Source organism: Arthrobacter sp. MDT2-3, assembly GCF_059090465.1.
The window spans coordinates 1-56,171 of sequence record NZ_JBNHFS010000010.1 but is presented as its reverse complement, the minus strand read 5'-3'; the positions used below and the strand labels follow the sequence as shown (position 1 = coordinate 56,171).

At 65.3% G+C, this 56,171-nt stretch carries 52 protein-coding genes, 1 tRNA gene and 2 pseudogenes (1 of these 55 running past the window's edge); 24 read left to right on the top strand and 31 right to left on the bottom strand.

What is annotated here, in order from left to right:
* On the top strand, positions 1 to 779 hold the 3' portion of the coding sequence (locus AC5RUQ_RS20680) for an alpha-hydroxy acid oxidase (protein WP_493949138.1). It extends 571 nt beyond the left edge of the window; 779 of the gene's 1,350 nt are visible here — the last part of the coding sequence; its start codon lies beyond the left edge, outside the window; it ends in the stop codon at positions 777 to 779.
* Between the two features lie 67 nt (positions 780 to 846).
* Here AC5RUQ_RS20680 and AC5RUQ_RS20675 read toward each other — a convergent pair whose 3' ends face one another.
* Entirely contained in the window at positions 847 to 1,425 is a 579-nt protein-coding gene (locus AC5RUQ_RS20675; protein ID WP_493949136.1) for an ArsR/SmtB family transcription factor, read from the bottom strand.
* A 77-nt stretch (positions 1,426 to 1,502) separates the two neighbouring features.
* Entirely contained in the window at positions 1,503 to 2,714 is a 1,212-nt protein-coding gene (locus AC5RUQ_RS20670; RefSeq protein ID WP_493949135.1) for an acetoin utilization protein AcuC, read from the bottom strand.
* 104 nt (positions 2,715 to 2,818) lie between these two features.
* Here AC5RUQ_RS20670 and AC5RUQ_RS20665 point away from each other — a divergent pair, with 104 nt between their 5' ends.
* Together AC5RUQ_RS20665 and AC5RUQ_RS20660 are read left to right on the top strand one after the other, a co-directional pair.
* Positions 2,819 to 4,249, top strand: coding sequence for a TrkH family potassium uptake protein (locus tag AC5RUQ_RS20665; protein ID WP_493949133.1), 1,431 nt, complete (start codon positions 2,819 to 2,821; stop codon positions 4,247 to 4,249).
* 40 nt (positions 4,250 to 4,289) lie between these two features.
* Positions 4,290 to 4,928 (top strand): potassium channel family protein, encoded by a 639-nt coding sequence (locus AC5RUQ_RS20660; RefSeq protein ID WP_172801511.1) that lies wholly within the window; start codon positions 4,290 to 4,292, stop codon positions 4,926 to 4,928.
* A 14-nt stretch (positions 4,929 to 4,942) separates the two neighbouring features.
* On the opposite strand, the gene proC is transcribed toward AC5RUQ_RS20660, so the two are convergent.
* The 5 genes from proC to AC5RUQ_RS20635 all read right to left on the bottom strand — a co-directional run bounded on the left by proC (position 4,943) and on the right by AC5RUQ_RS20635 (position 12,124).
* A complete protein-coding gene (proC, locus tag AC5RUQ_RS20655; protein WP_493949132.1) occupies positions 4,943 to 5,776 on the bottom strand; it encodes a pyrroline-5-carboxylate reductase in 834 nt (277 codons plus the stop codon).
* A gap of 270 nt (positions 5,777 to 6,046) precedes the next feature.
* A complete protein-coding gene (locus AC5RUQ_RS20650) occupies positions 6,047 to 7,036 on the bottom strand; it encodes a Ppx/GppA phosphatase family protein (RefSeq protein ID WP_493949131.1) in 990 nt (329 codons plus the stop codon).
* 72 nt (positions 7,037 to 7,108) lie between these two features.
* A complete protein-coding gene (locus AC5RUQ_RS20645; protein ID WP_493949130.1) occupies positions 7,109 to 7,561 on the bottom strand; it encodes an SseB family protein in 453 nt (150 codons plus the stop codon).
* A 47-nt stretch (positions 7,562 to 7,608) separates the two neighbouring features.
* The gene (topA, locus tag AC5RUQ_RS20640; protein ID WP_493949129.1) at positions 7,609 to 10,338 is read right to left on the bottom strand and encodes a type I DNA topoisomerase; all 2,730 of its coding nucleotides are present in this window, start codon (positions 10,336 to 10,338) and stop codon (positions 7,609 to 7,611) included.
* Between the two features lie 124 nt (positions 10,339 to 10,462).
* Positions 10,463 to 12,124 (bottom strand): DUF7059 domain-containing protein, encoded by a 1,662-nt coding sequence (locus tag AC5RUQ_RS20635; protein ID WP_493949128.1) that lies wholly within the window; start codon positions 12,122 to 12,124, stop codon positions 10,463 to 10,465.
* 68 nt (positions 12,125 to 12,192) lie between these two features.
* On the opposite strand from AC5RUQ_RS20635, the gene AC5RUQ_RS20630 reads away from it, so the two are divergent.
* Complete coding sequence (locus tag AC5RUQ_RS20630) at positions 12,193 to 12,669, top strand: DUF6023 family protein (RefSeq protein WP_493949127.1); 477 nt, start codon at positions 12,193 to 12,195, stop codon at positions 12,667 to 12,669.
* A 38-nt stretch (positions 12,670 to 12,707) separates the two neighbouring features.
* Positions 12,708 to 13,280: a DUF6023 family protein gene (locus tag AC5RUQ_RS20625; protein WP_493949126.1), complete on the top strand. Its 573-nt coding sequence runs from the start codon at positions 12,708 to 12,710 to the stop codon at positions 13,278 to 13,280.
* Between the two features lie 47 nt (positions 13,281 to 13,327).
* On the opposite strand, the gene trhO is transcribed toward AC5RUQ_RS20625, so the two are convergent.
* A complete protein-coding gene (gene trhO / locus AC5RUQ_RS20620; protein ID WP_493949125.1) occupies positions 13,328 to 14,221 on the bottom strand; it encodes an oxygen-dependent tRNA uridine(34) hydroxylase TrhO in 894 nt (297 codons plus the stop codon).
* Between the two features lie 148 nt (positions 14,222 to 14,369).
* Here trhO and AC5RUQ_RS20615 point away from each other — a divergent pair, with 148 nt between their 5' ends.
* Positions 14,370 to 15,062, top strand: coding sequence for a GNAT family N-acetyltransferase (locus tag AC5RUQ_RS20615; protein WP_493949123.1), 693 nt, complete (start codon positions 14,370 to 14,372; stop codon positions 15,060 to 15,062).
* 84 nt (positions 15,063 to 15,146) lie between these two features.
* Positions 15,147 to 17,522, top strand: coding sequence for a DEAD/DEAH box helicase (locus AC5RUQ_RS20610; protein WP_493949122.1), 2,376 nt, complete (start codon positions 15,147 to 15,149; stop codon positions 17,520 to 17,522).
* A 71-nt stretch (positions 17,523 to 17,593) separates the two neighbouring features.
* Here AC5RUQ_RS20610 and AC5RUQ_RS20605 read toward each other — a convergent pair whose 3' ends face one another.
* The 7 genes from AC5RUQ_RS20605 to ssd form a co-directional block, all read right to left on the bottom strand.
* The gene (locus AC5RUQ_RS20605; protein ID WP_493949120.1) at positions 17,594 to 17,971 is read right to left on the bottom strand and encodes an Rv3654c family TadE-like protein; all 378 of its coding nucleotides are present in this window, start codon (positions 17,969 to 17,971) and stop codon (positions 17,594 to 17,596) included.
* On the bottom strand, positions 17,968 to 18,420 hold the full coding sequence (locus AC5RUQ_RS20600) for a TadE family type IV pilus minor pilin (protein WP_493949119.1): 453 nt from the start codon (positions 18,418 to 18,420) through the stop codon (positions 17,968 to 17,970). The genes AC5RUQ_RS20605 and AC5RUQ_RS20600 overlap by 4 nt, the downstream gene beginning before the upstream one ends.
* A 128-nt stretch (positions 18,421 to 18,548) precedes the next feature.
* Positions 18,549 to 18,899, bottom strand: coding sequence for a DUF4244 domain-containing protein (locus AC5RUQ_RS20595; protein WP_493949118.1), 351 nt, complete (start codon positions 18,897 to 18,899; stop codon positions 18,549 to 18,551).
* 169 nt (positions 18,900 to 19,068) lie between these two features.
* The gene (locus AC5RUQ_RS20590; RefSeq protein WP_493949116.1) at positions 19,069 to 19,689 is read right to left on the bottom strand and encodes a type II secretion system F family protein; all 621 of its coding nucleotides are present in this window, start codon (positions 19,687 to 19,689) and stop codon (positions 19,069 to 19,071) included.
* Positions 19,686 to 20,363, bottom strand: coding sequence for a type II secretion system F family protein (locus AC5RUQ_RS20585; RefSeq protein WP_493949114.1), 678 nt, complete (start codon positions 20,361 to 20,363; stop codon positions 19,686 to 19,688). Before AC5RUQ_RS20585 ends, AC5RUQ_RS20590 begins: the two co-directional genes overlap by 4 nt.
* Before the next feature lie 191 nt (positions 20,364 to 20,554).
* Complete coding sequence (locus tag AC5RUQ_RS20580; RefSeq protein WP_493949113.1) at positions 20,555 to 21,820, bottom strand: TadA family conjugal transfer-associated ATPase; 1,266 nt, start codon at positions 21,818 to 21,820, stop codon at positions 20,555 to 20,557.
* Complete coding sequence (gene ssd, locus AC5RUQ_RS20575) at positions 21,817 to 22,881, bottom strand: septum site-determining protein Ssd (RefSeq protein WP_493949156.1); 1,065 nt, start codon at positions 22,879 to 22,881, stop codon at positions 21,817 to 21,819. Before ssd ends, AC5RUQ_RS20580 begins: the two co-directional genes overlap by 4 nt.
* Before the next feature lie 278 nt (positions 22,882 to 23,159).
* Between ssd and AC5RUQ_RS20570 the strand changes: the two genes are divergently transcribed.
* Positions 23,160 to 24,878: a bifunctional 3'-5' exonuclease/DNA polymerase gene (locus AC5RUQ_RS20570; RefSeq protein ID WP_493949112.1), complete on the top strand. Its 1,719-nt coding sequence runs from the start codon at positions 23,160 to 23,162 to the stop codon at positions 24,876 to 24,878.
* Between the two features lie 176 nt (positions 24,879 to 25,054).
* Positions 25,055 to 25,246: a YegP family protein gene (locus tag AC5RUQ_RS20565; protein ID WP_493949111.1), complete on the top strand. Its 192-nt coding sequence runs from the start codon at positions 25,055 to 25,057 to the stop codon at positions 25,244 to 25,246.
* An 83-nt stretch (positions 25,247 to 25,329) separates the two neighbouring features.
* Here AC5RUQ_RS20565 and AC5RUQ_RS20560 read toward each other — a convergent pair whose 3' ends face one another.
* The 3 genes from AC5RUQ_RS20560 to AC5RUQ_RS20550 all read right to left on the bottom strand — a co-directional run bounded on the left by AC5RUQ_RS20560 (position 25,330) and on the right by AC5RUQ_RS20550 (position 28,247).
* Positions 25,330 to 26,007, bottom strand: a complete 678-nt coding sequence (locus AC5RUQ_RS20560; RefSeq protein WP_493949109.1) for an NUDIX hydrolase — start codon at positions 26,005 to 26,007, stop codon at positions 25,330 to 25,332.
* The gene (gene nth / locus AC5RUQ_RS20555; RefSeq protein ID WP_493949155.1) at positions 26,004 to 26,798 is read right to left on the bottom strand and encodes an endonuclease III; all 795 of its coding nucleotides are present in this window, start codon (positions 26,796 to 26,798) and stop codon (positions 26,004 to 26,006) included. Before nth ends, AC5RUQ_RS20560 begins: the two co-directional genes overlap by 4 nt.
* A 66-nt stretch (positions 26,799 to 26,864) precedes the next feature.
* Positions 26,865 to 28,247, bottom strand: coding sequence for a reticulon family protein (locus AC5RUQ_RS20550; RefSeq protein ID WP_493949108.1), 1,383 nt, complete (start codon positions 28,245 to 28,247; stop codon positions 26,865 to 26,867).
* A gap of 403 nt (positions 28,248 to 28,650) precedes the next feature.
* Here AC5RUQ_RS20550 and acs point away from each other — a divergent pair, with 403 nt between their 5' ends.
* Together acs and AC5RUQ_RS20540 are read left to right on the top strand one after the other, a co-directional pair.
* Positions 28,651 to 30,660 carry an acetate--CoA ligase gene (acs, locus tag AC5RUQ_RS20545; protein ID WP_493949154.1) on the top strand — a complete coding sequence of 670 codons (2,010 nt, stop codon included), beginning with the start codon at positions 28,651 to 28,653 and terminating at the stop codon, positions 30,658 to 30,660.
* Between the two features lie 205 nt (positions 30,661 to 30,865).
* Complete coding sequence (locus AC5RUQ_RS20540) at positions 30,866 to 31,657, top strand: DeoR/GlpR family DNA-binding transcription regulator (RefSeq protein ID WP_493949107.1); 792 nt, start codon at positions 30,866 to 30,868, stop codon at positions 31,655 to 31,657.
* A gap of 21 nt (positions 31,658 to 31,678) precedes the next feature.
* Here the strand turns inward: AC5RUQ_RS20540 and AC5RUQ_RS20535 are convergent.
* A pseudogene (locus AC5RUQ_RS20535) lies at positions 31,679 to 32,035 on the bottom strand (substrate-binding domain-containing protein); the annotation flags it as partial.
* Between AC5RUQ_RS20535 and AC5RUQ_RS20530 the strand changes: the two are divergent.
* Together AC5RUQ_RS20530 and aroQ are read left to right on the top strand one after the other, a co-directional pair.
* A pseudogene (locus AC5RUQ_RS20530) lies at positions 32,024 to 32,415 on the top strand (alpha-galactosidase); the annotation flags it as partial. The pseudogenes AC5RUQ_RS20535 and AC5RUQ_RS20530 sit on opposite strands and share 12 nt — an antisense overlap.
* A gap of 134 nt (positions 32,416 to 32,549) precedes the next feature.
* Complete coding sequence (gene aroQ / locus AC5RUQ_RS20525) at positions 32,550 to 33,008, top strand: type II 3-dehydroquinate dehydratase (RefSeq protein ID WP_493949105.1); 459 nt, start codon at positions 32,550 to 32,552, stop codon at positions 33,006 to 33,008.
* A 32-nt stretch (positions 33,009 to 33,040) separates the two neighbouring features.
* On the opposite strand, the gene AC5RUQ_RS20520 is transcribed toward aroQ, so the two are convergent.
* On the bottom strand, positions 33,041 to 34,225 hold the full coding sequence (locus AC5RUQ_RS20520; protein WP_493949104.1) for a MarP family serine protease: 1,185 nt from the start codon (positions 34,223 to 34,225) through the stop codon (positions 33,041 to 33,043).
* A 184-nt stretch (positions 34,226 to 34,409) separates the two neighbouring features.
* On the opposite strand from AC5RUQ_RS20520, the gene AC5RUQ_RS20515 reads away from it, so the two are divergent.
* The gene (locus AC5RUQ_RS20515; RefSeq protein ID WP_009359192.1) at positions 34,410 to 35,087 is read left to right on the top strand and encodes a Crp/Fnr family transcriptional regulator; all 678 of its coding nucleotides are present in this window, start codon (positions 34,410 to 34,412) and stop codon (positions 35,085 to 35,087) included.
* A 136-nt stretch (positions 35,088 to 35,223) separates the two neighbouring features.
* Positions 35,224 to 35,406 carry a hypothetical protein gene (locus AC5RUQ_RS20510; protein WP_493949103.1) on the top strand — a complete coding sequence of 61 codons (183 nt, stop codon included), beginning with the start codon at positions 35,224 to 35,226 and terminating at the stop codon, positions 35,404 to 35,406.
* Here AC5RUQ_RS20510 and AC5RUQ_RS20505 read toward each other — a convergent pair.
* Genes AC5RUQ_RS20505 through sp36 form a run of 3 tightly spaced genes read right to left on the bottom strand, consistent with a single transcriptional unit; the run spans position 35,403 to position 37,019 of the window.
* A complete protein-coding gene (locus AC5RUQ_RS20505; RefSeq protein WP_493949101.1) occupies positions 35,403 to 36,314 on the bottom strand; it encodes an NUDIX hydrolase in 912 nt (303 codons plus the stop codon). The two genes, AC5RUQ_RS20510 and AC5RUQ_RS20505, sit on opposite strands and share 4 nt — an antisense overlap.
* Before the next feature lie 14 nt (positions 36,315 to 36,328).
* Positions 36,329 to 36,862, bottom strand: coding sequence for a RidA family protein (locus AC5RUQ_RS20500; RefSeq protein WP_493949100.1), 534 nt, complete (start codon positions 36,860 to 36,862; stop codon positions 36,329 to 36,331).
* A 1-nt stretch (position 36,863) separates the two neighbouring features.
* A complete protein-coding gene (gene sp36 / locus AC5RUQ_RS20495) occupies positions 36,864 to 37,019 on the bottom strand; it encodes a Sp36 family protein (protein ID WP_003797879.1) in 156 nt (51 codons plus the stop codon).
* Positions 37,020 to 37,056: 37 nt separating this feature from the next.
* Here sp36 and AC5RUQ_RS20490 point away from each other — a divergent pair, with 37 nt between their 5' ends.
* The 5 genes from AC5RUQ_RS20490 to AC5RUQ_RS20470 all read left to right on the top strand — a co-directional run bounded on the left by AC5RUQ_RS20490 (position 37,057) and on the right by AC5RUQ_RS20470 (position 44,342).
* The gene (locus tag AC5RUQ_RS20490) at positions 37,057 to 39,384 is read left to right on the top strand and encodes a transglycosylase domain-containing protein (RefSeq protein ID WP_493949099.1); all 2,328 of its coding nucleotides are present in this window, start codon (positions 37,057 to 37,059) and stop codon (positions 39,382 to 39,384) included.
* A 4-nt stretch (positions 39,385 to 39,388) separates the two neighbouring features.
* Positions 39,389 to 40,336 (top strand): metallophosphoesterase, encoded by a 948-nt coding sequence (locus tag AC5RUQ_RS20485; protein WP_493949098.1) that lies wholly within the window; start codon positions 39,389 to 39,391, stop codon positions 40,334 to 40,336.
* A gap of 211 nt (positions 40,337 to 40,547) precedes the next feature.
* Complete coding sequence (locus AC5RUQ_RS20480) at positions 40,548 to 42,365, top strand: ABC transporter ATP-binding protein (protein WP_493949097.1); 1,818 nt, start codon at positions 40,548 to 40,550, stop codon at positions 42,363 to 42,365.
* Entirely contained in the window at positions 42,362 to 44,188 is a 1,827-nt protein-coding gene (locus AC5RUQ_RS20475) for an ABC transporter ATP-binding protein (protein WP_493949096.1), read from the top strand. The genes AC5RUQ_RS20480 and AC5RUQ_RS20475 overlap by 4 nt, the downstream gene beginning before the upstream one ends.
* Positions 44,189 to 44,265: 77 nt before the next feature.
* Positions 44,266 to 44,342 (top strand) — tRNA-Pro (locus tag AC5RUQ_RS20470).
* Positions 44,343 to 44,478: 136 nt separating this feature from the next.
* On the opposite strand, the gene AC5RUQ_RS20465 is transcribed toward AC5RUQ_RS20470, so the two are convergent.
* A complete protein-coding gene (locus AC5RUQ_RS20465) occupies positions 44,479 to 44,697 on the bottom strand; it encodes a hypothetical protein (RefSeq protein ID WP_493949095.1) in 219 nt (72 codons plus the stop codon).
* A 128-nt stretch (positions 44,698 to 44,825) separates the two neighbouring features.
* Here AC5RUQ_RS20465 and AC5RUQ_RS20460 point away from each other — a divergent pair, with 128 nt between their 5' ends.
* Complete coding sequence (locus AC5RUQ_RS20460; protein ID WP_493949094.1) at positions 44,826 to 46,091, top strand: helix-turn-helix domain-containing protein; 1,266 nt, start codon at positions 44,826 to 44,828, stop codon at positions 46,089 to 46,091.
* Positions 46,092 to 46,139: 48 nt separating this feature from the next.
* Here the strand turns inward: AC5RUQ_RS20460 and AC5RUQ_RS20455 are convergent, their stop codons facing one another.
* Positions 46,140 to 47,078, bottom strand: coding sequence for a phosphoribosylaminoimidazolesuccinocarboxamide synthase (locus AC5RUQ_RS20455; protein WP_493949093.1), 939 nt, complete (start codon positions 47,076 to 47,078; stop codon positions 46,140 to 46,142).
* Position 47,079: 1 nt separating this feature from the next.
* Positions 47,080 to 48,396: a phosphoribosylamine--glycine ligase gene (purD, locus tag AC5RUQ_RS20450; protein WP_493949153.1), complete on the bottom strand. Its 1,317-nt coding sequence runs from the start codon at positions 48,394 to 48,396 to the stop codon at positions 47,080 to 47,082.
* A 93-nt stretch (positions 48,397 to 48,489) separates the two neighbouring features.
* Between purD and AC5RUQ_RS20445 the strand changes: the two genes are divergently transcribed.
* Positions 48,490 to 50,064 (top strand): molybdopterin-dependent oxidoreductase, encoded by a 1,575-nt coding sequence (locus AC5RUQ_RS20445; RefSeq protein ID WP_493949092.1) that lies wholly within the window; start codon positions 48,490 to 48,492, stop codon positions 50,062 to 50,064.
* A gap of 36 nt (positions 50,065 to 50,100) precedes the next feature.
* The gene (locus AC5RUQ_RS20440; protein ID WP_493949091.1) at positions 50,101 to 51,117 is read left to right on the top strand and encodes an asparaginase; all 1,017 of its coding nucleotides are present in this window, start codon (positions 50,101 to 50,103) and stop codon (positions 51,115 to 51,117) included.
* 32 nt (positions 51,118 to 51,149) lie between these two features.
* Here the strand turns inward: AC5RUQ_RS20440 and AC5RUQ_RS20435 are convergent, their stop codons facing one another.
* The gene (locus tag AC5RUQ_RS20435) at positions 51,150 to 51,521 is read right to left on the bottom strand and encodes a VOC family protein (protein ID WP_493949090.1); all 372 of its coding nucleotides are present in this window, start codon (positions 51,519 to 51,521) and stop codon (positions 51,150 to 51,152) included.
* Positions 51,522 to 51,654: 133 nt separating this feature from the next.
* On the opposite strand from AC5RUQ_RS20435, the gene AC5RUQ_RS20430 reads away from it, so the two are divergent.
* Positions 51,655 to 52,032, top strand: a complete 378-nt coding sequence (locus AC5RUQ_RS20430; protein ID WP_493949089.1) for a sterol carrier family protein — start codon at positions 51,655 to 51,657, stop codon at positions 52,030 to 52,032.
* Between the two features lie 74 nt (positions 52,033 to 52,106).
* Here AC5RUQ_RS20430 and AC5RUQ_RS20425 read toward each other — a convergent pair whose 3' ends face one another.
* From AC5RUQ_RS20425 to AC5RUQ_RS20410, 4 genes are all read right to left on the bottom strand, one after another.
* A complete protein-coding gene (locus AC5RUQ_RS20425) occupies positions 52,107 to 52,520 on the bottom strand; it encodes a hypothetical protein (RefSeq protein WP_493949088.1) in 414 nt (137 codons plus the stop codon).
* A 99-nt stretch (positions 52,521 to 52,619) separates the two neighbouring features.
* Complete coding sequence (locus AC5RUQ_RS20420) at positions 52,620 to 53,381, bottom strand: SDR family oxidoreductase (protein WP_493949087.1); 762 nt, start codon at positions 53,379 to 53,381, stop codon at positions 52,620 to 52,622.
* 47 nt (positions 53,382 to 53,428) lie between these two features.
* Entirely contained in the window at positions 53,429 to 54,172 is a 744-nt protein-coding gene (locus AC5RUQ_RS20415) for an aspartate/glutamate racemase family protein (protein ID WP_493949086.1), read from the bottom strand.
* 27 nt (positions 54,173 to 54,199) lie between these two features.
* Positions 54,200 to 55,768: an NCS1 family nucleobase:cation symporter-1 gene (locus AC5RUQ_RS20410; protein WP_493949085.1), complete on the bottom strand. Its 1,569-nt coding sequence runs from the start codon at positions 55,766 to 55,768 to the stop codon at positions 54,200 to 54,202.
* Positions 55,769 to 56,171: the final 403 nt, after the last annotated feature.

Here is a 56,171-nt window from a genome sequence, read left to right as displayed (position 1 = left end):
CTCCGAACGGCCGCAACTGGTTCCAGCTGTACCTGTGGACGGACCGCGACCGCTCGCTGGAGCTCATCGAGCGTGCCGCCAAGGCGGGCAACGACACCTTGATGGTCACCGTGGACACCGCAGTGGCCGGCGCCCGCCTCCGCGACGTCCGCAACGGCATGACCATCCCGCCGGCGCTCACCATCAAGACCGTCCTGGACGCTTCCTACCGCCCTGCCTGGTGGTTCAACTTCCTCACCCACGAGCCGCTCACGTTCGCCTCGCTGTCCCGCTACACGGGTACGGTGGCGGATCTGATCAACTCCATGTTCGACCCCACCCTCACCTTCGAGGACCTGGACTGGCTGCGCGAAACCTGGAAGGGCAAGCTGGTGGTCAAGGGCATCCAGACCGTCGAGGACGCCCGCCGGGTGGTTGACCACGGCGCAGACGGTGTGGTCCTCTCCAACCACGGCGGCCGCCAGCTGGACCGCGCACCCATCCCGTTCCACCTGCTCCCCGAGGTCAAACAGGCGTTCACGGCGGACAACACTGACGCTGCCATCATGCTGGACACCGGCATTATGAGCGGCGCGGACATCGTGGCCGCCCTCGCGCTCGGCGCGGACTTCACCCTGATCGGCCGGGCCTACCTCTACGGCCTCATGGCGGGCGGCCGGGCAGGCGTTGACCGCACCATTCAGATCCTCGAAAAGGACATGGCCCGCACCATGGCCCTGCTGGGCGTCAGCAAGCTCTCCGAGCTGACCCCTGACCACGTGCGCCTGCTGAACAAGTAGGTCCCCGCCCACGTAAGCAGCCTCCGTGTCCCTGCTGGACATGGAGGCTGCTTGCGTGCTTAGGGGGCTACTTCTTTCGGCCGAACTTGGGCAGGTTGGGCAGGTTCGCCAGCAGGTCAGCTGCCTTGGTGGCCGCGCGGCCCACGGTCCGGCCAATCTGCTGGGGCACGCTGTCATCGCTGAGCGGGGCAGTGGTTCCGCCAGGGATGACGACGGCGGGACTCAGGTCGGCGCCATCGGGCGCCAGCACGCCGGCCGAGACAGCCTCTGCCGCCACAGCACCGGCTGTGACATCGCCGCGCCTGGCCGGAGCAGAAGGAGCCGCAGAACCGGCGTCCGGGATGGAGGCGGACGCTGCCGGAGACTCCTGGGCGGGAGCCGCAGCGCCGACGTCGAAGGTCTCAAGCCAACTGGCGATCCCTTCCAGCGGTTTGCGGTTCAGCGCATAGTAGCGCTTTTGGCCCTGCGCGCGCATGCTCACCAACTGGGCTTCCCGCAGGACTTTCAGGTGCTTGGAGATGGTGGGCTGGCTCGCTGCCAGTTCCTCCACGAGCTCCCCCACGGCCTTGTCTCCGGAACGAAGGGAGGTCAGGATGTCCCGCCGGGTCGATTCCGCAATGACGGCAAATACGTCGTCTGTCACCATGCCTCCAACCCTAGCGACATATGCCCCGAAAGGCATCAACTATTTCGCCGGCCAGGGGCAGAAGGAGGACACATCGATCAGTCGAACCAGGGATCCAGTCCATGCAGTGGAAACACCGCCTTGCGGGTGGCCATCACGGTGCGGTCCACGGCGTCGTTGGGGTCGAACCCCACTTCCCAGGACCGCCACCATAGCTCCACGTCGTCGCCCATCAGTCCGGGCGCTGCCGCCCCGAATTTGTCCTCGACGTACCCCCGCCAGTCCTCCGGGACGGCGGTCCGCAGCGGCACGGGCCTCCCCGCGGCGATGGCAATCAGGTGGCTCCAGGAACGCGGAACCACGTGCAGGACGTTGTACCCGCCGCCACCGGTGGCAATCCAGCGGTTATCGCAATAGCGGGCGGCGAGATTCCCGACGGCGGTGGCCGCCTCCCGCTGCCCGTCAACGCTGAGGTTGAGGTGCGTGAGCGGATCCGTGCGGTGCGAATCACAGCCGTGTTGGCTGACGATCACCTCGGGCTTGAAGGCTGCCACCAGTTGCGGAACTACCGCGTGGAACGCCCGCAACCAGCCTGCGTCACCCGTCCCCGAAGGCAGCGCGATGTTGACCGCACTTCCCTCAGCATTTGGCCCACCGATCTCGTTGGCGAACCCGGTGCCGGGGAACAGGGTGAGCCCGCTTTCGTGCAGGGATACGGTGAGCACACGGGGATCGTCCCAGAAGATGCTCTCCGTCCCGTCCCCGTGGTGGGCGTCGACGTCGATGTACGCCACCTTGCGGATGCCGCCGTCGAGCAGCTTCTGCACGGCCAGCGCGGCATCGTTGTAGATACAGAACCCGCTCGCTTTCTCACGTGCGGCATGGTGCATGCCTCCGCCGAAGTTCACCGCGTGCAGGGCCGATCCCTCCAGGATCCTCGAAGCGGCCAACAGCGACCCCCCGGCCAGCCGCGCGGCGGCTTCATGCATACCGGCGAACGCAGGATCGTCCTCGGTCCCCAGTCCGCGGGCTTCGTCAGCCGCATAGGGATCCTCACTGACCCTGCGGACCGCAGCCACGAACTCAGCCGAGTGGACTGATCCCAGCTCAGCGTCGGTGGCCACGCCGGGCTCTGCCACTGAAACGTGGGCGAGGTCGAGGAGTCCCAGGCTTCGGGCCAGGCGTGCCGTGAGGTCCATCCGTTCGGGCGCCATGGGGTGGCCCGGACCGAAATTGTATGCGGTCATGTCGGCACCCCACACCACCGTCGTCGGCGGCGCGGGCTGGCTGAGACCGGGCAGATATGTCATCAATCACAGGCTACCTGAGCCCGCGCCCCTTCCGGCCCGGCCATTACGCCGGCATAAGTGGTTTACTACTGAGGGAAGCAGATTCGACCGAGGACAAGCCACACATGACGCAAAGCCAGTCGAGGCCCCGGAACCCGGCCAGCTGGCATCCCGCGCAGGAGCGGGAGGGCCTCTGGGTTCTGACGCGGCTCCGCGACTTCATTGACGAGATCGCCAACACCTCGCCGGCCCGGCTTGCGCTGAGTGCGTTTGCCGCCGTGTGCCTCGTGTTCACGTTCCTGCTGTCCCTGCCCATCTCCTCCGCCACCGGTACTGTCACGCCACCCCACCAGGCCCTGTTCACAGCCGTGTCCGCGGTCTGTGTCACAGGCCTGACGGTGGTTTCTACGGCCGTGCACTGGTCCTTCTTCGGCCAGCTGGTCATCCTGGTTGGCGTCTTCATCGGCGGCCTTGGCACCCTGACGCTGGCGTCACTGCTGGCGCTGATGGTCAGCAAACGCCTCGGTGTCCGCGGAAAAATTATTGCAGCGGAATCGATGAACAACGCTGGCCGGCTTGGCGAGGTGGGTACCCTGCTCCGAATCGTCATCACCACGTCGGTGGTCATCGAAGGAATCCTTGCGCTGGCCCTTATCCCGCGGTTCCTGACCCTGGGCGAGCCCTTCTGGCAATCCGTCTGGCACGGCATCTTCTATTCCATCTCGTCCTTCAACAACGCCGGCTTCACCCCGCACTCGGACGGTATCGTGCCCTATGAGACGGACCTCTGGATCCTCGTCCCCCTGATGCTGGGCGTCTTCCTGGGCAGCCTCGGATTTCCCGTGGTGATGGTCCTGCAGCAAAACGGGCTGAACTGGAAAAAATGGAACCTGCACACCAAGCTCACCATCCAGGTCTCCTTGATCCTGCTGGTGGCCGGCACGTTCCTATGGGGGCTGATGGAGTGGGATAACACCCGGACGATCGGGGGGATGGATTTCGGCGACAAGATCACGCATGCCCTTTTCGCCTCCGTCATGACGCGGTCCGGCGGATTCAACCTGGTGGACCAGAACCAGATGGAGTCCACCACCATGCTCCTGACCGACGCGCTGATGTTCGCCGGCGGCGGGTCAGCCTCGACGGCGGGCGGCATCAAAGTGACAACCATCGCCGTGATGTTCCTGGCAATCATCGCCGAGGCGCGGGGCGACGCCGACGTCAAGGTCTACGGCAGGACCATTCCCCAAGGCAGCATGAGGGTGGCTATTTCGGTGATTGTCGCCGGCGCCACCCTGGTGTCCGTGTCCGCCTTCCTCCTGCTCCACATCAGCGGTGCTTCGCTTGACCGGGTGCTGTTCGAAACCATCTCGGCTTTTGCAACGGTCGGGCTGAGTACCAACCTCAGTGCCGAGCTGCCGCCGTCGGGCGTTTATGTCCTCAGCGCCCTGATGTTTGCCGGCCGCGTGGGCACCGTGACCCTCGCCGCCGCCCTGGCCCTGCGCCAGCGCAGCCAGCTGTACCACTACCCCGAAGAGAGGCCCATCATTGGCTAGTTCCCCAGACGCCCCCCGGCGCCCCGCACACAACGCCCCGGTGCTGGTCATCGGGCTGGGCCGCTTCGGTTCCTCCACCGCCGAGCAGTTGGTCAAGCAAGGCCGGGAAGTGCTCGCGATCGAACGGGACCGGACCCTGGTGCAGAAGTGGGCGCCGCTCCTGACGCACGTCGTCGAGGCGGACGCCACCAACATCGACGCACTCCGCCAGCTGGGCGCGCAGGAGTTCAGCTCCGCCGTCGTGGGCGTTGGCACGTCCATCGAGTCCTCGGTGCTGATCACCGTGAACCTGGTGGACCTTGGCATTGAGCATCTGTGGGTGAAGGCCATTACGCCCTCCCACGGCAAAATCCTTACCCGCATCGGCGCCAACCACGTGATCTACCCTGAGGCCGACGCCGGCGTCCGGGCTGCCCACCTGGTGTCCGGGCGCATGCTGGACTTCATCGAGTTCGACGACGATTTCGCCATCGTGAAGATGTACCCGCCGCGCGAAACAGTCGGGTTCACCCTCGACGAGTCCAAGGTCCGGTCCAAGTACGGCGTAACGATTGTGGGCGTCAAGTCACCCGGGGAGGACTTCACCTACGCGCGGCCGGAAACCAAAGTGTCCTCCCGCGACATGCTCATCGTGTCCGGGCACGTGGACCTGCTGGAACGCTTCGCTGCCCGGCCGTAGTCCCCGGCCGCACCCTAACCCAGCTGCTTGGTGATCTCCGCGGCCCTGTCCGCTGCTGCGCGCGCTCCGGCGGCGATGATGGACGGGATGCCTCGCTCGTCGAAGGTTGCGATGGCCCGTTCCGTGGTGCCGTTGGGGCTGGTCACCGCTTTGCGCAACGCCGAAGGATCAGCGCCGGGCTCGGCGAGCATAAACCCGGCGCCGGCCACGGTTTCGCGGGCCAGGAGCAGGGACAGCTCCGCGTCCAGGCCCAGCTCCTCCCCTGCGGCGGCCATGGCCTCGGCAAGGTAGAAGGCGTAAGCGGGACCTGAGCCGCTGATGGCCGAGAGGGCGTCCACCTGTCCTTCCGGCACCTCGACGACGGTTCCGGCGCCCTGCAGGATGTCCTTGACCTTTTGCAGCTGTTCCGGGGTGCAGTTGGTGCCCGGAGAAACTGACACAACGCCCCGTCCCAGCTTGGCAGGAGTGTTGGGCATGCTGCGGATCACCGGCTGGCCGGCGGGCAGGGCGGCTTCAAGCTGGGCAATGGAAACAGCGGCGGCCACACTCACCACCACGGTGTCACGAGCCAAAGAACCGCTGATCTCGCGTGCGAGGTCGGTGATGCCAACGGGCTTTACTCCCAGGATCACGACGCCGGAACCCTTGGTTGCCTGCTTGTTGTTATCCGGCTCCTCCTCACCGGCGATCGCGGTGATGCCGTGATAGCGCTCGGCGAGTTCCGCGGCACGCTCCGCGCGCCGTACGGTGGCCACGACGTCGGCCGGATCCGTGCCGGCTTCCAGCAGGCCGCCGAGGATGGCTTCGTTCATGGACCCACAGCCAAGGAATGCGATTCGGTTGCTCATGGCTCCATCATTGCAGTTTGGTCCTGCCGGCGCAGAAACCGCTTAGCAAATTTCCCCTGAACGGGAACTCCCTGTTACGCGTTCACAGGTGGCTCACATGTCCAGTGCAGGTCCCTCACAAGTTGCGCCCCTACTGTAGTTATTACCTCATTGAGGGTGCGAGTGATGCGGCAGGCATGGGGATGTCTGCCAGGGCACCGGTGGCTGGCAACAGGTTTTCCCCCATTTTCCTGTTGCCGGTCCCGGTGCTTCCGCGTTTAACCGCTTGTCCTAGACGGACGCCTCCACGGGTTGCGGGGCCGCAACATGCGCGGCGGGCTCCAGCGGACCGGAGAACACCAACTGGTCGAGGCGCCGGAGGATCAGTCCCTCACGGAGAGCCCACGGACAGATCGTGATTTTCTTGAACTTGAAGAGCTCCAAAGCCGTCTCAGCGACGAGCGCCCCGGCAAGCAGCTGGTGGGCCCGCGCCTCCGAAACGGCCGGCAAGTGGAGCCGGTCCTCGGCTTTCATCGCGGAGATCCGCTGGGCCCAGACCCCGAGATCCGAGCCGCGCAGCTCACGCTTGACGTAGGGGCCCGCCGCGCTGGGAGCGGCACCGGCAATCCGGGCGAGGGAGCGGAAGGTCTTGGAGGTTCCGGCGACGACATTGGCCCGGCCCAGCCCGTCGAACTCGCGCACCGCAGGCTTGAGCGTGGCACGGATATAGCGCCGCAGTTCCTTTACGCTCTTGGCCGAGGGTGGGTCCTCGGCCAGCCAGTCCCGAGTGAGCCTGCTGGCTCCCAGCGGCACCGAGGTGGCGACCTCCGGCAGTTCGTCCTGGCCGAACGCCATCTCGAAGGAGCCGCCGCCGATGTCCAGGTTCAGGATGGGTCCGGCGCCCCAGCCGTGCCAGCGACGGACCGCGAAAAAGGTCATGGACGCCTCTTCGCTGCCGGTGAGTTCCTGCAGCGTGACGGTGGTTTCGTGCTTAACGCGGGCCAGGACCTCGGGGCCGTTGGTTGCCTCGCGGATGGCGGAGGTACAAAAAGCAAGGAGGTCCTCGGCATTGTGCCGGGCGGCGAACTCCCAGGCTTCCAGCACAAATTCGGTGAGCTCGTGCTGGCCGGCGTCGCTGATGCTGCCGTCCGGCTCCAGGTACTGGACCAGGGACAGCGGCCGTTTGTGCGATGCAAAGGGCACTGGCCGCGCGCCGGGATGGGCATCCACCAGGAGGAGGTGGACAGTGTTGGACCCGATATCGAGGACGCCTAGCCGCATGCTGCCATTATTGCCCGGCCCGGTCCTTCTGATCCAACTGGCACGTCACATCAGACCGGGCACAGGAGAAAGTCAGTTCCCGGTCGGATCAGCCGGAGCACCGTCGGGAAGCTCGTCGGCACGCTTGAAGTCGCGCTTGATGTTGGCAACGCCTTCGGGGTTGATCTCGAAACCGTAGGCCGCGCCCGGATTAATGACCATGCCCAGCGCATCACCGATGTTGGCGATAATGGCTGCACCCTGGGTGCCCAGGACGTTGGGAGCTGCTTCCAGGTACTGCTGGTCAACGCGGCTCGGATGAGAGAAGACAGCCAGGACGGGGTCGCCGTCGGCATTGGCCAGAACGAGCGGCTCCACCTGGGAATCCTCGCCCTCGATGCCGTCCGAGCTGACGATGTAAACCTCGCTGTTCAGGAAGGACAGGATGACGTCCACGGGGCTGGCGTCAGGCTGTCCGCCCTTGGCGAGCTTCTCCTCGAGGTCGTTGAGCGGCTGGAGATCCGTGTGCGCGGGCTGTTCAGTCATATACCTACTCGACCACGTTGTGGTGGCCCGCGCAAACGGTCTTCCGATTACTTCTTCGCCGTGGCCTTCTTCTTGGCCGGAGCCTTGCGGGCGGTGGCGGTGCGCTTCACCGGGCCCTTGGCGCGCTTCTCGGCGAGGAGCTCAACAGCCTGTTCACGCGTGAGCTCCTCCAAGGAGGTGGCCCGCGGAACGGTGATGTTGGTGATGCCGTCGGTGATGTAGGGGCCGAAGCGGCCTTCCTTCACCACAATGTTCTTCTCCGACACCGGATCCGGCCCGAACTCCGCGAGCGGCGGCACGGCGGCGCGGGCACCGCGCTGCTTGGGCTGGGAGTAGATTTCCAGCGCCTGCTCCAGCGTGATGGTGAAGATCTCCTCCTCGGAGCCAATCGACCGGGAGTCGGTGCCCTTCTTCAAGTACGGACCGAACCGGCCGTTCTGCACGGTGATGAGGTTGCCTTCGGCGTCCTCACCGAGCACGCGGGGCAGGCTCATCAGCTGCAGCGCCTCATCGAGGGTCACCGACTCCACAGTCATCGACTTGAAGAGCGAACCAGTGCGCGGCTTGGCCTTCACAGGCTTCTTGGGCGGCTTGGGCTTGCCGTTCTTGTAGTACTCCACCGGCTGGTTGGCGATTTGTTCCTCGGTCATCTCGGGGATGATTTCGGTGACATAGGCGCCGTAGCGGCCGTTCTTGGCAACAATGGTGTGCCCGGTGTGCGGATCAGTGCCCAGGACGCGTTCTTCCGGTGCAGCGGTCTCCATCAGCTCAATGGCCTTGGCCGCCGTCAATTCGTCCGGTGCGAGGTCCTCCGGCACGTTGGCACGCGCCGACTCCACGATCTCCCCGGTCTTCGGGTCAACGGTGGCCGCGGAACTTTCCAGGTACGGGCCAAATTTGCCAACCCGGAGCGTGATCTCGTCCGTGATGGGAATTGAGTTGATCTCCCGCGCGTCGATCTCGCCCAAATTGTTGACGATGCTGAGCAGGCCCGGATCGGAGTCTTCGCCGAAGTAAAAGTGTTTGAGCCAGGAAGCGCCTACGGCCTGGCCGTTGGCGATCTTGTCCAGGTCGCCTTCCATGTCCGCCGTGAACTCGTAATCAACGTAGTCGCTGAAGTGCTGCTCCAACAGGCGGATCACGGAGAAGGCGATCCAGCTCGGGACCAGGGCAGAGCCTTGCTTCCGGACGTAACCACGGTCCTGGATGGTGGAGATGGTGGACGCGTACGTGGACGGGCGGCCGATGCCCTTTTTCTCCAGTTCCGCCGTCAATGACGCTTCCGTATAACGCGGCGGGGGCGAGGTCTCGTGGCCCACTGCGATGATCTCGGAAGCGGCGAGGGCGTCCCCCTTGGCCACATTGGGGAGGCGGCGGGCTTCGTCGGAGTCGTCGTCGCCGCGGGTCTCGTCCTTGCCTTCCTCGTAGGCTGCCAGGAAGCCGGGGAACGTGATGACGGTACCGGACGCGGAGAACTCAGCGTCCCGCCCGTCGGAGGCAACGGCACCCAGGCGGATGGTCGCCGTCGACCCCTTGGCGTCACCCATCTGCGAGGCGACGGTGCGCTTCCAGATCAGTTCGTAGAGCCGGAATTCGTCACCCGAGAGCTGCTTCGCCACCTGCGCGGGAGTGCGGAAGGAGTCACCGGCAGGACGGATGGCCTCGTGTGCCTCCTGCGCGTTGGCTGCCTTGCCGGTGTAAACGCGCGGGGACTGCGGGATGTACTCGGGACCGTACAGCTCCGAGGCCTGGCGCCGGGCAGCGGTCACGGCTTCGTCGCTCAACGCGGACGAGTCCGTACGCATATAGGTGATGTAGCCGTTTTCGTACAGCCGCTGGGCCACCTGCATGGTGCTCTTTGAGGAGAACCGCAGTTTGCGGCCCGCTTCCTGCTGCAGCGTTGAGGTGGTGAAGGGCGCAGCCGGACGCCTGGTGTAGGGCTTGGTGTCAACAGAGCGGACGTGGAAGTCCGCGTCCTGCAGCCCCGCCGCCAGGGAGGTCGCCAGCTCCTCGTTGAGGTGGGCAACGTTCTTTGACGTAAGAACGCCGTCGTCGTTGAAGTCCCGGCCGCTGGCTACCTTGGCACCGTCCACGGCGGCGAGCTTGGCTTTAAAGGAACCCGCGTCGGCGCCGAACTGGCCCGTGAGGTCCCAGTAGGAGGCGGCCTTGAAGGCCATGCGTTCGCGTTCGCGGTCAACCACCATGCGGGTAACCACGGACTGCACGCGGCCTGCGGACAGGCCACGGGCCACCTTGCGCCACAGCACCGGGGAAATTTCGTAGCCGTAGAGGCGGTCCAGGACACGGCGGGTTTCCTGGGCGTCCACCAGGGCCGAATCAACATCACGCAGGTTGCCCATGGCGCGCTGGATGGCTTCCTTGGTGATTTCGCCGAAGGTCATCCGATACACCGGCACCTTGGGTTTGAGCACTTCCAGCAGGTGCCACGCGATGGCCTCGCCTTCGCGGTCCCCATCGGTTGCGAGATAAAGTTCGTCGGCATCCTTGAGCGCAGCCTTGAGCTCGGTTACCTTTTTCTTCTTGTCCGCGGACACCACGTAGTAGGGCTTGAAGTCATGGTCAATGTCGACGGCGAACTTGCCTACCGAGGTTTTCTTCAGTTCGGCAGGAAGTTCCGACGGCTGCGGCAGGTCGCGGATGTGACCAATGGAGGCCTCTACGATGAAGCCCTCGCCCAGGTACTTGGCGATGGTCTTGCTCTTGGCCGGAGACTCCACAATCACGAGTTTCTTGCCGGTTTTGGCCTTGCTTGGCACGGTGCTCCTACAGAAAAAGGTTGCTCGGGCAGATGCGCCCATACTGGCCTAGTTCACCATATTTTGGAGAATTGTGCGCATCCATGTGGAAAAGACGGGGGTTCTGCGGAATGCTTTTCGCGCCTCAGTCAGCGGCCGGGATCAGGAAGCCGTCCCGGACCAGGTTGGCCACATCGGTGAGCAAACCGCTCCGGAACGAGCCGGCGTCGAACCCTTCCTCCCCGGTTCCTTGGACATCCGCACCGCCGCCCAGCAGGGCCTCCAGCGCACCGGCAATCTGGCCGGCGGACAGGTCGCCGTCGCAGGCGGAAATAAACCCTGCGAGTTCGGTGCTGAGAAGGTTGGTCCGGCGCAGGCCCGCACCTTGGCGGAGCAGGATCACCCCGGGGTGTTCGGCGCCGGGCCGCTGGTGGCGTTCGTCGGTGACGTCGTCGGCCACCAGCAGGTGCGCTTCGCTGATGTTGTTCGCTGCCAGCCAGTCCTGGCGTTCCAGGGCGGCGCCGAGGTGGGGGCCGATGGGCTGCTCGATGGGGTAGGTGATTTCCTCGAACCGGCTAAAGGCAGCCTGCCCGGGTGAAAGGGGCCGGCGCAGCAGCACCATTCCGAAACCGATACCCGCCACGTTCCGGGACTCGAAGTCTGCAAGGTAGGCCTCGTAGGCGTCACGGTAGTGCCGCCGGTCACGGCCCTCGGACGCGTCGCGTAGCCATGTTTCGGCGTACTCCTCCGGGCCCACCAGCTCCCGCTGGATGAACCAGGCGTCCACGCCCCCGGGCACCCAGCCCTGGGGGCGTTCGTGCCAGGCAGCACCGGCCGGCACCTCCCAGTTTCCGAGCATTTGTGCAGTACCGCCGGGAGCCAGCACGGCCGGCAGCCCGGCCACGAGGGCCGCCACGATTTCATCGCCCGGGAGGCCGCCGTCGCGGTACGTGAACTGCCCGGACGACTCCTCCCCCGTACTCCGCGGAGTGATAACGAAGGGCGGGTTGGAGACCACCAGGCCGAAATCCTCGCCGGCGACGGGCTCCAGGAGCGAGCCAAGGCGCAGACTTACCCTGTCCTCCAGCCGGGCCGGGTCCACCGAAAGCGCCTCTGCGTTAAGCAGGATGTTGAACCGCGTAAAGGCCAGGGCCCGTTCCGAAATGTCCGTGGCCGTCACGTGCTCGCAGTGGTGCAGCAGGTGGAATGCCTGGATGCCGCAGCCCGTTCCCAGGTCCAGCGCACGCTTGGTGTGCCGCCGGAACGTTGTTTGCACCAATGTGGTGGAGGCCTGGCCGATGCCCAGGACGTGGTCGTGCCGCAGCACCCCTTCCTGCTGATGTGCCGCGAGGTCGCTGGCCACCCACAGTTCGGCGCCGCCGCTGCCGTCCTCGTTTGCGTCCCAACCGTACGGCCGCAGATCGGCTTTAGCCGCCAGGAGGGAGCCGCCGAGAGCGGGCTCCACCAGCCCCAGCTTCTGCAGGCCCTCGGCACGGATGCCCGGCAGGGCGGCGTCGAGCGTTTCGCCGGGCTGCGGCTCGGCGAGCAGCCATAAGCGGACGACGGCGGCGAGCGCCTTCGCGCCTTCGTTCCGCCGCTCCGCGCGCTCGGCGGCCAGCAGGGCGGGGATAATCTGGTCACGGTTCAGCGCTGTGTAGGCCGATTCGCCCAGAAGCCCGGCGACGCCGTCGAGCGTGTAATCCACCTGGCGCAGGTCCGCGGCAAGCACCGTGAGGAGATCCTGGAGGTCGCTGCGGGGAGCGTCGGGGATGTTGCCGGCGGTGAACTCATATGGGGATTTAAGCACCGCCCAAGTTTAGTCCGGCGCCGGCTGCCTGAAACCGGGACGGGTGCCGGACGGGGTAGCGTTGAGGTATGCCGACAACGCCTCCCATCCTTTTGCGCGCCCGGAAACAGCCTGTCAACCCAGGGCACCGCCGCCTTTCTGCGTGGGCACTCGCAGGTACCGTGGCTGCGGCCCTGACGGGGTGTTCGCCCGTGATCTCGATCGAGAACGCGGACGTTCCCGGATGGCGCGCCACTGCACTGCCAACAGCCCCCGGCACCCTGATCGAAGATGCCGGCAAGATCCTCAACCGGGACCGCATTGTCCAGGAGGCGCGTGACATCCCTGCCGGCCGCTACACCCTGACGGCGACGTGCGAGGGCGGGGGCAAGGCCTTTTTTGCGGTGTCATTGGACCGGGAGCCTGTGGTGGACGCCGGAGCGGCGTGCAATGGCAGCAGGGAGATCACCAGGATCGCTCTGCCGCGGTCCGGGACCCTCGAAATCAGCACGTCCAGTGTGGACGCACCCCTTATCTACGCCTATCAATTGACGCCGGCCGAATAGGTATGGCCCGCAGCGGCGCGCGGGCTTAAAGTCGGACTATGCCCAGTGTGCGGACCACCTCCGCGCCTTCCCCGGGGCGGACAGCCCGGGCGCCGCGGACGCGGAACCCAGTGGCCGCCGTCGTCCTCGGGCTTGTGCTGGCGGCAGGACCGGCGCTCAACGGCTGTGAATACACGTACGACGACGGCCGGAGCTGGGGCGATACTGCCGAGCCTGCGGAGACTGTGGCCCCTGCGCCTATATTCACAAGGGATCCCTTGCAGCGCGAGCCCGTCAGTGAGGCCGAGCTTGAAGCGTGGGTGGCCCGGACCCTTCCCGATACCGGCCACCCCGTGGTCCATGCCGCGGCCGGACTGCTGGCCATGGGCGAGGTGCGGACCGAAACCACTGCCTTAATGCCAACGGGCACCTACGCACTGGCCCTCACGTGCCGAAGCCAGCGGCGGGTGACTTTCACGGTCCGGAGCGATTCACTCACCTTGGTGGAGCTGGGGCTGCGCTGCGGGGTCAACCGTGAAAACGTCATTTATCTCTCCGCCGAAACTTCCTTGAACATCACGGTGGAGGCCAGGACTTCTGCCAACTACGCCTATCGCGTGCGGCGGCTGTGACTCTTTCTGGCGGACTTAGGCCGGCTTAGGCTGCACAGCCGCCGTCGTCAGGCCGCGCAGCCTTCAGGGCAGCGGAGGGTTTCCGGGTTGGATGCGCACTCCGAGCAGTACAGGGTGAGGGTGCGGCAGCTGGGGTTGGAACAGTTTTCGAACTTGCTGGTGGGGGCGGCGCAGCGGGTGCATTGCCCGATGGTTTTGGCGTCCTCACTAAACTCGAGGTGCATGCGCTTGTCGAACACGTACAGCGAGCCTTCCCACAGCCCCTGGTCCTTAAACGTTTCGCCGTACCGGACGATGCCGCCGTCCAGCTGGTACACCTCTTTGAAACCGCGGTTAACCATCAGGCTGGAGAGCACTTCACACCGGATGCCGCCGGTGCAGTAGGTGACCACCGGCTTGTCCTTCAGGGAATCGTACTTGCCGGATTCGAGCTCCTTGATGAAATCGTGGGTGGTGGCAACATCGGGGACGACGGCGTCCTTAAACCGGCCGATTTGGGCTTCGAAGGCGTTCCGGCCGTCGAAGAAAACAACCTCCTCGCCGCCCTGCTTCTTGGCGTCAACCAGTTCGTGCAGCTCTTCGGGCTTGAGGTGGGTACCCCCACCCACCACGCCGTTGGCGTTCACCTTGAGTTCACCGGGCGCGCCGAAGGAGACGATCTCGTCGCGCACCTTGACGCTCAGCCGCGGGAAGTCCTCGGCGCCGCCGTCGGACCATTTGACGTCGATACCGTGGAACCCCTTGTATTCGCGGGTGGTCTTGACGTACTGCTTAACCGCGCCAATCTCGCCGCCCACTGTGGCGTTGATGCCGTCCTTGGAAATGAGGATGCGGCCGGTCAGTCCCAGCTTCTCGCACAGGGCACGCTGCCAAAGCCGCACCGCATCAGGATCTGCGATGGGGGTAAAGCCGTAAAAGAGCACAATTCGGTTCAAAGCCACGTATTTAAGGGTACCGGCTCGAATTCCGGCAGCCTGCCTGCCCGGCCCACAGCCCTCCCTCATCCCGGCGCATCACAATTGCATAAGCACCACGCTTCAGCCGCGCCTACCCCTGTTGCTTGTGAGCGGGCTGGAATAGTCTCATCCCATGAGCCCGGAAACCATGGTTAACGACATCACTGGCCTTCTCGAAGTATGGGTGGCCGGCTGGGCAGGCTGTCGCGGGTACCGGACATCCTCTGAAGGCCGCTTCCCCGCCGCGCTCCGCGCTGACACCAGCGGGGAATGGGAGTTTTTTGCGTCCGAGCCCACGGATGGGGAGTTTGCGGCTTTGGCTGCGAAGACGGCGGAAGTGCCGGCGCGGGTCCTGACGATCCTGACCAACGACCTCGCCCGGTACTCGGCCCTGGCCCGGCAGCATGGGCTGAACGTCACTTCCGACTCCCAAGCCATGATGATCGTGGATATGGAAACCCAGGACGCCGAGGATCCCTGGCTTTCCGACGATGACCTGGCGCTCACAACCTCCTCGCAGGACGGTGTGCACTACGCGGTTGTCCGGTCCGGGGAGGCTGTGGCTGCCAGCGGCCGCGTCTATGTTGTGGGCGATACCGCGGTGTTCGACAAGATCATCACCGAACCGGCCTTCCAACGGCGTGGACTGGGAAGTTTCATCATGCGGGCCTTGGCGGCGCAGGCTTTTGAACATGACGTGCAAAGCGGCCTGCTGCTGGCATCCCTGGACGGCCAGAAGCTTTATTCCCACCTGGGCTGGACCACCGTCTCCCGCGTGCTGATGCTTTCGGCATCCCACGACGGGTCCGATCTGTCCCTGAGCTAGTCCGCAGTTCCGGGCCGGCTTGCCGGGTTTACCCCGAGGGCGAACCGGGCCCGCTCATTTGTTGCGGAGTGAAAGAATATTGGGGTGAACCCCCATGACTCCCTGATTCCCTTGCTGGGCCGCGGCCCGGACCCGGAACAGCTGCGTCATGTCCGCACCATCCCCGCCCGTGAAGCCGTGCATGAGCCGTGGCCCGAATGGGTTCACCCCGATCTGGTGGCCGCCTATGGTTCGCTCGGTGTCCACCAGCCCTACCGCCATCAGGTTGAAGCGGCGAACATTGCCCAGGGCGGGGAGCATGTTGTGGTTGCTACCGGCACCGCCTCCGGGAAGTCGCTCGCCTATCAACTGCCGGCGCTGGACGCCATCCACCGCTCTGAACTGCGGGTTCTTGCCGACCCCGGAAAGATTCACGACGACGGCGCGGTCACCCTGTACCTGTCCCCCACAAAGGCCCTTGCGGCCGACCAGTTGAACGCCATCAGGGCCATCAAACTGCCCACCGTGCGGGCGGAAACCTACGACGGCGACACCGACCCGGCGTCCCGCCGCTGGATCCGCGACCACGCCAATTTCATCCTGGCGAACCCGGACATGCTGCACTTTGGCATCCTTCCCAACCACGCCTGGTGGGCGGGGTTTTTCCGCCGCCTCCGCTACGTGATCATTGACGAGGCCCACAGCTACCGCGGTGTTTTCGGCTCGCATGTAGCCAACCTGATGCGGCGACTCCGCCGGATCTGCGCGTACTACGGTGCCGGCTCTACTTTCCCTGAGCCTGTCTTCATCGCTGCCTCGGCAACCGCATCCGACCCCGATATCTCCTTCGCCCGGCTCATCGGTGCACCCGTCCGGGCGGTGTCGGAGGATGGCTCACCTCATGGTTCGACCACGGTGGCTTTCTGGGAGCCTGCGCTGACCGAGCTTAAGGGTGAGAACGGTGCCAGGGAGCGGCGTACCGCTGTCGCGGAAACCGCGGACCTGCTGGCTAACCTGGTGTCAGCGCAGGTCCGCACCATAGCCTTCATCAAGTCCCGGCGCGGCGCGGAGACCATCTCGTCCATCACCAAACGCCTCCTGGACGAGGTCGATCCAAGTTTGCCGCAGCGTGTAGCTGCCTACCGTTCCGGCTATCTTCCCGAGGAACGGCGGGCAGTGGAGAAGGCGCTGCGCTCGGGCAGGCTCCTGGGCGTTTCAAGCACCTCCGCCCTGGAGCTGGGCATCGACATCTCCGGGTTGGACGCCGTCCTGGTGGCCGGCTGGCCAGGCACCAGGGCTTCGCTTTTCCAGCAGATCGGGCGGGCCGGCCGGGCGGGGCAGGACGCCATCGCGGCGTTTGTGGCCAGTGACGATCCGCTGGACACGTTCCTGGTGAACCATCCGGAAGCGATCTTCGATGTCTCGGTGGAAGCTACCGTCTTCGACCCGTCGAACCCGTACGTACTCGGTCCGCATCTCTGCGCGGCAGCGGCCGAACTTCCGCTCGGTGTCGGCGAACTTGACCTGTTTGGGAGCACCGCAGAGATGCTGTTGAACCGCCTGGTGGCCCAAGGCTATCTTCGCCGGCGGCCCGCGGGCTGGTTCTGGACCCATTCCCAGAGCGCCGCGGCATTGGTGAACCTGCGGGCTGACGGGGGTGGGCCGGTAAGCATTGTCGATGCTGATACTGGCTCCCTCCTAGGAACAATGGACTCTCCCCAGACCCACTACCAGGCGCACACCGGCGCCGTTTACATTCACCAGGGCGACAGCTACGTGGTGGAGGACCTCAACGAGGACGATCACTGCGTGGTGGTCCGCCGGGCCAATCCCGACTACTACACCACGGCGCGGGATGTGACGCAGATCGAGGTACTGGAAACCCAGCGCACAGCCACCTGGGGTGATGTTTCCCTGCATTTCGGCGACGTGAAGGTCACGACGCAGGTGGTCTCCTTTCAACGCAAGGCCCTGATTTCCAATGAGATCCTCGGCGAGGAACCGCTTGATCTTGGCGCCAGAGACCTGTTCACCAAGGCCGTGTGGTTCGTCGTGGATAACCGGTCCCTCACCGCCGCAGGGCTGATCGAGGCCCAGTTCCCGGGTGCCCTGCATGCCGCGGAACACGCTGCAATCGGCCTGCTTCCCCTGGTGGCCTCCAGCGACCGGTGGGATATCGGTGGCGTCTCCACTGCCCTGCATGCCGACACCGGGGTGCCCACCATTTTTGTGTATGACGGGCACCCTGGCGGGGCCGGCTTCGCCGAACGCGGATTCGATAAGGCGAAGGTATGGCTGGCCGCGACGCGGGACGCCATCAGTGCCTGTGAATGCGAATCCGGCTGCCCCTCCTGTGTCCAGTCACCCAAGTGCGGTAACAAGAACAACCCGCTCGACAAGGCAGCGGCGGTCACCCTGCTCGATGTCCTGCTCAAGGACGCCACCGAGGCCATCGGCATGAGCGTGGACGTCCAGCGCTGACGGGTCACCGGGATTCCTTCTGAGGGGAGGTCCGGCGTTTGGGAATCGGGCGCCAAGGGAGAAGTCGCACGCTACGGCGGAGGTCCTGCCCGGGCATGGCCGGTAGCTGCACCCAAAATGGTTCTCCCCGTCAGCTCGGTGTGAACCTCAAGCGTGTGCCCCTCCCCCTCCGAGCAGCTAAGCACCGAGGCACCATGCCGGGCAGCTACCTCCGCAGCGAGCGTGCATGGTTCCCCGTCCGTGATGCCGCGCAGCGCGTCGGCGCCGGCGAGAGCAGCAAGATCAGCGGCGGCGGCTGCCCTGCTGGCCATCACAGCCGACTGGCCCAGGAGCAGCAGCAGCGCCATGGCCATCATCACCACCAGGGCCAGTCCCGCGGCCAGCACGGTCCCGGACCCTCGTTCCCGGCTGTCCGTGCCGTGCTTCATCTTCGCGCTGAAGCCCATCATCCGGCGCCTGCCCCGGCGCCACCAGCCAGCCGCACATGCAGCTGCCCGTTAGCCCTGCCGTCGTGGGCGCCCCAGTGGTCCGGCCGGTGCGGCCGGTGCGGCATTGCGGATGCCGTTTCACTGCGCGTCGAAGCGCGGGCAGTGAGCGTCCAGGGAATTGACGCCCCCAGCGGGCCGCCTACCCGATCCGTGACGGTCACACTCAGCCACTCCCCCTCTGCTGCGATAACCGTGGAGGCCGACGCACCCGAGAGGGTCCGGACGATCCTTTCCACTGCAGCGGAATCGTCACCGCGGGCCAAGGCCCGGGCGCCGGCCCGTGCTCCCTCTTCCAAACGCAGCTGGGTAACACCAGCCGCCGCACCTGCAAGGAGCATTGCCAGCAACAGCAGGACCGCAGGCAGCGTCACGGCGAATTCCGCGGTGACTGCACCGCAGGACCCTGCCACGTGTCGGCCTTGGCTATGGCAGCGATCCCATAGCGGGCAGTACCGGGCGACTCCCGAAAATGGCCACGGACCCCTCCGGTTGCCTGGACCCGGAGGCAACCGGAGGCGCCACGCGTCCGGTGCACAGGTCATGGCAATGCCAGTGCCGTGCGGATCAGGTTCAGCAGGAACCCCCGTACTTCCTCGCTGCGAAGGATGAAGACCAACAGCCCCGCAAAGCCGACGGCTGCGAGAGTCGCGATGGCGTACTCAGCGGTGGCCATGCCAGCTTCCGACCCCATGAGGCGGCGCACGCCAGAACCGTGACGCGGAAGAGTTGCTCCAGGGTAAAGCTCGACGACGTTGGCCGGCAATCCAGCGGCGCCAGCGCCGCGGGAATACGCGGCCTGGCGGCCGTTCAGGCGTCGTTTAGGGTTCGCTCGGGATGCGGCGAGTGCTGCGGCTCCGGCGGCGTAGTGACGGTCCTGGTTGATGGACATGGGCTGTTTCCTTTCTCTGGGCCGGCAGGGCTGCCGGCTTCTTCGACTCTTCCGGGCCCCGCTGCAACCGCTAAGGCCTGGGCTGGTGTAAGTGGAAAAGTCAGGTCTGTTCCCCCTGTGGAGGGAAAGAGCGTGTCTTTGTGCTGCCGGCCGGGCACCCTTGTGCCGGCTAGGATCCGGACGGCACCAGGGCAAGCAGGACGGGTACCACGCCCAGGCAAATGAAGGCCGGAAGCGAACACAGGCCCAGCGGGACCACCAGCTTCACGCCCAGCGAGGCCGCCCGCTTCTCAGCAGCACGAAACCTTTCGCGGCGGAGCCTGGCAGCCTGCGCATAGAGGATGGCCGAGGACGGCGCCCCCGTGAGTGCCGCGAACCCCAGCGCGTCCCGCAGCTCCAGGATTTCGGGAAGCCGGACTGCTGAGCTGCGCCACGCCGTTTCCCAGTCCGCTCCAATTGCGAGCGCCGAAACAACCGGCCGGAGGGACGCCCTGTACTCGGTGGAAGCACAGGCCGACACCAGTTCGAGGGAACGCCCAATCCCGGACCCGGCATCCAGCATGGCTGCCACCAGTTCGAGCATCATTGCGGTGTCCCTCAGGCCATCGGAACCGGCCCGGTTCCGCGGCCGTCCCTCCGCAGCCGGCGGATCGCTTCCCGAAACGTGGTGGCCGGCCGATGGCAGGTTGATGAGCCGCTTGCGTGCACTGCCTTTGCCAGGACACAGGAGCCACGCCGCCGAGGCCATAACAAGGAAGATCGAAATTGCCAGAACAGTAGCTTCGGTCATGGCACTCCCGCACCGGCCGCTGCTGCCACCAGCTTGGCGGACCACACCCTGCCCGCCACGGTCAGCGCAATCCCGGCCGCCAGGGCTGCGAGCCCCAGCGGAGTTCCCAGCAGTGTGGCCAGCGGGTCCACGCCAAGGGCGATTCCCAAGCCCAGTCCCATGAGCGGAAGCCAGGTCAACAGAGTGACCGTGGCCCTGGGTCCGGCGAGCGCTGTCTGGCGGGCGGCGTCGGCGTCGTCCTCCACTTCGAGCTGCGCCGCGAACCTGGTGAGTACGTCGGCCAGGGGGCAGCCGCTAGCTTCTGCGATGTCGAAGCAGCCGGCCAGTTCCGACCAGATCCGGAGTTCCCTGTCGGGCCGCGAAAAGGCTCCAGATAAGGAGGAGCGGCGGATGGCCTCCGATACCGGCGTTCCGGTGCTGGCAGCCGTGCGGGCTGCAGCCAGTACCACGGCCGAGCCACCGCTCAGGCCGCTCGCCCGCAGCCCTGCGGTTTCTCCCTGCGCCCGGTCGGACGGTGACCATGGCCGAGCCCCGGAACCAAGGCCGGACGCAGTCAGGGCTGCGGCTCCGGGTTCCGCGGCAGTGCCATAGACAGACCACAGCTCGTCCCACAGCCGGGCCGGCGTTCGCCCGCCTTTAAGCAGGGCAGCGAGTTGCTGAACCACAAGAGTCATGGGTACTGCGGAACCATATATTGCCGCTCCCCTGGCGCCGGGCCTGAGCCACCGGAACCGGCGGCCCGAGCGACTGCCTGTTGCTGAGGGAGCAAGACTGCCGGCTGCGCGGCGCAGCCTCGCTGGCGCGCCGCGGGGCGGGCGAAGAATCAATAACGCAGCCAGCACCAGAGCTGCTGCAAGGTAAACGGTCACAGGGTGTTCCCCGGCTCCAGTCCAAGCCGGCCGGCGAGGGCGGGCCATGCCGGACCTGGAACGGCAGCGCCCTCTGGTGCCTCCAGGGCGGACAGCACGTGAAGACCGGTGGGGCCCACGGCAATGACTCCAATACACGTCACTTCCCTGCCACGGCTGGTCCTTTCGACGTGGATCACCACATCCAAGGCACTGGCCGCCTGAAGCTGAACACCCTCCGGGCTTAACCCGGCGAGCGCACCCAGTGCCGTGAGCCGGGCGGGAACGGCAGAAGCGGTATTCGCGTGGATGGTTCCGCCCCCGCCGCTGTGGCCGGTGTTCATGGCTGTCAGTAATTCGCGTACCTCGGCGCCGCGGCACTCCCCGACCACCAGCCGGTCAGGCCGCATGCGCAGGGCCTGCCGGACAAGCTCGCCCAAGCTCACTTCCCCGCCGCCTTCAAGGTTTCCGTGCCGGGATTCGAGGGAGACCACATGCGGATGGACGGGGTTCAGTTCCGAAGCATCCTCAATCAGGACCAGCCGCTCCTCCGGGGCACAGAGACCGAGCAAGGTGGACAGCAAGGTTGTCTTGCCGGAACCTGTGGCGCCACTGATCAGAAAGCTCAGCTTGAGTTCCAGCACCTTTCCCAGCACTTCCTTCACGAGGGAGCCGAACATGCCGGCAGCCTGCAACTCGTCCAAGGTGAAGACCCGCTCGCGGCGGATCCTGATGCTGAGCAGCGTTCCCGCCGTGGACACCGGCGGCAGCACGGCATGGACGCGGTAGCCGCCCGGCAGCCGCACATCCACGCAAGGTGAACCGTCGTCCAGGCGGCGCCCTCCTGCGGCCACCAGCCTGCAGGCAAGTGCCCGCAACTGTGTCTCTTCGGCGAAAGCCACGGCCGCGCGTTCAATGCCCCGGCCGCGGTCCACCCAGACGGAATCCGGTGCATTGACGAAGATATCCGTAACCGCCGGATCCCGGGTGAGCTCCTGCAGCGGTCCCAGCCCGTTCAGCTCCGCGCTGATGCGCTCCACCGCCGCAAGCGACCCCGCCGTGCCCAGCAACTTGCCGGTAGCCTGAACGGCGGCTGCTACCCGGGACGGCGTCACTGCCCCCGCGTCAGCCATCATGGACTCACGGACCGATTCCAGTAGTCCTGAGTCCACTGGAAGGCGGGCATCCCGGCGTGGATCACGGCGCTGGCTTTCAATGTTTCGGGTACGCCGCCGCAGTCCGTCCACCGGTCCCGCTCCATGCGGAGAAGGCTGCTGCTTCATCCCAGCTCGCCTGCGGGCAAGTCATCCCCGAGGGAATCGAGCACGGAGGCAGCAAAATGCCGGACGTTCCGCCGCCTGCCCAAGTCCAGGAGGCGGCCGGACTCCATGGCCGCACTGACACCGCGAAGCTCAGGAACGCGTCCCTGCACGGGAAGCCCGATGGCCTCGGAAATGAGGGATCCGTCCAGTGCCGCCCCGGGCCTGCCCCGCACCAGAAGCGCAGCTTCAATCGGCGGAAACTCCTGAAGCAGGCGTACGGCTGCGACAGCAGCCTTCAGCTGCGCGGGAACCACCATCATGATGCGGTCGCAGTCCCACGCATAGGACTGCAACGGACCGGTTCCCCTGCCAATGTCCACCACCACCAGCTCATACCCCCGGCGAGCGGCATCCAGCACCCCAGTGGTGGTAGCCGCTGCTACCGGAACAGGTTGTTCCCGGCTGGCGGGCCAGGACAGGAACGAGAATCCCCCCGAGACCGGAAGCGAGTCAGAAAGCTGGCCGGGATCGATGCTGCCACGGGCTTCAGAAAGATCAGGCCAACGGAGGCCCGGTGTCTCTTCCGCAGCGATGGCAAGTTCCAGCCCGCCGCCCCACGGATCGCCGTCAACGAGCAGTACCCGGGCACCCATGCCGGCGGCCGCCTGGGCTATCCAGATGGCCGCGGTGGTGGCTCCGGCCCCGCCGCACCCGCCGGTGAGGCCCAGGATGAGTCCGCCAGGGCCCGGAGACCGGGAGCGGCTCAGGTGATCCGCGAGCCAGGCAGCGGCATCCGGCAGCACGGCCACCCTCTCCGCGCCGAGGGCTGCAGCCAGGTGCCACAGGCTGTCACCTTCACCATCCAGTCCCACGAGGACGGCTGGTGCCCGCCGCCGGGGCGGCAGTTCACGGATATCACTCCCCACCAGAACTGCCGCTGCGCCGTCCCAGTACCTGCCGCCCTCAAGTGCATCGGCTACCACGCGAAGTTGGGCCCCCGCGGCGGCGACAATGCGCTCCACTTCGGCCCGCAGGAAGGCGGAGGAGGTGACCAGCAGCACCTCTTCCGCACCGTCGGGCAGCCACGCGCCTCCGCTCCCGCCCGGATCCCCGCCGTGAGCCACCCCATCCGGCGGTGCCCCCGGGAACACATCAGCGATCCGCCCGAACGAGGGCGCAGACCGGCCGGGATCAACGTGGGACGGGGTCAGCTGGTGCCTGCTCATGCAGCCACTGTCCCGCCACGAACCGGAGGGGATAAGGGCAGCGAGTCCGTATGTGAACAACGCCGGTTCCACCCGCCCTGTGCAGGAAGAGTCGCCCGGCATAAGGACCGTCGAAGACAAGGCAGAATTGGACCATGTACCTCCTGCTAGCCGCCCACCCCCAGGGCGCGGTCCTGCAGGAACTCACACAGGCCGGCAGCCCCCATCCGTCCAACCCGGAACCCTCGCCTGTCAGCCTAAGTGAACTGGCCGCCGTCGTCCGTGATCTTGAACGCCGGCCGCGGGGCGGGCAGCCGCCACGCTGGATCTGGCACCGGACCCAGGACTGGTACCCGTCCCTGCTGGCGTCCGGGGTGGAACTGGACCGGTGCTATGACCTGCATCTGTGCGGAAATATTCTTGCGCACTCGCAGTTCGCCGCCCACAGTGACTACGCCTTGAACTCGGACAAGGTGACGCTCGATGACCCGCAGCAGCCGCCCCGGGCCCTCCAGCCGCCTACGCCGTCACCGGAACAGGACGCGCTTTTCGACGATCCGGACACCGGCTTCAGCCCCCGGCACACCCTTGAGGACCTTCGGGAGGAATACGCCGCGCAGCAGGTGGCCCTGGCGTCGGTCAGCCCCGAGGAGAACCGGCGCAACCGGCTGCAGCTTCTTCTGGCCGCCGAATCCGCCAGCGCCATGATCGCCGCTGAAATGCAGCATGCCGGGGTCCCCTGGCGGGAGGACCTGCACGAGGAGATCCTGGCCGATTATCTCGGCCCCCGCCCGCCCGCGGGCCACCGGCCGGCAAAACTGGAGGCGTTGAACCTTGAACTGCGCGGCATATTGAACGCGCCCACGCTGAACCCGGATTCCCCGCAGGACCTGATGCGTGCCCTGCACCGAAACGGGATCGAGGTGAAAAGCACCCGGCAGTGGGAGCTGAAGGAATCGAAGCACCCGGCCATCGCCCCGCTCCTGGCATACAAGAAACTGTCGCGCCTGCACGCGGCCAACGGGTGGGCCTGGCTTGATGCGTGGGTGGCCGGCGGCCGGTTCCGCCCCGAATATGTGGTGGGCGGCGTCGTTTCGGGCCGCTGGGCATCAAGGGGCGGCGGCGCCCTGCAGATTCCGCGCCAGATCCGCGGCGCCGTCCACGCCGACCCCGGGTACAAACTGATCGTCGCGGACGCCTCCCAGCTTGAGCCCCGTGTGCTGGTTGCCTTGGCAAAGGACTCGACCATGGCCGAGGCCGCCCGGGACAAGGACCTCTACGCAGGCATTGCCGCGAAGGGGTTCGGTGGCGACCGCGCCAAAGCGAAAATGGCGCTGCTGGGAGCCATGTACGGAGCCACCTCCGGTGAGGCAGGGCGGCTTATGCCACAGCTCGCCAAAACGTATCCCCGGGCTGTGGACTTCGTGGAACGGGCCGCCCGCGCCGGTGAGTCCGGCGGAACGGTCAGCACCCGGCTGGGCCGCAGCAGCCCGCCGCCGTCGGACCGGTGGTTCCAGAGCCAGCGCTCTTCGTCGGCCGAGGAGCAGCGCCGGGCGGAATCGATTGCACGTTCCAGGGGGCGTTTTACGCGCAACTTCGTGGTCCAGGGCTCGGCGGCGGACTGGGCTGCGTGCTGGCTCGCGGAATTACGACGGCGGCTGCGCACCTTGCACGCGGAAGGTTCCGGCCGGGCGGAACTCGTCTTCTTCCTCCACGACGAGGTGATGGTCCATGCGCCGGAGCACTTGGTCGATGCCGGCATCAGGGCGATCGAGGACGCCGCCAACGCCGCCAAGGAACTGCTGTTCGGACCTATCCCCGTGGAGTTCCCGGTGAGCGTCGCAGTGGTCGATTCGTACGACCACGCAAAGTAGGACCTCCTCCCGGATGCTTCCCAAAGAGGGCCCGCACCGCGACATTTGTCGAGAAATGTAACCTACCCGGCAGTAGCTCGCCGGGCTGCGGTGACGCGGGTTACAGTCTTGTGGTGACTGAAACAGATCGGTCCAAAGGTTGATGCAACGACGCACACCAAGGGGAGGTCCGGCATATGGCGGGCAGGTTTGAAATACATCGGGTAGGGGACGAGTCGTACCGGCTTAGGCTGACGGACGCGGACGGCAACATCGTTGCCGTTTCACCAAACTTCAAGTCCCTCAACACCTTAGTTGAGGGCATCAACGCCATGCGGGAGAATGCGGCCACCGGCATCGTGGTGGATCTCCGCCAGAAGCAGGCCTGACCGCTTGGGACGAGAGAAACCAGCCGGAGCCAAGGACGCCCGGCGAGGTAAATGCCGGCGAGTGAAAGCCACGCAAACAGAAGTCAGACACCCATCGGATGGACCCGGTCCCGGTCCCACGGCACAGCCCACCCGAGTTGCTCAAAGAGTCCGTTCAGGACTATTCCCGTAAATCCCCAAACCACCACACCGTTGACGGTGAACGCGGGGCTGTCGAAAGTACGGCCGGCGCGGTGGACCGTGGCCATGACCCTGTTGTCCGGGTCCAGCAGGTCCCGGACGGGGACCCGGAACACCTGGGCGGACTCGGCATAGTCCACCACCCGGATGGGCGATGGCGACCGCCACCACCCGAGCACCGGCGTGACGAGGAAGTTGCTGTGCGCGAGGCCGAGCTCCTGAAGGGTGCCCAGGACTTCAACGCCGTCCGAGTCCAGGCCCGTTTCTTCCTCCGCTTCGCGCAAGGCCGCCTGTACCGGTGTTTCCCGGGCGTCAATGCTGCCGCCCGGGAAAGCCACCTGCCCGGGATGGGATCCCAGCGTGTGGGCACGCTCCAGGAGCAGGACATCCAGGTCTGCCGGTGCCAGCGGCTTCCCGGACACAGCCGGAACGTCATCCAGCGCACCGAAGAGCATCAGCACCGCCGCCCTGCGCGCCCCTTTCGCGTCCACGGTGAGGGCTGCCCACAGGGGGTCAGGGGAGGCAGCCGATCCCGCCTCCGCCCTGCGCGCCAACTCCATCAGGTCCTCGCGGGCGCTCACGGTCTCCTCTTTTGGGATGCCATCCTGATTTCGGCTGCCCTGTGCGTTTCAGCCTGCAGTTGTGCCAGCAGGGCTTCGCTGCCCGGAGCGAGTTCGTACTTCAGCAGCTTGGCCGCCTTGACCGGATCTGTTTCGCCTAAACCGTAACTGGGGCACCAGTTGGCGACGGGGCACGCCCCGCACGCTGGCTTCCGGGAGTGGCACACGCGCCGCCCGTGGAACACCACCCGGTGGGACAGCATGGTCCAGTCCCGCTTCTCGAAAAGCTCGGCGACGTCGTACTCGATCTGGACCGGGTCCTCCGACTGGGTCCAGCCGAATCTGCGGGCGAGGCGGCCAAAGTGGGTATCAACCGTGATGCCGGGGATTCCGAAGGCGTTGCCCAGCACCACGTTGGCAGTCTTGCGTCCCACGCCGGGCAATGTCACCAGGTCCTCCAGCCGCCCCGGGACAACGCCGTTGTACTCGTCCACTAATTTGGTGCACAGGGCGATGAGGCTGCGCGTCTTCGCCCGGAAGAACCCGGTGGGCTTGATGATGTCCTCGATCACTGCCGGATCCGCCTCTGCCATGGAACGCGGGTCCGGATAGCGGCCAAACAGCAGCGGGGTGATCTGATTGACGGTGACGTCGGTGGTTTGCGCCGACAGAACGGTGGCCACCAGCAGTTCAAACGGGTTGCGGAAATCGAGCTCCGCATGGGCATAGGGGTATTTCTCCGCCAAAGCCCTGTTGATGCGCCTCGCCCGGCGCTTCAGCCCAAGCAAGGACTCCTGGGACACCACGGGCATGCCCGTAGCCTGGCCGGCGGGTACTGCCGCTCCGCCGGCCTTGGAAGCCCGGGGTGAGGCCATGCGTTAGCCGCGCTCGATATTGCTGAGGTCGCGCAGCACGCCCAGCCGCCCGTCGGTGTGCTGGACCAGGAACTCATGCCCGCGGTCCTCGAGGGCAAGCACCCAGCCGCCCGGCTCGATGACGAAGGCAGGCGCCCCGGTACGGGGATCGAATGCGGTCCGGTGCTGGGCCACAGCAAACCAAAAAGCCTCGTGGATGGGCTGTTCCTCTGATTCCTCCGGCCGGCTGGCCGGGTCCACTGTTGCCCCGATGGGCTCCTCGGCCCGGACCTGCTGATGCACGGCCGTCGCTGCGGGCGGCTCCCACGTACCCCGGGCCGCAGAGCCAGCGGGGGCATCGCCGTCATGATGCGCCAGGGCGGAGGAGCCGTTGGCTCCGCCACCCCTCACGGGCACATCTCCGAACTGCGTCTCCTCGGCGGCGGGCGCAGAGGCAGGGCGTACGACGTCGGCTGCCTGGGTGGGCGGCCCGGCATCACCTTCCGGGGCACGGTCGGAAACTTCAGGGGCGGTGGAGACGGGGCCGTTCGCTGCGGGCCCACCGGCCGCAGTAACGCCGGCGGTTGGGACAGCAGCAGTGGCGGGTGAAGGGGACGCAGCTGCCGAGGGAACCGCGGCTGTCGCCGGCGGCTGGTGGGAGGCTCCGGTCTGGACTGCGGAAGATCCGGCCCCGGCACCGCCAAACAGCTTGCCGCCGGCAGCACCGAGCAACTTCCCGACCCCGGGCTTGGAAGCGGAAGCGGATTCCGGACCGCGGGAGTCTGCCGTGTCCGACCCGGCCTTCGGCGGTTTGGGCGCCTGAGGCTTCCGTACGGGAACGGCAGCCTCACGGGCCACCACATGCGCGGGGATTTCCGCACGGTCCTGGAAATCCGGGGAGATGTAAGGAAGGAACCGGCCCAGGACGGTCACGGCGAAAAGCACTACCGCGCCGATCAGGCCCACCATGAGGCTGGGAACGTAGGCTCCTGCCACGGACAGGAAGAAGAAGGCAACGGCGAACGACGCCACCACGGACGCGAACTGGTCGATGGACAGCGAGCCGATCCTGATCTTCGTACCCGGTGCCAGCCTCCGCGCGGCGAAGAGTGCGCTCACCGCCAATGGCAGGACGATACCCAACCCCAGGAAGAAGAGGTTGTTCAGGTTCCAGAGGTTGTAGCGCCCGCCGAACATGGGAAGCAACGAAGCGACAAACAGGGTGACGGTACCGGCAAACACTGCCAGGTCCCGGATGGTGAACGGACCGAGCACGGCCTCATTGCCATTCCGGCCCTTGACTCCGGTGGCGGCCTCCGGGCCTGCACCGGGGGCCGAAGCGGTGGCGGGCCCCGAGCCTGCCTCTGTGTCGGGGCCGGTTTTCTGGCCGAAGCTCTGCTGGTTCATTCTGTTCTCCTTAGCGTGGCGGCACCGGGGCTGTGGCCCGAAACCGTGCCGTCGTACGGCGGTTCCGTCCTTTCCAGGCTCTTGCCAAGCCCGGGAAGGACGGTCCGCAGTGAAGTCACAATCCCATCTCAGCCTAGTCAACAGCCTTACTGATCACTAGCTGGCCATGCCGCCGGGCAGCCGCCGGGGACTGCGCGTGGAACCATTCATCGCTTAATAAATGCCGTTCGCGGGCTGGTCTGTGACACCGCACACATCCGCTGGCCCCACGCATTAGTCTTGATTCCGGAACAGCTCTTTGCGGAAGACCCGTGGGCAGCCGGTGCCCGACGTCGTGCAGGCGGCGGAGCCCGGCCGGCATCGGATCTCCGCGCAGCAAAGATCGATGAATGATGAGGTTCACATGTCCCAGGACACTCCAAGCTCCACCGCCACTGCGCCCTCAGGTTCCGGGCAGGGCGGCCAGCAGGGCGATGCCTTTGAAAACCTGCTGCACGAAACCAGGGCGTTTCCACCGTCCCCGGAATTCGCCGCTGACGCCGTGGCCACCGCAGCGGAGTATGAAGAGGCTGCTGCTGACCGGCCGGCTTTCTGGGCCCGGCAGGCGCGGGAGTTGCTGACCTGGAGCAAGGACTTCAACGAGGCGCTTGACTGGTCCAACCCGCCGTTCGCGAAGTGGTTCGTGGGCGGGGAGGTCAACGCCGCCTACAACGCCCTGGACCGGCATGTGGAGAACGGTCGCGGTGACCGGGTGGCCATCTACTTCGAGGGCGAACCCGGCGACACCCGCACGTACACCTACGCCCAGCTGACGGAAGAGGTGAAGAAGGCAGCAAATGCTTTCGAATCCCTCGGCGTGGTCAAGGGTGACCGGGTGGCGGTGTACCTGCCGATGATCCCGGAGGCCGTCATCACGCTGCTCGCCTGCGCCCGGATCGGCGCAGTGCACTCGGTGGTGTTCGGCGGCTTCTCCGCCGACGCGCTGCGCTCCAGGATCGAGGACGCCGAGGCCAAACTCGTGGTAACCGCGGACGGCACGTACCGCCGCGGCAAGCCCAGCGCCCTGAAACCCGCCGTGGACGAAGCCCTCGCTAAGGACGGCCACACGGTGCAGAACGTGGTGGTGGTCAAGCGCAACGGCCAGGACGTGGACTGGCATGAGGGCCGGGACCACTGGTGGGGGGACACCGTGGACGCCGCCTCCACCGAGCACACCGCGGTGGGCCACGACTCCGAACACCCGCTGTTCATCCTCTACACGTCCGGCACCACCGGCAGGCCCAAGGGCATCCTGCACACCACCGGCGGGTACCTTACCCAGACCGCGTACACGCACAAGGCAGTGTTCGACCTGCACCCGGACACGGACGTGTACTGGTGCACGGCCGACGTCGGCTGGGTCACCGGCCACTCGTACGTCACCTACGCCCCGCTCATTAACGGCGCCACCCAGGTGATGTACGAGGGCACCCCGGATTCCCCGCACCAGGGCCGCTGGTGGGAGATCGTGGAAAAGTACAAGGTGTCCATCCTCTACACCGCCCCCACCGCGATCAGGACGTTTATGAAGTGGGGCCGGGAGGTCCCGGACAAGTACGATCTGTCCTCCCTCCGCGTCCTGGGATCCGTGGGTGAGCCCATCAACCCTGAGGCCTGGATGTGGTACCGGAGGGTCATCGGCGGGGACCGGACCCCCATCGTGGACACCTGGTGGCAGACCGAAACCGGTGCGCAGATGATCGCCCCGCTGCCCGGCGTCACGGCGACCAAGCCCGGCTCGGCGCAGGTGCCGCTGCCTGGCATCGCGGTGGACGTGGTGGACGAGATGGGCGAATCCGTACCCGACGGACACGGCGGCTTCCTGGTGATCCGCGAACCGTGGCCGGCAATGCTGCGCGGCATCTGGGGCGACCCGGAACGGTACAAGGACACCTACTGGTCCCGCTTCGAAAACATGTACTTCGCCGGGGACGGCGCCAAGAAGGACGAAGACGGCGACATCTGGCTCCTGGGCCGCGTGGATGACGTCATGAACGTCTCCGGGCACCGGCTCTCCACCACCGAAATCGAATCGGCCCTGGTCTCCCACCCCGCCGTGGCTGAAGCCGCCGTCGTGGGTGCAGCGGACGAGACCACCGGCCAGGCCGTCGTCGCGTTCGTCATCCTCCGCGGCGACGCAGTGGATTCCGGAGATGAGATTGTCCAGGAACTCCGGAACCACGTTGGCAAGGAGATCGGTCCCATCGCCAAGCCCAAGAACATCCTGGTGGTCCCGGAACTGCCCAAGACCCGGTCCGGCAAGATCATGCGGCGCCTGCTCAAGGACGTCGCCGAAGGCCGCGACCCAGGCGACGCCACCACCCTCTCAGACCCGACAATCATGCAGCAGATCGCGGCGTCACTCAGGAAATAAAGGGAGAGGATTGGCGGTCATCCTCCGAGGAATGCGCAGTCGCTGGTTCCAGGCCGGCGCTTGCAGCTCATGGGTGGGAGTTATCCGGAAGCGTGCGTCAGAGGCGAGGGACGAGCCAGCACGCGGAGGATGACTCCCAGCCATCAGCGTGGTGGGCACCCTAGACTGAGAGCAGCCCCGCCCCCTGCCCGAAGGAACCGCCCAGATGCTCGCCGTCGCACGCCACCAGGCTATTTTGGACGCTCTTCAGCGGGAACGGGTTGTTCGGGTCTCGGATCTTGCCCACCAACTCGGGGTGTCCCTCATGACAGTGCGGCGCGACATCGAAGTACTGGAGGAAGGCGGCCGCCTCGAGCGTATCCACGGCGGCGCGAAGATTCCGGGCGACACCAGTACCCATGAGCCTGGCTTCGACCTCAAGTCCACCCAGCTGACTGCCGAGAAACGGGCCATTGCGGTGGCGGCTGCCGGGCTGGTGCAGGAAGGCATGGCCGTGGGCCTCAGTGCGGGAACCACCACCTGGGCGCTGGCCAAGGAACTCACCAACGGGCCCCGGATCACTGTTGTCACCAACTCGGTGCGCATTGCCGACCTGTTCCATCACGGCGCCTCCGCCGGTTCCGCCCGCTTCGCCTCCACGGTGATCCTGATCGGCGGCGAGCGCACGCCGTCGGACGCTTTGGTGGGCCCCATCGCCACAGCAGCGCTGAAGCAGCTGCACCTGGACGTGCTGTTCCTAGGGGTTCATGGCATGGATGCCGCAGCCGGGTTCACCACTCCGAACCTGTTGGAAGCCGAGACGGACCGCGCGTTCGTGGCAGCCGCGCGCAAAACCGTAGTGTTGGCCGACCACACCAAATGGGGACTGCTGGGCATCAGTTCCATCGCCTCGTTAGAGGAAGTGGACGAGGTCATCAGCGATCCCGGCCTTGGATCCGAGGCACAGCGCATCCTCCAGGAGCGGGTGGGCCGGCTGCGGCTCGCCGCCCTCGAGTAGCACGCCCTTTAGTAGCAGCCGCTACGTGCAGCCGCAGGATTGCCTGACATGCAGGGTGGTGTCGAAAATCCGGTGCCGGGGTTTCTCCCCACGGCTGGCTCCCACCAGCGCCGCTACCGCTGCCTCCGCCATCACGGCAACCGGCTATTCCACCGTGGTCAACGGAGGCCATGAGTATTCGGACTCGGCGGAACCGTCAAAGGATGCCACTGCGATATCCCGCGGAACGTCCAATCCTGCTTCATGGACCGCCCGCAACAGGCCGATAGTCTGCATATTCGATGTGGCGAAAATTGCTGTGGGCCGGTTCACCGACGCCAGCAACTGCTGGCCGGCAACATAACCGCCGGGCCGCTTAAATGCGCTAAGGAACACCGGGACCTCATCCACAGCGGCCGATGGTCCGCGCCGACGTGCCGGACGAGTCGCTGATGCTGCACGGTGCGGTTTCGGGAGAGTCGCCTCAAACAGGCACGACGGCGGCGCTGTTCGCCTTGGTCAGCACGCGCACCGCGTTCGATGAGCAGCCCGGCAAGATCACCATCCCCGGCCTTGAGCCGGACCGGACCTACCGGCTGGAGGCAATCTCGCCGGTTCCCGGTGACAGCCACTACGCGCACGCCTTCACGCAGGTCCAGGCCCCGGCCTGGCTGGCCGACGGGGCAGTGGCGAACGGCCGCTTCCTCGCCGAGGTGGGCGTGCCCATGCCCATCCTCAACCCCGAGCACGCACTGCTGCTTCGTTTCACGGCGCTGTAGCCTCCGCGGGCCAAATGAAGGCTGCCCTGGCGTTCCGTGTTCTTTTGAGCTGCGGGGAACGCCGGGGCAGTCTTCGTCGCTGACGGGCACCGTAAGAATGCGCGGCAGCCCGCCCAGGCGATAGATTTGCTCGCATGACCGAACCCTCTTCATCAATCAGCCGCGGCACCATCCTGGTAATCAATGGGCCCAACCTGAACCTGCTGGGCACCCGTGAACCCGAAAAGTACGGTACGTCCACCCTGGCTGACGTGGAGGAACTAGCCGCCCGGACTGCAGAGGCACACGGGTTCGTGGCCGAGTGTGTCCAGTCAAACCACGAGGGCGTCCTGCTGGACACGATCCACGCCGCCCGTGGAAACGCCGTTGGCATCGTCCTCAACGCCGGCGCCTTCACGCACACGTCCGTTGCCTTGCGGGATGCCCTTGCCGCCGTGCAGCTGCCGGCGGTCGAAGTGCACATCACCAACGTGCACCAGCGCGAAGAGTTCCGGCATCACTCGTTCCTGTCGCCGGTGTGCACCGCCGTGATCGTGGGCGCTGGCGTATTCGGCTACAAACTGGCCATCGACTACCTGGCTGAGGTCCTCTAGGTTTTCCGCTGCGGCCGGTTCCGGAGGCGCTGCTACTTCTGGATGCACTGCCCCGAGGAAACGGGGGCACTCAACGACGGCGCCTGCGCTGCGACCGGGTTGAGGTCGTCCATGGTGATGGCGAACCCCATCTCTGCGTCCGACGTCGCCTTGGCGAAGATCACTCCCGCCACCTGGCCGTCGGTGGTCAGCAGGGGACCGCCGGAGTTTCCCGGCTGGACGTTTCCAGCAAGCCGGTAGATCTCTTCCGGCGAGGGATTGCTGCCGTAGATGTCCGGCACCAGCACCGTCGTGATGTCCTGGACGGTGGCGGGCCGGGACTGGAAGGGTCCGCCATGCGGGTAACCTGCGAAGGCGGCCGGGCTGCCACTGGGCAGGTCCGCGCTCAGTGCCAGCGGTTGGGCAGGCAGGTCGTCGACCGCCAGCACTGCGAGATCATGCCGGGTATCAAAGTAAACCACCCGGCCGGGCATTGCGCCGCCGTCGGGCATCTCCACGACGGGTTCCGACACGCCCGCCACGACGTGCGCATTCGTTACCACCCGGTCCTGGGAAACAACGAAGCCGGTGCCGGTCTGGTTCTGGCCGCACTGGTATGCCGTGCCGGCGATTCTCAGGACTGATTCAGCCGCCCTGTTCAGGGCCGGGGTGTCGGTACTGGCGTTCGGCACGGGCACTGTCGGGCCCTGGTCCAGGCCCTCAATCAAGGTGGGAATGCCGTTACCGATGACTGTTGAGCGCAACTGGGCCATGGTGGCTTTCACGGGGTCCGGAGTCAGGCCGTCGATGAAACGGATAACCCTGGATTCGGCCAGCTGCTGGGAAACAAAGGGCACGCCGAGGGAGCTGACACTGAAGGCCAGCATGGACATCACCAGCGCGGAAACCACCAGATTGACGGCGCCGCCCACCAGCCGGTCAACGGCCCGTAGGGGCCGAATCCGCACTGCGCCGCGGACTTGACGGCCGATCATGGTTCCGAGGCCGTGCCCCAGAACCACCAGTGCGACGGCGGCGGCCACAATGGCGGTCAGCCTCCACCCGGAGTCCTCAACGAAGCCGCTCACAAGGGGGACCGCGAAAAATGCCGCCACGGCTCCTGCAGCGAATCCGGCAATACCGCCAACTGTTACAAGGAAGCCGTTGCGAAGACCGTAAATCAAGTAGGACAGCAGCGCCAGGATCAGGACCAGGTCCAGGACAGTCAAGCCGACCACTAAGGCTCCTTATCAACAGTTGAAACCTCATTCTAGTGGCGTACGCTGACAATCTTCTGTGGGTCCCCTTCGCCTGCGGCACCCGCCGCTTGGGGGTTTTGGCTGCCAAGTTCGTCACAGAACCTTGAAAATTCTGAAACAATGGCACAAGCGCCACAGCCGACACTTTTATTCAGGAGATTTTATGGACATCGAGGTACTGCGCCGAGCACCCCTTTTCGCCACGCTCGACGACGACGCATTCCGTCTGCTGACGGACGAGCTGACCGAGGTGGACCTTTCCCGCGGTGCTTCGGTTTTCCGTGAGGGCGACCAGGGCGACCAGCTCTACTTCATCGTTTCCGGCAAGGTGAAGCTTGGGCGTACCTCCCCCGACGGCCGGGAATCACTCCTTGCCATCCTCGGCCCGGGTGAGCTCTTCGGGGAGATGGCCCTGTTTGATCCCAGCCCGCGCACGGCCACGGCCACCGCGGTTTCCGAAACCCGCCTGGCTGGCCTGAAGAATGAAAGCCTGAACAACCTGCTGCGCACCCGTCCCGAGGTTTCCGCGCAGCTCCTGCAGGCTCTTGCCCGCCGGCTACGCCGCACCAACGATTCCTTGTCAGACCTCGTATTCTCCGACGTTCCCGGCCGCGTCGCCAAGGCCCTCCTGGACCTCGCGGACCGCTTCGGCCGCCCCGCAACCGACGGCGTCCTGGTGGCCCATGAGCTCACCCAGGAAGAACTGGCCCAACTCGTCGGCGCCTCCCGCGAGACCGTCAACAAGGCCCTGGCCGAATTCGTCCAGCGCGGCTGGCTGCGCCTCGAAGCCCGCGCCGTCGTCATCCTGGACATGCAGCGCCTCCGCCAGCGCTCCCGCTAGTCCCAACAGCATAAAGGCCGCCCCAAGGGGCGGCCTTTTGCGTTTAAAACCGAAACGCCCCATCACCTCCCGCCGCCTGCGAACCAAAGCCATGGCGGCAAACAAGCGGTAAAATTGGACCTAGAGGTGCTTGGCGATGTCCGTGGCAATGGCCGTTGTTTTGATCCTGCTGGGCTTGGCTTCCCTTGCCGCGGTGGTCGGCACGGTGGTCCTGGTGATCAAGGACGGCCGGGGCCAGATTCCGCTGGAACCGTCTGTTCGGCCTTGGACTGCAGGGAACCTTCCGAGCCGCCCGTACTCCACGCTCCGCCGAATTTAGCGTTCGCGCTGCGGGTCCCCCGCGACGGTTTTCGCAGCTTCCACTTCGAGCAGCAGCCTGCCGTCTTCTTCCACAAGCCGCGGCTGGTACACATGGGCTTTGCGTTTATAGCTGAGGTACGCAATGCAGCCGTTCGCAGCCGCCATCTTTTCGAGCATGATCTCGGACCCGGGCACCAGGAGCTCGCCGAGGGTGCGGCCCACGGTGTTTTCCTGGCCCACCTCATCGCCGAGGGCTGTGGTGTCACGTCCGGCGATGAGATCGGCAGCGTTTACCCACCTGCCCCACACCCCTTTTCCTTCCAGCAGTGTGGGCTGCTGGTTCAGGGGCACGGTGGCTGCGAAGTAGCGGGTGTCGAACCTGCGGTGGGCGAAGTCGGGGCTGCGCCAGTTCACGAGGGACTTCAGCAGATCGGTCCGGACTGACAGCCCGCGCTTCGCCAAAACCTCCGGGAAGGTCTTTTCCTGTTCGGCAACGGCAAGGCGGGCGCGCATGAATTCCGGCGTGGATGTGGCCTCGACGGTACTCGCCATGTCGGCGCCGGCAAGCAGCACACCGGTTTCCTCAAAGAGTTCCCGGATGGCGCCCACCACGTGGCGCCGCGCCAGCCCGACGTCGTCCGTTCCCATCTGCTCAGCCCAATGCTGTGGCGAGGGGCCCAGCCAGCCGACGGGATCGTCGTCGGCAGCGTCCAGGGAACCGCCGGGGAACGCGAGGACCCCCAGCGGCGAGGAACCGGGCCGGTAGGCCAGCCACGTTTCCAGGCCGGTGGGGGAATCACGCAACAGGACAACGGAAGAAGCGAGGCGCGCTGCCCTCGGGGTCCGTTCGCCGTGTTCGAGCCAGCTCTGCGCTGCCCCTTCAAGATCCTGGGGAAGTGCAAACAAGCGTCGGGCGAGCTGAGGCAAAGGAAGAACCGGTCCTAGCTGAATTCGGCGATCAGTTCGACCTCTACCGGAGAGTCGAGCGGCAGTACAGAAACACCCACGGCGGAACGTGCGTGCTGGCCGGCGTCACCCAGTACACGGCCCAGCAGTTCCGAGGCACCGTTGATAACGCCGGGCTGTCCCGTAAAGGAGGGATCGGACGAGACGAAACCCACAACCTTGACGATGCGCGTGATCCGATCCAAGTCTCCGATGACGCTCTTGACGGCGGCCAGGGCGTTTACGGCGCAGATTGCGGCGAACCGCTGGGCGTCCTCAGGGGAAACCGTGGGCTCATCCGCAAAGCCTTCGGTGCCGACGGAAACCTTTCCGGTGGCTTCGAGCTTGCCCTTGACGAAGGGCAGCTGTCCGGAGGTGTACACGTGGTTGCCGGAAATCACGGCAGGGACGTAGGAGGCGACCGGCACGGCAACCTCAGGAAGTGAGATTCCCAACTCGGCAAGGCGCTGCTCAACAGCTGAGATGGGTGCGGCAGCGGTGCCGGACGGGGCTTCTGCGGAGGCGCTCATGCTACTGCTTCTCCCGCTTCAGATAGGCAACCAGGCCGTTTCCGTCGGGTCCGGGGACTACCTGGACGAGCTCCCAGCCGTCGTCTCCCCACTGGTCCAAAATCTGCTTTGTGGCGTGAATAATGAGCGGAATCGTGGCGTACTCCCATTTGGTCATGAGAGAAAGACTAGTCCTTGCCGGTAAAGTGGAAAACATGGCGACTCGTAAGAACCCATTATTCGACACTGCCACCACCCTCGGAAAGATCCTAGTTTTCCTTGGCGTGAGTGCAATTTGCGGTGTCCTGGTAGCAGGCCTGCTGGTCCCTGCGGCAGCCGTCTCAGGCAGTGCAGCCAGCGGTTCGATCGAGTTCTTCGACACCCTTCCGGCAGAGCTGAAGGTCGATCCGCCCAACCAGACCACCCGGATCCTCGCAGCGGACGGCAGCGAGATCGCCAGCGTCTACAAGGAGAACCGTACCAAGGTCGCCTTGGACCAGATTTCGCCGTTCGTCAAAGAAGCTGTCATCGCAGTCGAGGACAGCCGTTTTTATGACCACGGCGGCGTGGACACCACGGGTATCCTGCGCGCGCTGGTCAGCACTGCGCGCGGTAACAGGCAGGGTGCCTCCACCATCACACAGCAGTATGTGAACAACGTCCTCAACTCCAATCTCGCCGCCGAGGGCCGGGACGAGGACATCAAGCTCAATGGCGTCAACAAGGGTGTGGGCGACAAGCTTCGTGAAATGAAGCTGGCCATCGCCCTGGAAAAGGAGTTCAGCAAGGAGCAAATCCTTGAGGGCTACCTGAACATCGTCTTCTTCAACCGCGACGCGTACGGCATTGAAGCCGCATCCCGCTTCTTCTTCAGCACCTCCGCCAAGGACCTCACGCTCCCCCAGGCCGCGCTGCTGGCCGGTCTGGTCAACAGCCCGTCCGCGTTCGACCCCATCAGCAACCCGGAGAATGCCAAGCAGCGCCGCGACCTGGTTCTGAGCCTGATGCTCAATCAGGGCAAAATCACCCAGGCTGATTACGATGCCGCCGTCGCCACTCCGGTGGAGACCAAGGTGACGCAGCCCAAGCAGGGCTGCGCCTACGCTTCAACCGCGCCGTACTTCTGTGACTATGTCCTCCACCTGCTGGAGAACAACCCGGCCTACGGAGCGGACCTTGCAGAGCGGCAACGCCTTATTTACGGCGGCGGCCTGACCATCACCACCACGCTGGATCCGAACGCACAGGCAGCGGCGCAGGAGCAGGTCAACGCCTCTGCCGGCGCCAACCCGGACAAGTGGGGCGCGGCAATGGTTTCCGTGCAGCCCAACACCGGCAAGATTGTCTCGATGGCCCAGAACACCACGTTCCTGCCGGCCGAAGGGTCCTTCGACTCGCAGGTGAACTTCAACGTGGACAAGCTGGACAAGGACGGCAACGACCTTAACGGCTTGGGCGGTGCCCAGCCCGGCTCCACCATGAAGCCGTTCACCTTTGCCGAGTGGCTGAATGAGGGCAAGTCCATGAACACGGTGGTGAACGCAGCCCAGCGCCGCTACCCGCTGAACTTCCCGTGGCGCAACACCTGTGGCCAGGTCACCGGTGCCTACAACACCGCCCAGAAGGCACTCGGCGCTGCCGACGACCTGCAGAACGCCGAGCCGCAGTGGTACCGGCCCCTGTCCGTGCTTGAGGGCCTCTACAACTCCATCAACACCGTGACCTTCGCCTCCGCCGCTCAACTGGACTTCTGCGGAATCCAGAAGATCGTTGACGCTACGGGACTCCATGGCGGGCTTCCGGCTGACGGCGAACCGAACCCCAAGATCAACATGTCCACGCTGGGCAACCTGCTGGGTTCCACGCAGACCGCCCCGCTGACCATGGCCAGTGCCTTCGCGACGTTCGCCAATGACGGAAAGTACTGCGAGGCCATCGCCGTCACCTCCGTCACGGACCAGACCGGCGCCCAGCTTCCGGCACAGTCCACCAGCTGCCGGGATGCGGTCAAGCCCGAGGTTGCCCGCGGCGTGAACTATGCCCTGCAGGAAGTCCTCAATCGGGGTTCGGGCTCGTTGATCCAGCCCCGGATCTCCACGCGCACCAGCTTCCCGATCGGCGCCAAGACCGGTACGTCCAACAACAACGGCTCCACCTGGGTTGTTGGCCACACCACCGGCCTTGCCACCGCTGCATGGTTCGGTGACGCCCTGGGCGCCCAGGACCGCTCCGGCCAGAACATCACCGTCAACGGGAAGTTCTACCAGGGCATTGACGGTTACATGATTGCCGGGCCCATGTTCTCCAACTTCATGTCCCGGATCGCGCCTGCCTACGGCACGGAGCCCTTCCCCGCGCCGCCCAGCAACCTGCTGAACGGCGGTGGCGGCGGAACCAATACGCGGACTCCCGCAACCACCGCGCCGAGGGCCACCCAGGCGCCGGCAGCCCCAGCGCCCGCAGCCCCACAGCCCGCGCCCGAGCCGAGCAGCAACGGCAACGGGAACGGCAGCGGGAACAACAGCGGGAACAATGACGACTAGCCGGATGTTTTCAACCAGTGCGTTGGCCAGCCGCGCCCGAACCATCGGGCGCGGCTTTGCCGTCACCGCCGGAGCCGGGACCGCAGCGGGTATTGCCGCTTTCGGATATGGCCTGTGGGAAAAGAACCAGTTTGTCCTCCGCGAAGAAACGCTGGACATCCTGCCGCGCGGGCAGGCACCGTTCCGGATCCTGCACCTGAGCGACATTCACTTTGTCCCGGGCCAGAAAAAGAAGGCTGCCTGGCTGGAGTCCCTGGCCGGTCTTGAGCCGGACCTGGTGGTCAATACCGGCGACAACCTCAGTCACGCGAAGGCGGTGGACCCGCTCCTGCAGGCTCTCCGCCCCCTCATGGAGTTCCCCGGCGTTTTTGTCCCGGGCTCCAATGACTACTTCGAGCCCAGTTTGAAGAACCCGGCTTCCTACCTGCTGGGACCCTCCAAGGCCAAGCCCAAACCCACTGTGCTGGACTGGCCGCGGCTGCGTTCGGGCTTCGGCATGAGCGGCTGGGTGGACCTGACCAACCGCCACCAGTCAGTGGTTCTTAAAGGGATCCGCTTCGACTTTTCCGGCGTGGACGATCCGCATTTGAACCGCGAGCGCTACGCGGGTTGGCCCCGTGGCACCATTAACCAGAACGCCACCCCCCACTTAAAGGTTGCCGTCATCCACGCTCCTTACCAGCGCGTGCTGGACCACTTCACAGAGGACGGCGCCGACCTCCTGCTCGCGGGCCACACCCACGGCGGCCAACTGTGCCTTCCCGGCTACGGCGCCCTCGTGTCCAACTGCGACCTCCCCACGTGGCGGGCCAAGGGGCTTAATGATTGGCAAAGCAACGGCAGTACGACGCCGGTCAACGTCTCCGGCGGCATTGGCACCTCCCGCTTCGCGCCCGTCCGCATCGCGTGCAAGCCGGAAGCAGTCCTGCTCACCCTCACCTCGCCCAACTGACTCCGCTGCGCTAGAAAGTCCCGTTTCGAAAAGCAGTTTTCCGCAGGTGGACTGTTCGCGCAACGGGATGGTTGAGGAGCGGTAAGCATTGCGAAGAGCAATAACTGGCCAAGCTTCGAATGCGGTCCGGAAGCCTGTGAATCGGCTCACGGCATGGCATAGGGTAGTTGCTACGGGAAACTACATTCGATTTAGAGCTTGAGAAGCGGGCATGGCCAAGCAAACTCCATTTTTTCGATCCATCAGCCGTCTCTACCCACATGTCAGGCCGATCATCCCCCGGCTTCTCCTGGGACTTCTGTGCGCACTCCTGGCCAGCGTTGTTGCCCTGGCCATCCCCCAGGTCCTCCGGGTGCTGATCAATGAATCGCTTGGCCCGGGGGGCACCACGGAAGCCGTGTGCATCTCGGCCGGCCTCATCCTTGTGCTGGGGGTGGCTGAGGCCGGGCTGGTGGCTCTCCGACGGCAGTTCGTTATCAATCCGGCCACCTCCGTGGAGACCCGGATGCGGATTTCGCTGTATGACCACCTGCAGGACCTGACGGTCTCGTTCCATGACCGCTGGGGATCCGGCCAGCTGCTCTCCCGCGCCATGACGGACCTGAACTTCCTGCGCCGCTGGATGGCCTTCGGCGCCATCATGCTGGTGGTTACCACCCTCACGGTGATCATCGGCATTGGCGTGATGTTCGCCATGAGCTGGCAACTGGCCCTCATCTTCCTGGCCGCCGCCGTGCCCATCATGGCCTACAGTTTCCGGTTTCGGACCCGCTTCAGCAGGGTTGCCCGGCGCAGCCAGGACCAGGCGGGCGACCTTGCCACCACCGTGGAGGAATCCGTCCACGGCATCCGCGTCCTCAAGGCCTTTGGCCGCAGCCGGGAAGCCCTCGAAAACTTCGAGGAACAAGCCGAGGAACTGCGCCAGACGGAGATTGACAAGGCACGCCAGCAGGCAACTTTCACCATGGTGGTCACCCTGCTGCCGGAGCTCGCCCTTGGCGCGGGACTCGTGGTGGGCGTGATGCTGTGCGCCAGCGGCCAGCTGAGCATTGGTGCGCTGGTGGCCTTCTTTGCCACGGCAGCCGTCATCGCCTCCCCCGTTGAATTCTCTGGCATGCTGCTGGCCATGGCACTCACTGCCAAAACCGCCGTCGACCGCCACTTCGAAGTGATGGACTCGGCCAACAGCATCACAAGCCCGCCCGAGCCCCGGCTGCCAGCCCACATCGCTGGTGCCCTCCGCTTCAACAACGCCACCTTCGCCTTCGAGGACGCTCCGGACAAGCCCATCCTGAAGGAGATCAACCTCGACCTCCGCCCCGGTGAAACGATGGCCCTGGTGGGAATCACCGGAAGCGGCAAGAGCGCCCTGATCCAGCTCGTGCCGCGCCTGTACGACGTCACCGACGGCTCCATCACCATCGACGGCGTGGACCTGCGGGACTTTGACGTGGAGGAGCTCCGCCGCATCGTGGCAGTCGCCTTCGAGGACACCACGCTGTTCTCCAATTCGGTGCGCGACAACGTCCTGCTCGGCGCCCCGGTCCGCACTGATGCCGTCCTGGAGGAGGCCCTGGACGTGGCGCAGGCGCACTTTGCCTATTCCCTGCCCGAGGGCCTGGACACCCTCATCGGCGAGGAAGGCCTCAGCCTGTCCGGCGGGCAGCGGCAGCGGATAGCCCTGGCCCGGGCCATTGCCGCCCGCCCGAAGGTGCTGGTGCTGGATGACCCGCTGTCCGCCCTGGACGTCCACACCGAGGAACTCGTGGAAACGCGGCTCCGCGCCGTACTGAAGGACACGACAACGCTGATCGTGGCCCACCGGCCGTCCACAGTTGCTTTGGCGGACCGGGTGGCGCTGCTGGAGGACGGCCGCATCACCGCCGTCGGAACCCATACGGAACTGCTGGCCGGCAACGACCATTACCGCTACGTCATCGCCAGCCTTGACCAGGAACCCCGGGACCTGGACTCCGAGCTGTCGGAGCTCAAAGAAGCGGGTATCCCGGCAGAGGAAGTAACCCGATGAGCACCGCAACGTTTGGCACCGCCAACGAAGACAACGCCCACCTCAGCAAGAGCGACAGCAGGGCCGTACGACGCCGGTCGCTGGCACTGCTGCGCTCCCTCATCCGGCCGGTCCGGCTGCGGTTCTGGCTGACGATAGCCACCGTGGTCCTCTCCCAGGCCGCACGGGTGGCCGGCCCGGCGCTGATCGCCTTCGGCATCGACAACGCGCTGCCCGCCCTGCAGGCCGGAGACAACCTGCCCCTGGTGCTCACCGGCGTCGCGTATCTGCTGGCAGCGATTGCGACGGCGGGACTCACCGCCCTGTACGTAACCTCCACTGCCAAGCTGAGCCAGGCCATGCTGCTGGACCTGCGTCTTCGGGTTTTCCGGCACACCCAGCGGTTGAGCCTGGAGTTCCACGAAAAGTACACGTCCGGCCGGATTATTGCCCGGCAGACCTCAGACCTGGAGGCACTCCGCGAGCTCCTTGATTCCGGTGTCAGCTCTTTGGCGTCCGGCATGCTGTTCATGATTTTCACCGCAATAACGGTGTTCGCTTTGGACTGGCGCAGCGGCCTGCTGGTGCTCGCGGCAGGCGTGCCCATGTACTTCCTGGCCCGCTGGTACCAAAAGCACTCCCAGATCGCCTTCCGGGAGTCGCGGGTGGTGTCTGCCCGGCTGATCGTGCACTTCGTGGAGACAATGACCGGGATCCGGGCAGTGAAGGCCTTCCGCAAGGAACGCGAAAACGCCGAACGTTACGGGAAGCTCGCGGAGGACTACAGGCTGGTCACCGTCCGGTCCATCAACCTCAACGGGATCTTCCAACCCGGGCTGGTGCTGATCGGCAACGTCTGCGTCGCCGTGGTCCTGCTCTTCGGCGGATTCCGCGTCCTCACCGGAGATCTTGCGGTAGGTGTGCTGCTGGCCCTCATCCTTTCCACCAAGAGGTTCTTCCAGCCGGTGGACCAGATGGCGATGTTCTACAACTCCTTCCAGAGTGCCCAGGCAGCGCTGGAAAAGGTGTCCGGCCTCCTGGAGGAAGTCCCCACAGTGCGGCCACCCAAGAATCCTGTCGCCCTGAAGAACGCCAGGGGTTCGATCGACTTCAAGAACGTGGAATTCCGCTACGGCGACGGGCCGGTCATCGTTCCCACCCTGAACCTGCACATCCCTGCGGGCCAGACCGTTGCCCTGGTGGGCCAGACCGGAGCCGGGAAATCCACCTTGGCCAAGCTGATAGCCCGCTTCTACGATGTTTCGTCCGGCTCCCTCACGCTGGATGGAGTGGACCTCCGCAACCTCAGCACCACGGACCTTAGACGGAACATCGTGATGGTCACCCAGGAGGCCTTCCTGTTCAGCGGCTCCGTTGCAGAGAACATCGCCCTGGGCCGGCCGGAAGCGTCACGCGCCGAGATCGAGGAAGCGGCCAAGGCCGTGGGCGCGCACGAATTCATCCTTGACCTCCCTGAGGGTTATGACACGGACGTCAACAAGCGCGGCGGCCGGGTGTCATCGGGGCAACGCCAGCTCATCAGCTTTGCCCGGGCGTTCCTGGCCCGCCCCGCCGTGTTGATCCTGGACGAAGCCACATCCTCGCTGGACATCCCCTCGGAGAGGCTGGTGCAGAGCGGCCTGGCCCGGCTGCTGGCAGGCACGGACGCTGCCCGCAGGACGGCCCTAATCATTGCCCACAGGTTGTCCACGGTAGAGACGGCGGACCGGGTGTTGGTGGTCCACGACGGCCGAATTGTGGAGGACGGGTCGCCCGCAGAGCTGATCGGCGGCGGCGGGCGCTTCGCCGACCTGCACGGGGCATGGAAGGACTCGTTGGTCTAGCCGCCCACCCTGACTCTGCGGATTTCGCATCGGGCACCGGTATCGGCTATTCTTGTAAAGTTGCTTTTGCAGCGGATCGGGATGTAGCGCAGCTTGGTAGCGCGCTTCGTTCGGGACGAAGAGGTCGCAGGTTCAAATCCTGTCATCCCGACCAAATGGAAGAGGGTCTCCTTACGGAGGCCCTCTTTTTGCGTTCCTGGCAGCCTGACTGGATGGACTTCACAGGGAAAGGGAAAGGCCCCGGAGCAGATGCTCCGGGGCCACCCTCGCCTCCTTAGTTGAGGAAGCTACTAAACCGGGTCAGGCCAGTTGCCCGTGTAGGCGGTGTAGGTGCTGCCGGACTTCTTCTCTTTGACCGGCTGCGATACAGGATCCGGCCAGTTCCCGGTCCTCGCTACAGAGACCTGTTCTGTGTCGGCGATGGAACCTGCAGACAAGACGGCCGGAGCCGCCGCAGAAAACGCCAAGGCCCCAGCCAGCGCGGCTGCCGCTGCAATCTTCTTCAACATATATGTTCCTCAATACGAGTCGGATTCGTTACAAAGCCAGCACTGTCCTTGTTGACATACATTGTAAAATGTTTTCCACAGGGGCTGTCAAGCGCTAAACGGAAACCTGTGAAGAAAGGAGGAATCCCGTGGGCAACGGATTCGGGGAGAAGCTCCGGGCGGAGCGACTCGAGCGGGGGCTTACACAGGCTGAACTGGGCAAGGACCTGTATTCACCCAGCTACATATCTCTACTGGAAACAGGCCGTAGGGAGCCAACAGCGGAGGTCATCGAAGAACTGGCACGCAGGCTGGAACTTGCGCCCAAGGCGTTGGAGGCCTGGAGTCAGCCGATCACCCTCAGCGACGCTGAGTACGTTCTGGCCGGGCTGTACGCCCGCCAGGCCTGGGACCTGCGGGACTACCCGCTCGCCGCAAGCCATGCTGCTGCAGCTGCACAGATAGCATTGGACGGAAGAAACACCAGCGCCTGGTGGAACATGAGTTACATGCAGGCCGAGTGCCTGCTGAAGCATGGCGACCTGCTGGAATGCAGGCAGCTGGTGGAAAGGCTGCTCGAACATCCTATGGCAAAGGAATCGGTGGGTTTGGGCGCGCGTGCCCGCCAGATGCTCGCCGTCGTCTACCAGCGCCAGGGCCAGCTGACGGCTGCCGTGGACCATGCACTGGAAGCCGTCGCCTTCGCCGGGCAGTTACCCAAGGGCTCAATTATCACTGTCGGCGCACTGCGGGCGCTGATCGGCGCGTTGGCTGAAAGTGGCCGCCTTGATGAAGCCTGGAAGTATTGCCAGGAATTGCTGGCGCAGGTAGATGAGGACGCCATGTCTCAACTTGCCGGCGAGGTGGCCTGGGTCATCGGCAACGTGGCGTTCATGCGGCACGATTACGTCGAAGGCGTCAAGCACCACGAACGGGCCGCGAAACTGCTGTCACCGGCAAACGATATTGAGTTGTGGGCCCGTTTCAACAAGGCTTCCGCAGCGGTACGGCTGTCGTCCGGAATAGTGGAACCTGAAACGCTGTCGTCCATCGAGCGGGCTGAGCTTGCCTTTTCAATCGTCAGTGGAACCAAGAGTGATGAGCTGGAGGTCGCCTTTATCCGCGCCCGCTGGCTGTACCTGACCGGCGACATTGTTGCCGCAGTGGAGAAGCTCCGGGAAATCCACGCCGAGCGCGAGGCCCTTGCCAAGCACACGGCAGGAGAAGTTTCCCTCCTCCTGGGCAAGTCGCTGAAGGCGGCCGGCGAGTCGGACGAAGCCCTGGTGTACCTCGAGGAAGCCCAGAAGGCCTTCAGTGCGGCAGGAGCAGCAGACCGCGTCCAGCAGGCACTGGACGCGGTCCTGGAAATAAAACTGGCCCAAAAGCGGGCAGCTGCTGCCACGGCGGCCAGTTAGCAGCACACGATTCGCCGGGAGCAGCTGGGGCTCCGTCAGGCGACGGTATCAGGCGAAGGTTTTTCCGGTCAGTTTCTCGTAGGCCTCAACGTAGCGGCTGCGGGTACGTGCGATGACCTCTTCCGGAAGCGCCGGCGGAGGCGTATCGGAAGCCCTATCCCAGCCCGATTCGGCCGATGTCAGCCAGTCCCGGACGTACTGCTTGTCGTAGGAAGGCTGTGCCTGTCCCGGCTGGTAAGTAGCAGCGTCCCAGAACCGTGAGGAATCCGGGGTGAGCACCTCATCACCCAAGGTGATGGAGCCAGAGACGGCGTCGTAGCCAAACTCCACCTTGGTGTCGGCCAGGATGATGCCACGCTCCCGGGCAACCGCTTCCGCCGTCGTATAGATCTGCAGGGTGAGGTCTCTCAGCCGGGCAGCGATATCGTCACCAACCATGGCCACGACGGCGTCATAGGTAATGTTTTCGTCATGCTCACCCACTTCCGCTTTGGCCGACGGGGTGAAGATGGCCTGTTCCAGCCGCGAGCCGTCCACCAGGCCCTCGGGCAGCGGAATGCTGCATACCGTCCCGGACGACCGGTACTCCTGCAGCCCGGAGCCCGTAAGGTAGCCGCGGGCGATGCACTCCACGGGAAACATGTCCAGCTTCTTGCAGATCATTGCGCGGCCTTCGACTGCCTCGGGCACACCGTCCGCCACCGTGGAGCCCAGCACGTGGTGCTCCACATCCAGCTGGTCAAACCACCACAGGCTCAGCTGCGTGAGGATGCGTCCCTTGTCGGGGATCTCGCTCGTGAGGACATGGTCGAACGCGCTGATGCGGTCACTGGCCACCACCAGCACGCAGTCCTGGCCTACGCGCTGCAGGATGGACTCGTCGGCCGGTTCGTAAAGGTCACGGACCTTGCCGGAGTAGACGTGCGTCCAGCCCGGCAGGTCCAAGGTCCTGGCGTTGAAACCGCGTGCTGCAGGATTGTCGCTCATGCTAGGCCTTCGCTTTCGTCACAGGCAGGGAACTGGTCGATGCGGACGGGACCTTGATCTCGCCACGGGCAGCCTTGCCACCGATGTCACTGCGGAACTGCGAGCCTTCCAGCTGCACCAGCTCCACGCCGTCGTACGCTTTTTCGCGTGCCTCCACCAGGTCGCTGCCGAGTGCCACAACCGCGAGCACCCGGCCACCGGCGGAAACCACCTTGCCGTACTCATCAAAGGAGGTGCCAGCGTGGATCACGTGCACGCCCTCCAGCTCCTCCACCTTTTTCAGCCCGCGGATGCGGTCGCCGGTGCGCGGAGTTTCAGGGTAATTTTCGGACGCTACGACGACGGCGACTGCCGTTTCCTTCGCCCAGCGCAGCTCTTCTGCCTTGTCCAATTCGCCCTTGGCGGCTGCCAGGAGCAGGGCACCAAGGGGTGTCTTGAGCCGGGCCAGCACGGCCTGGGTTTCCGGGTCACCGAAGCGGACGTTGAATTCGATGACGCGGGTGCCGCGCGAGGTCAGCGCGAGCCCCACGAACAGTACGCCCACAAAGGGGGTTCCGCGGCGGGCCATCTCGTTGACAGTGGGCTGGGCCACGCGGTCAATAACTTCCTGGACAAGGCCTGCCGGCGCCCATTCCAGTGGGGTGTAGGCCCCCATGCCGCCGGTGTTGGGTCCTTCGTCGTTGTCGAAGATGCGCTTGAAGTCCTGGGCCGGTGAGAGGGGCACGGTGTTCTGGCCGTCGCAGAGGACAAAAATGGAAACCTCGGGGCCGTCCAGGAACTCCTCGATCACCACCGAGCCGCCGGCGTCGAAGCAGGACTGTGCGTGGGCCAGGGCTTCGTCGCGGTTCCTGGTGACCACCACCCCCTTGCCGGCGGCGAGCCCGTCGTCCTTCACCACGTAGGGCGCACCGAAGGTGTCCAGGGCTGAGGCGGCTTCGTCGGCGTTGGTGGCGACCATGGCCATGGCCGTGGGCACACCGGCCTCGGCCATGATTTCCTTGGCGAATGCCTTGGAGGCTTCGAGCTGAGCGGCCGCTTTGCTGGGGCCAAACACCGGGATGCCTGCTGCGCGCACGGCGTCGGAAACGCCAGCTGCGAGCGGCGCCTCCGGGCCCACGACCACAAGGTCCACGGTGAGCTTCGTGGCCAGGGCGGCTACGGCGTCGGGATCATTGCCGTTGATCTTATGGGTGGGGACCAGCTTGCTGATGCCGGCATTGCCGGGAGCTGCATGGACCTCGGACACGTTGGGGTCGGCGAGCAGGGAGCGGACAATGGCGTGTTCGCGGCCTCCGGGGCCGATGACGAGTACCTTCACAGTCTCCAAGGGTACTTTGTGCACCCTGCCCCCTCCTAAGCTGTGTCAGCTCCGGAAAACAATCCCCGGCCCGCTCCGCTCCGAACCTATGTCATGAAAATGCTTCGGAATTGGCTCAAGGGTCCCACCGCAATGGCCGCGCTGGCAGGCGTGGTGGCTGCCGCCGTCGTCCTTGCCGTGGCTGAGCTGGTTGGAGCGTTTTTTACTGCCCGCGCCACACCCGTTCTCGCGCTGGGGTCCACCTTCATCGATTTCACGCCGTCGTGGCTGAAGGACTTTGCGATCGCTACGTTCGGCACCAATGACAAAGCCGCCCTCTTTGTTGGCATGGCGCTGACCATTGGCGCCCTTGCCTGCGTGCTGGGCGTGGTGGCGTACCGCCGGTGGGCGCTGGGCGTTCTGGGCGTCCTGTTTATGGGTACGGTCATCGTGGCCAGCGTGGTGACCCGGGCAGGTGTGGATCCGGTGGACGCCATCCCGTCAGTGCTGGGGACCCTCGCGGGCCTGGCGGCCCTGCGGTTCCTGGTCGCCCCGCTGTGGACGGTGAAAGCCTGGCCTGAAGCCCCCGCCGACGTTGCCGGCGACACGCCGCACCCGGGGACAAGCCGCCGTCGCTTCTTTGCCGCGGCCGGGATCACTGCCACCGCTGCGGGCATTGCCGCCACGGGCGGCCGCCTCCTGAGTGCCGCGCGCAGCAACATCGCCAAGGCGCGGGAGGCCCTGCAGCTTCCCGCGCCGGCAAGGGCGGCGGCTGCGGTTCCGGCCGGCGTCCAGTCACCGGTGCCGGGCGTCGCGCCGTGGGTGACGCCCAACGGCGAGTTCTACCGAATCGACACCGCCCTCAGCGTCCCGGAAATCAACGCGGACGAATGGGAGCTCCGGGTGCATGGGCTGGTGGAGGAGGAGGTCCGGATCACGTTCCAGGACCTGCTCGACGCCGACCTCATCGAAAGTCACGTCACGCTCACCTGTGTCTCCAATCCCGTGGGCGGAAACCTCGCCGGCAACGCCAAATGGCTGGGCCTGCCCATCCGTGAGGTGTTGAAGCGGGCAAAGCCTATGGATGGTGCGGACATGGTGCTCTCCACCTCCATTGACGGCTTCAGCGCGTCCACTCCGCTCGAGGTCCTCCAGGACGACCGGGACGCCATCCTGGCCATCGGCATGAACGACGAGCCACTCCCCCTTGAGCACGGTTACCCGGTGCGCATGGTGGTGCCGGGCCTCTACGGATTCGTCTCGGCGACAAAGTGGGTGGTGGACCTCGAAGTGACCAGGTTCGCCGACAGCAAGGCCTACTGGACTGAACGCGGATGGTCTGAGCGCGGGCCCATCAAGACGATGGCGCGGGTGGACGTTCCCAAGTCGTTCGCCAAAGTTGCCGCCGGGAAAGTGGCTGTGGGCGGCACCGCCTGGGCCCAGACCCGCGGCATTACCAAGGTGGAGATCCAGATCGACAACGCGGAGTGGGTGGAGGCGGATCTGTCCACCGAGGCGTCCCTGGTCACCTGGCGCCAGTGGTCCTATGAATGGGACGCCACACCCGGGCCGCACTACATCAAAGTGCGCGCCACCGACGGCTCCGGCGAGGTGCAGACGGACCAGCGGGCCGATCCCGTTCCAGACGGCGCCTCCGGCTGGCAGTCGGTGATGGTGACCGTGGAGTAGCCGGGATTCCGGGATGCAGGCCCCTAGACTGGCAACATGCCGCATAATCCGCACGCCACCTTCACCGTGGACTCCGCCGTCGAACTGGCCGTGATCGAGCGCAGCGGCTTTGTTGAGTCCCGGCACATCGGCTCGGCCGTGCTGCTGGCGGCGGATGGGTCCGTCGTCACGGAGCTTGGCGATATCAACACACCAATCTTCGCCAGGTCCGCGTTAAAACCGTTCCAGGCCCTCGCCGCCATGCAATCCGGTGTCCCGCTGCGCGGAGCCCAGGTTGCCATCGCGTGCGGCAGCCATACCGGCTCGCTGGATCACATGGACGTAGTGGCCGGGATGCTCAAGGCAGCCGGGGTCCGCGAGGACCAGTTGCAGTGCCCCGAGGCGTGGCCGCAGGACGAGACGGCCCGGAACTGGCTGGTGCGCTCGGAAAAAGGCAAGTCGCGGCTGGCGTTCAACTGTTCCGGCAAGCATGCGGCCTTCCTCTGGGCCTGCACCGAGAACGGCTGGGACACCCACAGCTACCTGGAGCCGAACCATCCCCTCCAGCAGCGGGTCCGCACGGTCATCGAGGAGTACACAGGCGAAAGGATCGCCCACCTGGGAATCGACGGCTGCGGCGCACCCGTGGCCGCAGTTTCACTCAAAGGCCTGGCGCGCGGCTTTTCGCAGCTGGCAAAGGCTCCGGGCGACCAGAGTTTCAGTGCCCGCGCCGCCACGATCGCCACATCAATGCTGGATTATCCATGGGCCGTCCAGGGCCGCGGCGAGGCCAACACGCTGGTGATGGACGAGCTGGAGATCATCGCGAAAGTCGGTGCCGAAGGCGTCCTCGCCATGGCCACCCCTCAGGGTGTCTCCGTGGCCATCAAGATCCTGGACGGCAACGTCAGGGCCACCTCGCTGGTGGCCCTGACGCTACTTGCCGCTGCCGGTGCGGTGGAAATCCCCGGTGTTGCCAGTGTCCTGGAAAAAGTGGTGGAGCCGGTGACGGGCGGCGGACGGCCGGTGGGGCAGATCCGTCTTGGCCCGGCAGTTTCCGCGCTCCTGGACTGAGTGCCGGCTCTCTTCACCGGAAGTCGCTGGGTTCAGACGTGCTGGTCCACGATCACCGGATTGCCGTCCGGATCAACCACGATGAAGCTCGCCGGCCCGGTGGTTCCTTCCTCTGCTTCCGCCAGGAACGGAATGCCCCGGCCCTGAAGTTCGCGCTGGAGCTCACGCACATCGGTGAAGGACTCGAGCGGCTGTGCGTCCTGGCCCCATCCGGGGTTGAAGGTCAAGGCGTTTTTCTCCAGCATTCCCTGGAAGAGGCCGACGACGGCCTGGCCGTTTTTCAGGATCAGCCAGTTTTGGGAGAGGTCGCCCGCGAACCGGCTGAAGCCGAGTTTTTCGTAGAACGCCGTTGAGGCCTCGATGTCCTTGACGTTGAGGCTGACGGAAAATGCGCCGAGCTGCACGGGTGGCTCCGTTCTGTTCTGACGATATTGCTCCCGATGCTACCCGCGCCCGGCCGCAATTCCGTCCCGCCGACCGTCCGCGGTACCCTGATTGCCTTTGCCACTGCATCCCAACGTTAAGGAAGCCGGACACATGCCAGTAGCCCGCCGTCGCATCGACGTTCAAGAAGGCGCCGCAGCGGTGGAGGCGTGGCGGAAAGCCGCGGAGCCGTCGTCGGACGCTCCCGTTCCGCGGGCCATCCTGGCCACTGCCGTACGGTACACGCTGGAGGAAGTCACTGCGCGGGCTCCGGGGAACTCGGTGGAGGTTCGGGTGCCGCCGTTCGGCGTTACCCAGTGCGTGGAAGGGCCGCGGCATACCCGCGGAACGCCGCCCAACGTCATTGAGTGCGACGCCGCCACCTGGCTGGGAATGGTGACAGGCCGGTTGAGCTGGGCGGAGGCAGTCGCTGCCGGCAAGGTGGCTGCCTCCGGCCTGCGCGCCGACCTCTCTGCGCTGCTGCCCTTTTAGCCTCCCGGGACACAACCCACTCCGGGCCGCGCTCCATGTCAATCCGGTTGATCTTCACCTGCCGCCAGCCTGCTTCAAAGACGGCGTCGTCCAGCATCAACCGCAGCCTTGTTTTTCGGCGGCGAGTCGACGCCGACGCGCAGCTGTTCAAGGGCCTCCCTGGCTTTGCGGACGCCATGGATCCCGTTGGCGCCTGCCACGAATTTGCGCAGTTCGGGCAGCGGAACCTTTGGGCGCTTTGGCTCCCCGAAAGTCCTCGAGTGTTCGCTGATAATCGCGTCGCCCGCAACGACAATGTCCTCCAACGGGAGGACCGACCCAAGGTCCGCCCAAGTCCGGGCCACCGAGGTCAGCCGCAGCCCGTCGATATTGATGAGATCGCCGTCGCGCACTTTGAGCCGGTGCCCGGCGATTCCCTTCCGCCGCGGGAGCGTTTCGCCGCCTCGACGGGAAAGATGGAGGAAGCGGACAATCTGCTCATGCTTCATTGAGCCACGCTCATCAACGCTCCGGGCTGTTATCCACAGCCAGACGCCCGCTCCCCCGGAGTTGGGGGGAGCAGGTGGAAAGCCGGGGCTTTGAGGAGGTCAGCCGCGGCCGATGAAGGGCATGCCGGCTGCCGTCACCACCACTGACCCAACACTGGCCGTCGGAGGCATGCTGGCCATCATCAGGACCGCACGGGCGGCATCCTCAACGGGAAACGTGGGTTCAACCCGGCGGCTGCCGTCCGCCTGGAGCGCGCCCTCGCCCACCCCGATGGTGTCCATGATCTCCGTGGCCGTGTTGCCGATGTCGATCTGTCCGCACGTGATCCCGAAGCCCCGCCCGTCCAACTCGATGCTTTTGGTGAGGCCCGTCATGGCGTGCTTGGTCACGGCGTAGGCCACCGTCCGGGGGCGGGGCGAGTGGGCGGAGATGGAGCCGTTATTGATGATCCGTCCGCCCTGGGGTTCCTGCGCCTTCATGGCCCGGACTGCGGCCCCTGCGCACAGCATGGAACCAGTGAGGTTCACCGCCACCGTGGCATCCCAGTCCTCCAACGAAATCTCATCCACGCTCGCCGCCGGTCCGAACACCCCGGCGTTGTTGAACAGCAGATCCACCCGCCCCCACCGCCGGCGGACGGCCTCGAAAAGATTCTCGACGTCGTCGGGCCGGGTGACGTCGCACGTGACCGGAAGCGCGTGCTCGTGTCCGCCTGCTGTCTCAACAAGTTGCGCTTCGCGCCGCCCGGCGAGGGCGACGCCGTAGCCATCGTCCAGGAGCAGGCGGGCCACCGCCCGGCCGATTCCGGAACCCGCTCCGGTAACCACTGCCACGCGCCCGGGCTGCTGGGGATAGTTCACTATTTTCTCCTGTACTGCCGAGACGCCGCCGTGCCCTAAAGGAGCGCCTAAAGGGACGCCGGCACGTCGGTGCTGTTGAGCGGCCAGCCTATGACGGTTTTCGGCCGCGGTGCAGCGTACGTCCGGACTTTGGAGGTGGACAGCCGCATTCGGACCAGGGATTCGGCGATCGCCACGGCTGACGCCACACCATCCACCACCGGCACTCCCGCGCGCTGCCGGATCTGCTCATCCAACCCGGCCATTCCGCCGCACCCGAGCACAATCACCTCAGCCTTGTCCTGGGTAACGGCAAGCATGGCCTGGTTGATGATCGCCTCCACCGCGCGCTCCGGTTCTTCCTCCAGTTCCAGGACGGCCATTCCGCTGGCCCGGACCGAGGCGCAGCGGGCGTCCAGGCCCGCCAGCTTGAGCCGGTCCTCGATGAGCGGGACGGTCCGGTCCAGGGTGGTGACCACCGAGTACTTGTGGCCCAGGAACATCGCGGTGCTGGCCGCTGCCTCAGTGATGTCCACCACCGGAACCTCCAACAGCTCCTGCAGCCCCTCCCGTCCGTGCTCGCCGTAACCGGCCTGGACGACGGCGTCGAACGGCTCCGGGTAGCGGGTCACCGCGTCCATCACGGCGATGGCTGCCAGGTAGCTTTCGAAGTTGCCTTCACAGGAGTCCGCACCGAAGCGCGGCGTTATCCCCACGATTTCCGTTCCGGGCGCTGCATTGTTGCGTGCCTGCGCCGCAATGGAGCGGGTCATGGACTCGGTGGTGTTGACGTTCGCAATGAGTATGCGCATTGGGGTTTCCTTACTCAGGGTGCTGGCTCAGTGGGTGCTGGCAACGGCGATGGCCTCGCCGTCGCGGTCTTCCAACCGCTGCGACCGGTCCGCGATGGAGAAATACACCACCGCTGCGATGCCGGCGGCGAAGAACCACGCGAAGGGTGCTGCCGAGGCCAGTGCCGGTACGAACGCAATAAGGAGAGCGACGACGGCGGCCGGCACCATGGCTATGATCGCCCTCGGGTTGACGCCGTTCCGGTAGTAGTACGTTCCGGCCTCGGATGCGGTGTACAGCTCGGGGACGTTGACCTTACCGCGCCGGATCAGCCAGTAATCCGCCATCACCACGCCGAACAGGGGGCCGAGCAGGGCGCCGAGGCCGCCCAGGAAGTACACAATCACCAGCGGGTTGTTGTAGAGGTTCCACGGCAGGATGACGAGGCCGATGACCGCGCTGACGATGGCCGCCTTACGGAAGTTCAGCCGCTTGGGAAACAGGTTGGTCAGGGCGTAGACAGGAGCCACGAAGTTGGCCATGAGGTTGACCGCAATGGTCAGGATCAGCAGGGCGAGGCAAGCCAGCACAAGGAAGAGCGTGTTGGGAATCGTCTGGACGATGTCCGAGGGGCTTTCGATGATGGTGCCATTGATTTTGAACTGCCCGCCGGCCATGACCACAACGATGGCGCCGAAGACGAGCATGTTAATGGGGATGCCCCAGAAGTTTCCGCGGACCACGGCCTTCTTGGAGACGGCGGAGCGGGTGAAGTCGCAGAAGTTCAGGACGAACGTGCCGTAGATGGAGACCCACAGGGCACCGCCGGCGAAAATGGTAAGCCACATCTCGGGCCCTTCGAGGGCATTGTCCGAGGACCAGGCGATGGCGCCGCCGGCTTCAATGAAGATCCAGACGGCGATGGCTGCCATGGTGGCCAGGATGACCGGGCCGGCGAAGGCCTCGTACTTGCGGATCATCTCCATGCCGAAGCTGACGATGACCAGCTGGACCACCCAAAGGATGACAAAGGCAATCCAGCCCAGGGTGGACAGCCCAAGAATTGAGTCTTTGTCCAGGGCACCGAGGCCCGGGAACATTGCCACAAGCATCACGCGGAAGACCACGGAGGCAAGGTAAGTCTGGATGCCGAACCAGGCCACGGCGACGGCTCCGCGGAGCAGGCTGGCAATCTGGGCCCCGCGGATGCCGAAGCTGATCCGGCTCATGACCGGAAACGGAACGCCCGTCTTGACGCCCATGAATCCGGAAAGGTTCAGGAGGCCGAAAAGCAGGGCCGCTCCGATGCCCAGGGCGAGAAGGATCTGCCAGCCGCCGAGCCCCAAAGCGAACAGCCCGATGGCGAAGGCATAGTTGCCGAGGCTGTGGACATCGTTGGCCCACAGGGTGAAGATGCTGTAGCCGGACCAGCTTCGGCCGGCACGCTTGGTCGGGGCGAGATCCACGTTATAAAGAGTGGGACTGATGGCCTGGCCGGATGCTGTGCTGGCTGACTCGCACAGGGCTTCGACGGTAAGGGAGGGGTGCGCGGGGGAAACTGACGGCGCTGTCAGGTCGGAAGCCGCGTCAACGCCCACCGGTGGAGGGGTCTGCATAGAGGTCTCAATTCTGGGAGGATCCGCGGTGGTGAGACCGGCCCTGGAAGCCGTTTCTGTTATTCCACTATGCGGAATCAAGATATTGAATAGTGAAATAAGAGTATGACCTGCATCACCCATGGTCAAGGGCGGGGTGCGGCCGGCCGTAGTCACAATCGGTTCACAGGACTCTTGGATGGCACGGAGGCGTTCGACACTGCCGCCAATGTTGACCCTCCTGCCGCCGTATCGCTAATCTCGTATAGCAAGAATGTTTTCTCACAATACGAAAACATGAGCCATTCGACGATGAAATGAGGCTCCCGTGGCTGCAGGAGAAGATACCTCCCATATCCTCAGCGGGTTGACTAACCAGCTGCCTGATCGTGATCCGGAAGAGACCGCCGAGTGGGTTGAGTCC

Coding starts and splice junctions, on each gene's coding strand:
- AC5RUQ_RS20675 (WP_493949136.1), bottom strand. CDS start 1,425: ATGGTGACAGACGACGTATTTGCCGTCATTGCGGAATCGACCCGGCGG.
- AC5RUQ_RS20670 (WP_493949135.1), bottom strand. CDS start 2,714: ATGACATATCTGCCCGGTCTCAGCCAGCCCGCGCCGCCGACGACGGTG.
- AC5RUQ_RS20665 (WP_493949133.1), top strand. CDS start 2,819: ATGACGCAAAGCCAGTCGAGGCCCCGGAACCCGGCCAGCTGGCATCCC.
- proC (WP_493949132.1), bottom strand. CDS start 5,776: ATGAGCAACCGAATCGCATTCCTTGGCTGTGGGTCCATGAACGAAGCC.
- AC5RUQ_RS20650 (WP_493949131.1), bottom strand. CDS start 7,036: ATGCGGCTAGGCGTCCTCGATATCGGGTCCAACACTGTCCACCTCCTC.
- AC5RUQ_RS20645 (WP_493949130.1), bottom strand. CDS start 7,561: ATGACTGAACAGCCCGCGCACACGGATCTCCAGCCGCTCAACGACCTC.
- AC5RUQ_RS20630 (WP_493949127.1), top strand. CDS start 12,193: ATGCCGACAACGCCTCCCATCCTTTTGCGCGCCCGGAAACAGCCTGTC.
- AC5RUQ_RS20625 (WP_493949126.1), top strand. CDS start 12,708: ATGCCCAGTGTGCGGACCACCTCCGCGCCTTCCCCGGGGCGGACAGCC.
- AC5RUQ_RS20615 (WP_493949123.1), top strand. CDS start 14,370: ATGAGCCCGGAAACCATGGTTAACGACATCACTGGCCTTCTCGAAGTA.
- AC5RUQ_RS20605 (WP_493949120.1), bottom strand. CDS start 17,971: ATGATGGGCTTCAGCGCGAAGATGAAGCACGGCACGGACAGCCGGGAA.
- AC5RUQ_RS20595 (WP_493949118.1), bottom strand. CDS start 18,899: ATGTCCATCAACCAGGACCGTCACTACGCCGCCGGAGCCGCAGCACTC.
- AC5RUQ_RS20590 (WP_493949116.1), bottom strand. CDS start 19,689: ATGACCGAAGCTACTGTTCTGGCAATTTCGATCTTCCTTGTTATGGCC.
- AC5RUQ_RS20585 (WP_493949114.1), bottom strand. CDS start 20,363: ATGACTCTTGTGGTTCAGCAACTCGCTGCCCTGCTTAAAGGCGGGCGA.
- AC5RUQ_RS20580 (WP_493949113.1), bottom strand. CDS start 21,820: ATGAAGCAGCAGCCTTCTCCGCATGGAGCGGGACCGGTGGACGGACTG.
- AC5RUQ_RS20570 (WP_493949112.1), top strand. CDS start 23,160: ATGTACCTCCTGCTAGCCGCCCACCCCCAGGGCGCGGTCCTGCAGGAA.
- AC5RUQ_RS20565 (WP_493949111.1), top strand. CDS start 25,055: ATGGCGGGCAGGTTTGAAATACATCGGGTAGGGGACGAGTCGTACCGG.
- nth (WP_493949155.1), bottom strand. CDS start 26,798: ATGCCCGTGGTGTCCCAGGAGTCCTTGCTTGGGCTGAAGCGCCGGGCG.
- AC5RUQ_RS20550 (WP_493949108.1), bottom strand. CDS start 28,247: ATGAACCAGCAGAGCTTCGGCCAGAAAACCGGCCCCGACACAGAGGCA.
- acs (WP_493949154.1), top strand. CDS start 28,651: ATGTCCCAGGACACTCCAAGCTCCACCGCCACTGCGCCCTCAGGTTCC.
- AC5RUQ_RS20540 (WP_493949107.1), top strand. CDS start 30,866: ATGCTCGCCGTCGCACGCCACCAGGCTATTTTGGACGCTCTTCAGCGG.
- aroQ (WP_493949105.1), top strand. CDS start 32,550: ATGACCGAACCCTCTTCATCAATCAGCCGCGGCACCATCCTGGTAATC.
- AC5RUQ_RS20515 (WP_009359192.1), top strand. CDS start 34,410: ATGGACATCGAGGTACTGCGCCGAGCACCCCTTTTCGCCACGCTCGAC.
- AC5RUQ_RS20510 (WP_493949103.1), top strand. CDS start 35,224: ATGTCCGTGGCAATGGCCGTTGTTTTGATCCTGCTGGGCTTGGCTTCC.
- AC5RUQ_RS20500 (WP_493949100.1), bottom strand. CDS start 36,862: ATGAGCGCCTCCGCAGAAGCCCCGTCCGGCACCGCTGCCGCACCCATC.
- sp36 (WP_003797879.1), bottom strand. CDS start 37,019: ATGACCAAATGGGAGTACGCCACGATTCCGCTCATTATTCACGCCACA.
- AC5RUQ_RS20490 (WP_493949099.1), top strand. CDS start 37,057: ATGGCGACTCGTAAGAACCCATTATTCGACACTGCCACCACCCTCGGA.
- AC5RUQ_RS20485 (WP_493949098.1), top strand. CDS start 39,389: ATGTTTTCAACCAGTGCGTTGGCCAGCCGCGCCCGAACCATCGGGCGC.
- AC5RUQ_RS20480 (WP_493949097.1), top strand. CDS start 40,548: ATGGCCAAGCAAACTCCATTTTTTCGATCCATCAGCCGTCTCTACCCA.
- AC5RUQ_RS20475 (WP_493949096.1), top strand. CDS start 42,362: ATGAGCACCGCAACGTTTGGCACCGCCAACGAAGACAACGCCCACCTC.
- AC5RUQ_RS20465 (WP_493949095.1), bottom strand. CDS start 44,697: ATGTTGAAGAAGATTGCAGCGGCAGCCGCGCTGGCTGGGGCCTTGGCG.
- AC5RUQ_RS20455 (WP_493949093.1), bottom strand. CDS start 47,078: ATGAGCGACAATCCTGCAGCACGCGGTTTCAACGCCAGGACCTTGGAC.
- AC5RUQ_RS20445 (WP_493949092.1), top strand. CDS start 48,490: ATGAAAATGCTTCGGAATTGGCTCAAGGGTCCCACCGCAATGGCCGCG.
- AC5RUQ_RS20440 (WP_493949091.1), top strand. CDS start 50,101: ATGCCGCATAATCCGCACGCCACCTTCACCGTGGACTCCGCCGTCGAA.
- AC5RUQ_RS20430 (WP_493949089.1), top strand. CDS start 51,655: ATGCCAGTAGCCCGCCGTCGCATCGACGTTCAAGAAGGCGCCGCAGCG.
- AC5RUQ_RS20425 (WP_493949088.1), bottom strand. CDS start 52,520: ATGAAGCATGAGCAGATTGTCCGCTTCCTCCATCTTTCCCGTCGAGGC.
- AC5RUQ_RS20415 (WP_493949086.1), bottom strand. CDS start 54,172: ATGCGCATACTCATTGCGAACGTCAACACCACCGAGTCCATGACCCGC.
- AC5RUQ_RS20410 (WP_493949085.1), bottom strand. CDS start 55,768: ATGCAGACCCCTCCACCGGTGGGCGTTGACGCGGCTTCCGACCTGACA.